Below are 57671 nucleotides of genomic sequence, written 5' to 3'. Positions count from 1 at the left end.
AACGTAGCTTTGACCGGACCGATATCGCCGACGCCGCGCAGAAATAAGGTGAAGGAGGCTACCGTGCCAATCAGGACAATAAAGGCAATCGCAAAGATTCCGGCCGTATCGAGGTTCATGGCAATCTGCCAGGGACGCAGGCAGATTGTCAGCACGATGCCGCCGATGAGCATACCCAGTGCATTGACGGGAAGAGTACCCCATTTACGGATTTGTTTGTGTGGCAGGACCGTGTACAGAATAGAGCCGATAGCGGCGCCGATGCCCCAGAAGAGTCCCTGAGGGGAGATGACCATAGTCTGTATCTGGCCACCTGTGGCAATGAGGAAAACTCCGGCTAATGCCAGAAAGATGGCGATCATCTGCCAGCGGTCGGGCCAGCGCCGGAACCGAATGGCGGCTATGCAGGACATGAGAGCTACATTCAGGGATTGCAGGACCGTGGCTGTCCCTGAATTGGCATATTGGATAGCCGATAAATACGTAAGCTGACAGGTGACCAGTCCCAGAACCGAAAAGGCTGCCAGTTGTGCCATATCGCGCCGGTTGTGCATGAGGGCTGTCAGAGTATGCCGTTGCAGGGAAATGACCAGAATCATGAGGACGATACCGGCACCGAGCATGCGGATATTTGTCAGGAGCAGGGCATCTATGGTATAGTGCATGAATAAATACTGGCCGCATGTGCCGGAGAGCCCCCAGCTGAGTGCGCCGATGGTGGCACAAACCATTCCTCGTTTTACATTTTCATCTGCCATACTATCGTCCCTTCTGTGTATTTTCTTCATTATAGAAAAAGTGAAAGGGATTGTAAAGGCATGGAACATCAGGGGACATCTTAATATATCAAAATAAAATAATAGTTTGTTCATTCAACAACGGCATGATACAATATATATAAAGGCATTATATACATATAATATGAAATATAAAAGATAATACGATAATGAGGAGGAGTTATTATGAGTTGGTCTATGCCAGTTTACACGGCACCGGATTTTACGAAAGAACCATTTGTGAGTGCTCCGGACGTTACGTTAGTACCGGCACCGACGGATGGAGGGGCACCGGATCACTATCATTCCATGTCGATTTTCCCGGAATATTTCAAAATACACGGTCAATGGCTTCTGGCTGAAGAAAGCCGGATGGATTGTGTCCCCGTATATGATGGCAGGAAAATCTGCATCGTAGAATTCCGCAACCTGAAAAAGGGGGACCTTGTCGTCGTAGGCCGCAAAGAACACGGGGAAGAAGGAATTTATGTACACGTTGATGGCTTCCTGACAGATGAAGATAAACATAAAGATACCTTTGTATTCCGCACAGGGCGTTCGAGGGAAACGTCGTACTCCAAAGATTATGACTCCATTTACGAACTCTTGCGGCATGAAAAAGACCATGGCAAAGTGGTCTGGATTCTGGGGCCGGCCTGCGCCTTTGATGCGGACTCACGAAAGGCGTTTTCGGACCTTGTGCGCAATGGCTATGTCAATGGCCTAATGGCAGGGAATGCGCTGGCTACCCATGATCTGGAAGCGGCATATCTCGGTACGGCACTGGGGCAGGACATTTATACACAAAAGCTGGCTCCGCTGGGACACTACAATCACCTTGATACAATCAATAAGGTACGCCAGTACGGGTCCATCCATTCGTTCATTGAAAAGGAAAAACTGGATACGGGTATCATTGCCGCCTGCGATCAGTGCCACATCCCATTCGTGCTGGCTGGTTCTATCCGTGATGACGGGCCTCTTCCGGAAGTCATCGGAGATGTCTATCAGGCACAGGATGCCATGCGGGCCATGATCAGTGATGCCACGACGATTATCTGCATGGCAACGATGCTCCATTCCATTGCCACAGGCAATATGTTTCCATCGTACCGTGTCGTGCATGGTGTCGTACGACCGACCTATTTTTATTGTGTCGATATCTCGGAATTTGCTGTCAATAAATTGCGCGACCGGGGCAGCCTGAGTGTCGATTCCATCGTGACCAATGTGCAGGATTTTATCGTCAATGTACGCAACAATCTCTGCCGCTGATAAGGAGACAGGCTGAACGCTATGAAAATCACTTTCTTTTTGCCATATATGGAAATGAAAGACGTCGTCTGCCGTACGTTTCTCGAACAGCAGCAACAGGGCGAAGACGAATGGCAGCTGGAGACGGTGCTTAAATTGGGGACACAGATACTGGGTGATGTAGCCGTCGGCGGCGATGTAGTCATTGCCCGCGGAGCCACGTACCGCAAACTGAAGCAACTGCTGCGGCATGTTCCTGTTACCGAGCTGAAGATCAGCGGATACGATATCATGCGGGCGGCACTGGCCTGCAAGAAAGAATCGGGTGAAGAACGCATCGGCTATATTGGAACGACGGAAATGATTTACGGCGCCCGGCATATTTCTGAATTGATACCGGTGCAGCTTGTGACTGCTGCGGCTTTTGAGGAAGATGGCATACGGGAACGCCTTCTGGAAATGAAAGAACAAGGGGTCAAAGCGGTTATCGGCGGCGTAACATCTACCATTATTGCCCGTAAACTGGGCTTTGCCGCCGTGCGCATCAGTTCCGGCAGGGAGGCGGTCTATCAGGCTCTGGTAGAAGCGAAACGGGCATATTACCTCTCACTTCAGGAACGGCGCCGGGCCGAACTGTTCCGCGCTATCCTGAACTATACCAGCGATGGTATCATAGCTGTGAATAAGAATGATGAGATATTGCTCATCAACAGGGAAGCCGCTAATATTACAGGTCTTTCCCCTCAAAGTACGGGTAAAAGGCTGGCTTCTCTTCTGCCCCGTATTCCCCTGCGCCAGGTGGTAGAAACAGCCCAGCCGGTGCTCAACCGCATTACCCGTCTCAATGACCAGGATGTCACGCTGACCTGTGTCCCTATGCAGTCGGGAGAACAGACGATTGGTGCCGTTGCGGCATTTCAGCCTGTCTTGAAGGTGCAGAATCTGGGCAATGAAATACGGCGTAAAAAGAATCAAAAAGGGCATATAGCCAAAGCGCACTTTGATGATATTCTGGGTGAGAGCCCGGCTCTTTTGGAAACGATTCATCTGGCTAAGCAATACAGCAAGGCTGATGCCAATGTGCTGATCAATGGCGAGACGGGTACCGGGAAAGAACTCTTCGCCCAGAGTATCCATAACGCCAGCAGCCGCAGCCGGGAACCGTTTGTCGCTGTAAACTGTGCCGTTCTTTCGGAAAATCTTCTGGAAAGTGAACTGTTCGGCTATGTAGAAGGCGCGTTTACGGATGCCCGGAAAGGCGGCAAGAGCGGTCTTTTTGAAGCGGCCCATCACGGAACGCTTTTTCTCGATGAAATCGCTGAAATTTCTCCACGTATGCAGGGCCTTCTTTTGCGTGTACTGCAGGAACATGAAATCATGCGTGTCGGGGATGACCGGATTATTCCTGTCGATGTCCGCGTCATTGCCGCGACAAACCGGAACCTGGCAGCGATGAGCCGGGAAGGGAAATTCAGGCTTGACCTGTATTACCGTCTCAATACGCTGCATCTGGTACTGCCACCGCTGCGGGACCGGGGACGGGATGTGCTGTTCCTGTTCCGCCGCTTCTTGTCGGGAATTTATAGCCGTGATGGTATTATCTGGAAAGGAATGACGAAGGCGGCAGAACAGTGTCTGCTGCAGCAGCATTGGGCTGGAAATATCCGTGAACTGTACAATGTGGCAGAACGCGTTGCCGTATTTACCGAAGGAGCTGAACTGCATGAAAATGATCTGCGTATTGCTCTGAGCGGAGGGGTCCAGACTGGAACAATCCAACAGGCCCCGCAAGAAGAACCACCAATGTCTGCAGAGCAGAAAACCGTGTCAGCACCGGCAGCCGGAGAGATGGATGAATATCAGCGTATCCGGCAAGTGCTGGAAGAAACCCATTATCATTATGGACATGCAGCGGCACAACTCGGTATCAGCCGTACGACGCTGTGGCGGAAAATGAAGCAGATGAAGTGACAGGATAGAATGATAACGTGTAGCTGTACATCGTCTGCCTATCTTTTTTTCCTTTCGTGTGATATACTAAAAAAGGAGATAGTCCGGTGGCTGCACATCGGCTCTCCTCTTAGATTATAGGAATTGAAGAAGGCCGTGTACCGCGAGGTATGCGGTTTTTTTCAGTTTATATTATTTGCGTACTGAAATAATCAGCACGATTAATGTAGCAAAAGCAATTATCAAAGATAACGCTTCATATACCCTCATGCTGATCACCTCACTTTCGTGAGGAAAAACCGAATACACCGGACTGTCTCGTATATCTAGTGTATCAGAAAAGAAAAAGAACTTCAATGTTTTAATATCAAGCAAAATAATTTTAAAAATAGACAATAAGCGTATTTTTTATAAAAAAGAAAGAGTAAGAGTAACTGCTATATAATTCAATAGTATAAGTTTCTTGAAAATTTTGAAAATACAGTATTGAAATACAATAAATAAAATGTTTCAATATGGAATATTTTGTTAAAAAATAGGGGCAGATACAATATTAATGAATGGATGAGATTATGTGAAAAAATGTGATGAGTTATAGTAATAGAATTTAAGCAATTGAAATCGCTATAGATAATGTATGAATTCGTGTTAATTTTACCATAACTATACTATATATAGATTGACTTCGAAAAAATAAATTAATTATTGATAACAATGAAAATATGGTATGAATATTTCATATATATGTTTGAGACGTCATCATAATTGCAACATGTTGCTGTTTTACAAAAACTCTTAGATATGCAGGAGGTATTATGTAATGTTGGAGGCAACGAAAATAAAATCAAGTGCAATAGAAAAAGTAAAAAAACCGACACATGTACGTTTTCTCGTTTTATTTGTTGTTTGTCTTATTTACTTGATTACATATTTAGATCGCGTTAATATTTCAATTGCAGCTCCTTTTATGATGGCTGAATTTGGATTAAGTAAAATGGAATGGGGACTAGTGCTTTCCGTTTTTTCGTGGACTTATGCCATGGCTCAAGTTCCAGTAGGTATGCTTTGCGATAAATATGGGGCCAGAAAAACACTTTCGATTATTGTTACTTGGTGGTCCGTTTTTACAGTAGCAACTTCATGGGCTTGGAATACAATCTCACTGGTAGTTGTCCGCTTGCTTTTTGGTTTAGGAGAAGGTGGCGCATTTCCTTCAGCAACTCGCGCTTTAGCACACTGGATTCCTGCAACTGAACGTGGCTTTGCGCAAGGCCTTACGCATGGCTTTTCACGATTTGGCGGAGCCGTTACTCCAATGATTGCTGCATTTATCATATCAATGTTGGGCTGGAGAGCTTGTTTTGAAATTTTCTCTGTTATTGGATTAATTTGGGCTGCTGTATGGTGGTTTTGGTTTCGTGATACGCCTAAGGAATATCAGAAAAAATGGGGACAAATCTCTAATTCAGAAATTAATTTAATCCGTGGAACTGATGCAGCGGTCGAACCTAAAGCAAAACCTAAATTGGCATTTAAACAACTGTTAAAAAGTAAAAATGCATGGTTCCTTTGCTTAAGTTATCCGACATATTGTTACACAGTATGGATTTTTATGACATGGTTGCCGAGTTATTTGGTAGAAGCTCGTGGATTTAATTTATTACAAATGGGGTTCTTTGCTAGTTTGCCTTTGCTTGCCGGGACTATTGGTGATACCTTGGGTGGATTAATTTCGGATAAAATTTGGAAAAAGACCGGAAATGGAAAGCTGGCGCGTCGGATTGTCCCGATGACAGGCATGCTGATTGCAGCGGCATTTATGATTCCAGGGGCATTGACTGAATCAGCATATATGGCGGTATTTTTTATGGCTTGTTCGCTTTTTGGGTTGGAAATGGCCGTTGGTGTCTATTGGGCAACTTGTTTAGATATTGGTAATGATTATGCTGGCACTATTTCTGGGTTTATGAATACCATAGGTAATATCGGTTCAGCACTTTCGCCGTTAGTATTTGGTGCGGTATTACAGATTACGGGATCGTGGATTTATCCATTTATTGTTGCTTCTTCAATTTTGGTAATTGGTGCAATGCTATGGCTTAAAGTTAATCCAGAAATGAAGATTGCAGATGAACTTCACTTACACTAATAGAAAACTGGGGGATTTATTATTATGAAACCAATTATAGGTATATTCTTAGGGGAAGCCGCCGGTGTGGGTCCGGAGCTGATTGCGAAACTGGTAGCAGAAAAAATGCCTGATACCTGCTGCCGTCCCGTGCTCATCGGTGATGCCCGTGTACTGCGCCGGGGAATGGAAATTTCTCACGTTGATTTTCCTTTCACCTGCGTGGATAGTGTAGATCAGATTGACTGGAATGGTCCTATTTCTATCATTGATTTGAAAAATCTGGATCCCGATACGGTTAAAATCGGCGAAGTGGATCCCAAGTCCGGCAAAGTAACCGGGGACACGCTCGTATATTCTATGGACCTTCTGAAGCAGCATCAGATTGATGGCTTCGTCTTCGGACCGCTCAATAAACAGGCTTTCAAACGGGGTGGGTATCATGTAGAAGATGAACATGAACTCTTTGCCCAGTGCCTCGATTGGATGGATAAACCCCGCGGTATCCTCAACGTTATGAATAAATTGTGGACATTCCGCGTTACGACGCACATCCCCTTCAAAGAAGTACCTAAATATATCACTAAAGAAAATGTCCTGAAAACGATTGATCTGACATACCAGACGATGAAACGGGCTGGATATGACAATCCCCGTATTGCACTGGCAGCTCTCAATCCGCATTGCGGAGAAGGTGGTCTGTGCGGGACCGAAGAAATCGATATTCTTCAGCCTGTCGTAGAAAGCCTGCAGGCCCAGGGCAAAGATATAGTCGGTCCTGTATCGGCAGATACTATTTTCATGCATGCTTTCCGTGGCGAATACGATGCCGTTGTGACGTTGTATCATGACCAGGGTCAGATTGCCACAAAACTTCTCGCCTTTGACGAAGGTGTTACCGTAGCTGGTGGCCTGCCTTACGCTATTACGACACCGGAACATGGTACGGCATTCGATATTGCAGGCAAGGGCATTGCAAAAACGAGTTCGTTTGCTCATGCAATCCGTTTGGCAGCCCAGATGTCCGGCTGGCGGGGAGAAGAAGCATAATCGTCTACTTTCTGGAAAAATAATATTGTAAACAGAAAAACAGTCTTACTGCATGTGCAGCAAGACTGTTTTTCTGTTTATGGCATATTGACACTATTTCCGGTTGACCTGACGAAATTTACCAGGGGAAATTCCTTTTTGTTTGCGGAACGTTTTGATGAAATAACTGAGGTTATTGAATCCGCAGGAATAGGCAATATCTGTAATGGATTTGTCTGTATAGGCCAGTTTCAGGCAGGCCTGGTCGATGCGGTACTGATTCAGATATTCAATCGGTGTATAGTGCGTCATTTTCTGGAAAAATTTACAGAAATAATTAGGTGACAATCCTGCAGCGCTGGAAAGTTCGGAAAGTGTCAGGGGTGTCGCGTATTTGTCGTCAATGAGCTGGAATGCCTTTTTTAATTTCTGCATCTGAAGATGACTCGTTTCTACCGGCTGCTTGGTCACAGGAGTATATTGTTTTTCCTGAATGATAAGCCCGAATACCGTATACAGCATGCCTGTAACAATCAGTTCATAACCGGGATTTTCCCGTTGCATTTCTTCAAAGAGGATACGGACAATAAGGGCCAGCTTTTTGTCATCCTGATTGAAGTGATTGCGGACGTTGAGCGTATGATTGAGCAGGTTATTGAGATCACTGGATTGATAGTTGGTCGAATGAAGCAGTTTGGGAGGTTCAAATACGAGACATTCATATGCTGTATCATCAGAATCGACGACACCTCCGTGGACGATGCCATCGCGGATAAAGACAATATCCCCCGGAACGAGATGCAGTGTCTCCTCATTGAGTGAAATCGTAAAACCGCCGCGGAGCATGCGGATGAGTTCATATTCCATGTGCCAGTGATAGGGCATGTTAAAACGGGGATGATATTTTTCGACATGGTAAAAACCGATGGGGAAATCGAAGCGGCCGCGCTTCATCATTTCATGATAACCTTCGTGTTCCAATAGACAGGGCGCCTCCTTTTTTTACGTAATATTGTGCAATTTATCGATAAAATTATTATATTTTACCATTGTTAACTGACAAAAATAAATAAAATAGCCGAAATATACATAAAATTATTATACTAATAGGTAGTATAACACAAGTAAAGGACTTTGCCCAATGCTATACTATGAACATGAACAAAAGGAATATTAAAAATCCGAATCATGCATGATAAGCAACGAAGTTAAGTGGTCAATGCCCTTACGGCATAATTAGAAAGGATGGTATTATATCATGGATTTACAGTTAAAAGGCAAAGTCGTATTGGTTTCTGGTGGTGGCGCTGGTATTGGCAGCGGTATCGTAGTGTCTCTCGTAAAAGAAGGCGCCGTTCCCATTATTCTGACCCGTTCGGATAAACCGGAATTCAAAAAAGAATTAGATGCTATGGGCGCCGATTATGAATTCCATCTCATCGACCTCAATAATACGGATCAGATTAAACCGATTGTTGATGACGTAGCGAAACGCCGCGGTGGTATTTATGGCGTCGTAAATAATGCCGGCTGCAACGATAACAAAGCAATCGAAGAAACGTCGTGGCAGGATTTTGAAAAGAGCCTCCATGGCAATCTGACCCATTATTATGAACTCGTCCGTGCCGCTCTTCCTTATCTGATTAAGAGCAAAGGCTCTGTCCTCAATATTACATCCAAGACGGCTCTTACGGGCCAGGGTAAAACGAGTGCCTATGCGGCAGCCAAAGGTGCTATCCTGGGCCTGACCCGTGAATGGGCTGCTGCGTTCCTCCAGTATGAAATCCGCGTCAATGCCATCGTAGTCAGCGAATGCTGGACGCCTCTGTATGCAAAATGGATCAAGACTTTTGATGATCCGGAAGCCCGTAAGAAAGTTATTACCGATAAAATCCCGTTCCAGCACCGCTTTACGACAATTGAAGAAATCGGAGACAATACGGTATTTCTCCTCTCGCCGGTATCGTCCCATACGACGGGCCAGTGGGTATTCGTCGATGGCGGCTATGTACATCTCGACCGTGCGTTAACCTAAAGGCAGGGAGGTAAGGACTTATGCCAAGTGCAAGCAATAAAAGCATAAAAATCGCGTTTATCCTGGTTACGACGCTATTTCTGCTCTGGGGTCTCAGTTATGGACTGATCGACGTCATGAACAAGAATTTCCAGAACCAGCTGGGAATTACAAAAGCTACTTCCGGCCTGCTGCAGGCAGCCTATTTCGGCGGGTATTTCGTTTTTGCTACACCGGCTTCTCTCGTAGCCCGTAAATATGGCTACAAAGGTGGTATCATGATGGGCCTGGCACTCTATGCTATCGGCGCCCTTATGATTGTCCCGGCCAGCAACGCCCACAGCTTCCAGATTTTCCTCGTAGCTTTCTTTATCATCGCCTGTGGTCTGGCCAGCCTGGAAACAAATGCCAACCCGTATATCACGAAGTTAGGCAGTGATAAGGACGCTGCGTTCCGGCTGAATGTCGCTCAGTGCGCCAACGGTATTGGCCAGTTCTTAGGGCCTATCATCGGGGGTATGCTTTTCCTGTCCATTGCCAGCGGCACAGATATTTCGCAGAACATGCACAACGTACAAATGGTTTATGTCGGTATTGCTGCTATTGTCGTTGTTATGCTGATTCTTTTCGTAGTCAACAAACTGCCTGAAGGGGCAGAAGTTTCCGGGGATGAAGATGCAGCCGAAGGGGATGGGTCGTACAGCCAGCTGTTCAGCTACAAACACTTCCGCCTCGGTGCTCTCGCCCAGTTCCTCTATATCGCAGCCCAGGTTGGTGCCGGTGCCTTCTTTATCAATTATAGTGTTGAACACTGGCAGGGACTTTCCGACAGCCGTGCCGCTTATTTCTTCAGCATCGCTCTCGTAGCGTTCCTGATTGGCCGTGTCGTTACGACGCCGCTCATGAAAAAGTTCAGTGCCGGTAAAATCCTCGGCGCGTATTCAGCTATCAACGTCGTCCTCGTCGTACTGCTGAACATCGTGTCCGGCAGCACAGCCGTATTCCTTCTCATTGCCGTATTCTTCTTCATGTCCATCAGTTTCCCAACCATCTTTGCCCTGAGCATTGTCAATCTGCCGCAGAACCTGGTCAAGACCGCATCCAGTATCATCATTATGAGTATCGTCGGCGGCGCTATCATGCCGTACTTCATGGGTCATGTCGCCGATATGGTCAATACAGCTGCCGGCTATCTGCTGCTCATCCCGTGCTTCCTCTATGTTGCCTGGTACGGCTTTAAAGGATGTCACGCTGATGACAGTGCAAAGAAAGCTATTCAGCAGTAAGGAGAACAATCATGTTAGATATTATTGACAGTCATTTCCATATCTGGAATCTCGACGTGCTCCGTCTTCCCTGGCTCAAGGATTGCCCGGCCATTGCTCACAGCTATGCCGTGTCAGACCTTCTGGCAGCCTACGGACGCCACGACGATGTCAACTTCCTCGGCGGCGTCTATATCGAAGTCGATTGTGATGACCGTTTTAAAGAAGATGAATACATCTATGGCCTTCATGAACCGAAGATGCTGGCCAAAGTCATGCGGGCTCCCCTTTCAGCACACATGCGCGTACCCCTCGGTATCGCTGGTGTCCGCGAACCGCTCCATGTACCCGGTTCGCCTAAGGGCCGCTGCCTGCAGAAAAGCTTTATCGAAGGATTGGAAGCATTGGCTGATGCAGGGCTTCTCTTTGAAAGCTGCAACCGTACGGAAGAACTGGATGATATGTATCAGGCAGCAAAAACGGTTCCGCAGGCAAAAATCGTCATCAACCACTGTGGGAATGCGACAGAAGTAACGCCGGCATATAAAGAAGTGATGACTAAGTTTGCCTCTCTTCCAAATGTGTACTGCAAGGTTTCGGGCTTTCCGACCCAGAATAAAAAGTTTGTGAAAGAACTCCTCGATTTCCTGAGCGGAACCTTTGCTCCGGACCGTCTCATTTACGCTTCCAATTTCCCTGTCGTATCGCTGTATTCCACCTTTGATGAACATCTCAATATCGTCCGTGACTATTTCCACGACGATCCTGATTTCTTTGCTAATACGACAAAAGCGTTATATCAGATTAAAGACTGATACGCCTATGCCTGTTAGATAGCCACTTCTCTGGGAAAAAGCACTGCTCCTGCCGGCAGTGCTTTTTTCCATATCATTTTTCCTGGTTTGGGTTTATAATAAAAAACACAGAGTATAGTTATACAGTAAGGAAGTGACATCATGAAAGAAATCAAAGAAAAAAAGAAGCCCATGCTGTTTTATTATATTGTAGCACTGGCGATTATTTTTATGTTCAACGCCGTTGCCAAACCGTATTATGATCAGCAGAGCGTCAAGAATGTCGATTATGGCACCTTTATGAACATGACCGATGATAAGTCGGTAGCAAGTGTGGAAATTGAAGAAAATCAGATTCTGTTCAAAGACAAAGACGGTAATCAGTACCGGACTGGTGTCGTCAATGATCCTCAGCTGACAGAACGCCTGCATAAAGCCGATGTTTCTTTCAATCAGGTCATCAAGGAAAAGGATTCGCCCTTTACGGACTTTCTCATTGCCTGGATCCTGCCTATCCTGATTTTCTTTGGCATCGGGTATTATTTCAATCGTAAACTGATGAGCCGGGGCGGTGGGAATTCGCTCATGTTTGGCTCGAAAAATCAGGTGAAAGTCTATGTTCCCTCTGCCAATGGCATTCATTTTTCCGATGTGGCCGGTGAAGATGAAGCCAAGGAAAATCTGTCTGAAATCGTAGATTTCCTTCATCATCCAGATAAATATGCCAAAGTAGGGGCCAAGATGCCAAAAGGGGTGCTCCTCGTGGGGCCTCCGGGCACAGGCAAGACGATGCTGGCCAAGGCTGTAGCCGGTGAAGCTGGTGTTCCCTTTTTCCCCATTGCCGGCTCGGAATTCGTAGAAATGTTCGTCGGCATGGGTGCTTCCAAGGTGCGTGACCTTTTCAATCAGGCCAAGCAGAAAGCACCGTGCATTATATTCATTGATGAAATAGATGCTATCGGCCAGAAGCGGACGGGCAGCGCCATGGGTAACAGTGAACGGGAACAGACACTGAATCAGCTCCTGACAGAAATGGACGGATTCGATGCCGATGACAGCGTCGTCATTCTGGCGGCGACCAACCGCCCGGAATCGCTGGATCCGGCACTGCTCCGGCCGGGCCGGTTTGACCGCCGCGTCCCTGTCGAATTACCGGATCTCCAGGGCCGCGAAGCCATCCTCAAGGCTCACGCACGTAAAGTCAGCCTGGATTCAGATGTCGATTTCCATACCATTGCCCGTATGGCTGCCGGTGCCTCCGGTGCAGAATTGGCCAATATCGTCAACGAAGCGGCTCTCCGGGCCGTGCGGGATCACAGGGATGCCGTCTGTCAGGCTGATCTGGAAGAAAGTATCGAAGTGGTCATCGCAGGCTATCAGAAGAAGAATGCTATTTTGTCGGACGAAGAAAAGCGGACCGTGGCCTATCATGAAATCGGACATGCCCTGGTAGCAGCCCTTCAGAGCCATTCGGCACCGGTACAGAAAATCACCATCATTCCCCGCACATCGGGAGCGCTGGGATATACCATGCAGGTAGATCAGCAGGATAAATATATTTTGTCCAAAGAAGAACTGGAAAATAAAATTGCTACCTTTACCGGTGGCCGTGCTGCAGAAGAAGTCGTATTCGGCCAGGTGACGACCGGTGCATCCAATGATATCGAACAGGCGACGAAACTGGCCCGGGCTATGATTACCCGGTATGGCATGAGTGATGAGTTCGATATGGTCGCCATGGAAACGGTGACGAATAAATATCTCGGCGGCGATACATCACTGGCCTGTGCACCGGAAACGCAGAAGTACATCGATGCCAAAGTCGTATCGCTCGTCAAGGAACAGCATAATAAAGCCAGAAAGATTCTTTCTGACAACCGGCCGCTTCTGGATGAGCTGGCAAAATTCCTGTATGAAAAAGAAACGATTACGGGAAAGGAATTTATGTCTATCCTGCGCAAGTATTACAAACAAGATGAAGTCAAAGACGCTCCGGAATTACCGGAAGACTAGACAAGGAAGGCGGAAACAGGATGAAGAGCAGCGAGCATGGCAGACGAAACGGAAACATATGGAAAAAAGCGGCTATCCTGATGGGACTGGCACTGTGTCTGGGAGCGGGAAGTGTACTGCCGGCACAGGCATACTTCAAGAGTCCCCTGGCTGCTGATCCCCATTACCGGCCTGTGAATTTCGGCATGGGGTATGAGGTCTATATTGATTTATCCCACCTGGAAACCATACCGGGTAAAGGAGGCGACTGGGTTTTTACGGTTCCTATGTTCAATTCCAAAGAAGATTCAGGACAGATTGAGGGAACCTATACCCTTACGTACAAGATAGACCGGAGCAAACAGGCCTGGGTCTATGATGAAGGCACTCATTCCTGGCAGGTCATTCCTATGAGTAAACGGATACAGCACAGCCAGATGGCCGATTATGTAGCCGTCAATCTCTGCTATAAAGCAAAAACCGGTAAATATCTCTACGATGCCGGCCAGTATGTACAGGCTATGGAACGGTATTATCACGGGCCCGATGTGATGCCTGCCGTGGGAGCTGGGAAGTGAGACGCCTCCGGATCTATGCCGGGATGCTGGCTCTGCTTCTCCTATGTCTGCTGCCAGGTATGGCTATGGCGGAAGAGGCGATGTCACCTCTTTCTATCGTAAAGGGACATCCTCTCCGGCCTGGCGATACGATAGGCATCGTTGCGCCTGCGACCCATAGTGAAGATATCGCACTGGCTCCCCATCTGGAAGCCCTCCATGCCATGGGATATAAGACCTGCCTGGCTCCGTCGGCCCTGCACCGGTATGGATATTTCGCCGGTACAGATTCTGAACGGGCCGATGATATCAATGCATGTTTCCGGGATAACCGCATCGATGCGATTCTCTGTCTCAATGGTGGATACGGCAGTGCCCGGATTCTGGACCGGCTTGATTATGCCATGATTGCGGCCCATCCCAAACTGCTCATCGGATTCAGCGATATTACGGCTCTTGAGGCGGCACTCTATGAAAAAAGCCATCTTGTGACCCTGAGCGGGTCACTGCTCATTACTATTCCGGGAAGCCCCTATTCTTCTCAGCAGTTCAGGCAGGCCGTGACGGCATCAGCGCCACTGGGAGCTGTGACGATGCCGGCAGGCAGGTCATTGCAGACGGTGCTTCCTGGTAAAGCCTCAGGCAGGCTGATCGGGGGAAATCTTTCTGTCATTGCCTCACTCGCCGGTACGCCGTATGAACTAAAAGGAAAGGGCTGTATCCTGGTCCTGGAAGACGTAGGAGAAGAATCATACCGCATCGACCGGATGATGAACCAGCTCTGGCAGAATGGACTGTTGCAGCAGGTAGAAGGAATCGTCTATGGCGATTTTACAGACTGTGGTCACGATCCCGGTGATTTTACGACCGATGAAGTGCTGACATATTATGCCAAAAAGGCAGGAAAGCCTGCTGTCCGGGGGCTGCCGTTCGGGCACGGAACGGATAAGGCCTGTCTTCCTATCGGAGCGTACAGTGAACTGGATGCCCGGCCGGATGGTACAGCGCAGTTTGCTATCAAAGAAGCACATACAATTCAAAAAGACGCATCGAAATGAAAAGATGCGTCTTTTTTATGCGCAGAGTCCTGTTATGGCAGAATCAGGGCTTTTTTTGTTGTCCTGTATTTGTTAAAATAATCTATTATAGTTGTATATGAAAGATATAGAAAGAGGTGCGCTATGGCACAGGAAGAACGGGTGCATATGGGACTGAGCGTAAAGGCCATGATTTTTCATGCCGGACGTCTTCTCGTACTGCAGAAAAATGATCCGGAAGGACTGCATCACTGGGAATTCCCCGGTGGAGGACTGAGACGGGATGAAGATTTTGCTATGGCCGTACACCGGGAAGTCATGGAAGAGACAGGGCTTTCCATTCAGATTCTGGCTACGGCAGGAACCTGGAGCTATCAGAAAAGAGACGGACAGTTTCTGAATGGTGTCATTTTTACAGCCGTAACGGATACAGAGGACGTACGTCTTTCTCATGAACACTGCGATTACCGCTGGGTGACGCCGGAAGAATTCCGTACTTGTGAACTCCACGGGTCGCTCCGGCGGTCGCTGGACCAGATGCAGGAGGCGGACTATGAACGGCAGGATTTCCTGCTTCAGCCATTTTTACGTCTTCATGGAGTGATTGGACATGAATAAAGACGCGCAGAAGAAAGCTCCTTTTGCCGATGCATTGGAAGAATACTGCCGGCAGCGGATGGTACCGTTTCATACGCCGGGGCATAAACTGGGAGCGGGAGCTCCCGTCAGGGAACAGATCCTTTTTGGAAAGGCGCTGCGGCAGGATCTGGGACTGATGTATGCCCTCGATGATTTATTTCAGCCGGAAGGACCGCTCCGTGAAGCTATGGAGCTGGCTGCTGATGCATATGGCGCCGGACGGACTTTCTTTTCCGTCAACGGTACGACCGCCTGTATTGAAGCGATGATCCTGGCGGTCTGCGGACCCGGCGATACGGTACTCATTCCCAGAGAAGCCCATCGCAGTGTCCTGAGCGGCCTGATTCTGAGCGGTGCTGTGCCGGCGTACATGGAAAGCCGCTATGCAGAGAGGGAAGAGGTATCTCTCGGACCAGATCCGGCCAGTCTGCAGGCGGCTATCGCTGCCCATAAAGACGCCAGAGCGGTACTCTTTACGTATCCGACCTATGACGGGCTGGCAGGACAGCTGACGGAGATGGTCCGGATTGCCCATCAGTATGGGTTGATTGTGCTGGTCGATGAGGCTCACGGAGCTCATCTGGCTTTTCATGAAGAACTGCCGCCTGATGCGCTGGCCTGCGGTGCCGATTGTGTGGCCCAGAGTACGCATAAGCTGACGGGCTCGCTGACACAGACATCCATGCTTCACTGCCGCCGGGGTTTTCCGTATACAGACAGGGTAGCAGCGGCTATGGCACTCGTTCAGTCTACGAGTCCCCATTACTGGTTTCTGGCTTCTCTGGATCTGGCCCGGCAGCAAATGGCGCTGGAAGGGCGGCAGCGGGAAACACAGGCCCTTTCTCTGGCCCGTCAGGCCCGGAAGCAGCTCAATGCCCTGCCCGGAATCAGCTGCTTTGGCAGGGAAATGATGCGCTATGAAGCCGTCGGGAATCTGGATGAAACAAAGCTGACTATCGATTTTTCCGGATTGGGACTTATGGGGCGGGAAGCAGAACGTCTGCTGCGGGATGCCCGCATAGAAGTAGAACTCACGGCAGGCCATCACGTACTGGCCCTGGTTACATTCGGTGACAGCGATAAAAGTATACAGGCTCTGCTCGATGGCTGCCGGAAGATTGCCGGCATGCATCAGGTAGTGGAGCGGAAAGACACGCCGGAACCCCCGCTGCCGCAGCCTCAGGTCGTCATGGCCCCGCGGGAAGCCTGGTATGCTGAAAAAGAAACGATATCCCGGTCTCTTTGTGCAGGCCGGATATGTGCCGAAACGATTACATTTTATCCACCGGGAATCCCCGTAGTGGCAGCAGGAGAAGTACTGACCGGGGATGTATTGGCATATATAGATCAGAAACTGGCTGCGGGATATGTGACCAATGGTGCAGCCGACAGTAGTCTGGATACGATACAGGTCGTACGGAAAGGATGACATCATGCAAGGCAAACTGATTATTATAGAAGGAGGAGATGGCAGTGGAAAAGCGACGCAGACGAAGCTGCTGCAGGAACATCTCCAAAAAGATGGAAAACCAGTACAGGCCGTAAGTTTTCCCAATTACGACAGCGATTCCAGCGCTCTCGTGCGCATGTATCTGCGGGGAGATTTCGGTACCGATGCCGATGCGGTCAATCCGTACGCTGCGTCGGCTTTTTATGCCGTAGACCGGTTTGCATCGTATCAGATGTACTGGAAATCCTTTTTGCAGAATGGCGGTGTAGTCCTGGCCGACCGGTATACGACGAGCAATATGCTTTATCAGATGATTAAATTTAACGATTCCGCAGAGCGCAGCGCTTATCTGGACTGGCTGGAAGATTTTGAATTTGGAAAAATGGGACTTCCCCGCCCGGATCTGGTCTGTCTCCTCGATGTGCCGCTCGATGTAACAGAACGGCTGATGGCGGGCAGGCAGGGAAAAACCGGAGGTGCGACCGGTGACATTCATGAAAAAAATGAGTCTTTTTTGCATAAATGCCACGATGCCTACGACGAACTGACAGACCGCTATGGCTGGAAGCGCATTGCCTGTACGGAAGATGGGCGGATGCGCAGCATAGAGGATATACATGCTGACCTGTACCGGGCAGTCACAGCAGTCCTGATACCGTGAGCAGTATCTTTTCTCATAAACGGCATGGTATAGACTTTATGCTTCATTTTCCTTATAATAGAAAGGATTAGTATAGAGTTTTTATCAGGAGGAACGCGGCATGAGTCAGGACTATTTTGATGCTGTTATCGGTCATGAGACAATCAAAGCCCGTCTGCGCCATCTGATTGCTGAAGAGCGGCTTCCCCATGCCATGATTTTTGCCGGGCCGGAGGGGCTTGGCAAGGCATTGATGGCACGGGCTGTCGCAGAAACGCTCAGCGGACGGCCGCTCCTCGCTGATTTCGCTCACCTGTCCTGTGATGCCGATACGCCGTTTATTGAAGATGGGGGAACTGTTTTTTATCTCGATGTCATCGGTACGATGCTCCGGGTAGATCAGTTCCGGCAGCTTCAGGGAAAGTTGATGCTGCGTGCTTCCGGGAGCCGGGTCTGCATTATTAATCATGTAGAAACGATGAATAAGGAATTTGCCAATCGCATGCTCAAAACACTGGAAGAGCCGCCGCAGGGAGTGCATTTCATTCTGGTGACCAGCCAGCCTGACCTGTTGCTGCCGACCATTGTGTCACGCTGTGCCATGATACCATTCGAACCCGTCGGGGATGAAGAGATGCTGCAAGGGCTGGTGCGGCTATACGGAGGAACGGCAGAATCATACCGTCAGGCTGTATTATGGGGCGGCGGCAATGTCGCCCGCGTACTTGCCCTGAAAGATGGAAACGGCCTTGAAGCGGTTCAGCAGGCATTGTCTTTCCTGCAGATCATGGCCCGTCATGCATGCCCTTACGCCAAGTGGCACAGTATCTCAGCGGGATGGACGGATCAGGAATCGCGGGACGTCTTCCGCTGGATCCAGATATTGCTCCGCGATATGGTAGTCATGCGTTCGGGAGTGCCGCAAGAACGGCTCCATCTGGGCCAGTACGCTCATGAAGTTTCAGAACTGCTGCCGGCCTGGCCGGATTCCTGCATTTTTTCACTCCAGCATGTTCTCGATGAGGCAGGAGAAGCGATTCTCCGCCATGTCAATGTGCGGCTGGTATGGGATGCCGTGTGTATCCGGTTTATCCGGGCAAAAGGAGGAATATAGTTGATAGTTGTTGGCATACGTTTTAAACCGGCCGGCAAGATATATTATTTTGACCCGACAGAAATCGTCCTCGCCGAAGGGGACGGGGTCATTGTCGAAACGGCCCGTGGCATGGAATACGGAACAGTTGTCATTGCCCCGCGCAGTGTCGCCGCATCGGAAGTAGTACAGCCACTGAAACCGATTATCCGCAAAGCAACGGCGAAAGATATGCGGCAGGTAGAACGCAATAAAGAAAGAGAAAAGAAGGCCTTTACGATCTGCCTGGAAAAAATCGCCAAACATAAACTTCCCATGAAGCTCATCGATGTAGATTACACCTTTGATATGGGGAAAATCATATTCTTTTTTACCGCCGATGGACGCATCGATTTCCGGGAACTGGTACGGGATCTGGCATCGGTATTCCGCACGCGTATCGAACTGCGGCAGATTGGTCTCCGAGATGAAGCCAAGATGATTGGCGGTATCGGATATTGCGGCCGGCCGTTATGCTGCGCTTCCTTCCTGGGTGATTTCAAGCCTGTATCCATCCGCATGGCAAAAGGTCAGGGCATGTCCCTCAATCCGACGAAGATATCCGGTATCTGCGGACGCCTCATGTGCTGCCTGCGATACGAAAATGACTTGTATACTTCGGGCGAGCTTAAGTGCCAGAACTGCCAGAAAAATTGTGAACAACAGAAGCCGCCACAGGTCGGACAGCGGGTCATCACCGATGAAGGCCTGGGTACGGTACTTCGCGTCCATATGAAAGACCACACGGTCAAGGTACAGCTCGAATCAGGACATAATGTCAATGTCCCCTGGTCGGACGTAGCCGAACCGGATCATGAAAGTTAATCTGGGACCTCACGAACGGCTCGACGACCTGGTACTGGACGGAATGAAAGTCATCCAGCGCGATGACCAGTTCTGTTTCTCTCTCGATACGGTGCTGTTGGCTCATTTCGGTGCCGTTCCCCGGGGGAAGGTCCTCGACCTGGGGACTGGGACGGCGGCCATTCCCCTGATTCTGAGTGCTCGTGGCGCTGTTTCCGTGACCGGTGCCGAGCTCAATCCGGTCATGGCGGATATTGCCCGGCGCAATGTGGCGCTCAATGGCCGTGGACCGGTCATTACGATTGTAGAAGAAGATTATCGTGCCATCCGCCACTGGTCGGAAAGCGGAGCGTTTGCCGTGGTATATGCCAACCCTCCGTACCGGGAAAAAAGCCGTGGTGCATACAGCGATGCCGAAGGAATCCGCCGGGCACGTCATGAAGAAACGGCAACGCTGGACGATGTGCTCGATGCCGCATCGTATGCGCTCAAATTCCACGGACGGTTCCGCATGGTACATATTACGGAACGACTGACAGATATCCTGACGGCGATGCGTGCACATGCCATTGAACCCAAAGTGGTGCAGATGGTCCATGGGAGAGCCGATAAGAAAGCCAAGCTGTTTCTCGTAGAAGGAATCCGGGGCGGCAGCAAGGGTGTAGAAGTCCTGCCGCCACTTATCGTGCACCATGCCGATGGGACTTATACGGAAGCTGTATTGAAATTATATGGAAAAGCGTAACAGGCGTTATTTTATTTGCCGTACCGGCAGGGCAGAAGGAGAGTATGATGGCTGAACAATTTCAAAAAGGTACACTGTATCTGTGTGCTACGCCCATAGGCAATATGGAAGATATCACCTACCGGGCAGTGCGGTGCCTGCGGGAAGCAGATCTGATCGCGGCAGAGGATACACGCCATACGAGACTGCTCCTTTCGGCCTATGGTATTGATACGCCGACGACGAGTTACCATGAACATAACAAGGCAGAAAAAGGGCCGCAGCTCATTGAAAAACTCAAAGAAGGCTGCATGCTGGCACTGGTAAGCGATGCCGGTATGCCGGCCATCTGCGATCCCGGCAGTGACCTCGTACAATTGGCTATTGCCGCGCATATCCCTGTCGTTCCTCTTCCCGGAGCCAATGCGGGCCTTACGGGACTTATTGCATCGGGCATGGACACGACGCGGTTTACCTTTATCGGATTTCTGCCCAAAACAAAAAAACACCGGCGTCCCGTACTGGAAAGTATCAAGGATTATACGGGCACGTTGATTTTTTATGAGGCGCCGCACCGCATCCTTGCTGTGCTGGCAGAAATAGAAGACGCGTTGGGCGACCGCAGGGCCGTGCTCTGCCGGGAGCTGACTAAACGCTATGAAGAATATCTGCGGGGACCGTTGTCCCAGCTCCGGTCGGATCTGGAACAGGAAGGGGTCCGCGGTGAATTTGTAATCCTCGTCGCCGGCGCCGTCCCGGAAGAAGACGGTCCTTCCGACGATGATTATGTATCCCTTGTCCGGGATCTGATGGATAAGGGAACAGATAAAAAGCAGGCTATCCGGACCGTAGCCCAGCGCTGTGGCGTCAGCCGCCGTGTGGTATATCAGGCGGTGCTTGCTTCTGAGGGCGATTCAGCCCTTTAAGGAGCGGTGATTCATCATCATCGTTTCACGTACACAAGGCCGGCTCATTTGCCGGCAGAGGAGGAATTTCCATGACAGAAAAGAAGAAGTATTTTATTACCACCCCGATTTATTATCCGAGTGCCAAACTGCATATCGGCCACACGTACTGCACGACTATTGCCGACACCCTGGCCCGGTTCCATCGTCTCCGCGGCGATGACGTCTTTTTTACCACCGGATCTGATGAACATGGCCAGAAAATCCAGCGTGTCGCTGAAAGCAAAGGGATGCAGCCGAAAGAATATGTTGACGGTATCGTTTCCCTTTTCAAAGAACTCTGGAAAGAACTGAATATTTCCCATGACCGGTTTATCCGTACGACTGATGCCGACCATGTCAAGGTAACACAGGCTCTGATGCAGAAATCCTATGACAAAGGGGATATCTATAAAGGTGAATACAAAGGCTGGTACTGCACTCCCTGCGAATCGTTCTGGCCGGAAAACAAACTGCCTGAAGGCAAACACATCTGCCCGGATTGCGGCCGCCCGCTGGAACTCGTTTCGGAAGAAGCCTATTTCCTCAAGATGAGCAATTATACGGACCGTTGGCTGAAATTTATTGATGAAAATCCTGACTTCATCCAGCCGGAAGCACGCCGCAATGAAATGATTGCCTTCGTCAAAAGCGGTCTGGAAGATTTGTGCGTATCCCGTACGTCCTTTAACTGGGGTATTCCTGTGCCCTGGGATCCGAAACACGTCGTATACGTCTGGTATGATGCCCTAGCTAACTACCTGACTTCAGCCGGTTATGTATTTGATGAAGAACGCTTTAAAAAATGGTGGCCGGCTGATCTTCATCTGGTCGGCAAGGAAATCGTACGGTTCCATTCGATTATATGGCCTATCATGCTGATGAGTGCAGGACTTCCTCTGCCTAAAAAAGTATTTGGTCACGGCTGGCTGATTGTCGATGGGACGAAGATGAGTAAATCTCTGGGCAATGTCGTCGATCCGATTCCTCTGATCAAACGCTATGGCGCCGATTCTCTCCGGTATTATCTGATGCGCGAAATCCGCCTTGGCCAGGACGGCAACTTCTCTCTGCCGACGTTCATTGACCGGATCAATGCCGATCTCGCTAATGACCTGGGCAATCTCCTCCATCGTACACTTTCCATGGTCGAACAGTACGAAAATGGAGTGGCAGCCGGCCCCTCTGTCACGGAACCGGTAGACAGTGAATTATCCCAGATGGCTGTTGAAACGGCTAAGAAATATGAACAGCAGATGGACGACATGAAAATTAATGATGCTCTCAACGATACATGGGCGCTGATCCATCGCAGCAATAAATATATTGATGAAACGACACCGTGGATCCTTGCCAAAGATCCGGCTAAAAAAGAACGTCTCCAGACCGTTCTGTACAATCTCCTGGAAGTACAGCGCATCATTGCCATGCTGGTAAGCCCGGTCATCCCGTCAGCTGCTGCTGAAATATGGAAACAGCTGGGACTGGGTGATTTCTCTCAGGCAATTCTGTCTGATGGACAGACATGGGGGCTGTATCCGGCCGGTACGAAAGTCTGCAAGGGAGCGCCTTTGTTCCCACGGTACGATCCCAAAGAAGAAATCGCTGAAGCGGCAGAAGAAAAGAAAGCAGCCACTGCCTGCCCTGCAGCAAAAGAACCGTTCAAAGATGAAATCAATATTGATGATTTCGGCAAAAATGATCTCCGCGTCGGCAAAATTGTAGCCTGTGAAAAAGTACCGAAGGCTAAAAAACTTCTTAAAATCCAAGTGGATCTGGGTACAGAAACCCGTCAGATTGTCAGTGGTATTTCCCTGTATTATAAGCCGGAAGACCTGATTGGCCATAACGTCATCGTCGTGACGAATCTGAAACCGGTTAAGTTGTGTGGTGTAGAATCGAAAGGGATGCTGCTGGCAGCATCGGATGGTAACGACCATCTGCAGGTTGTCTTTGTTGATGGCATGGCACCGGGAAGCCGCGTCCGCTGATGTTGTTTGACACACACTGTCATCTGTATGATGCGGCGTATGATGCGGACCGGTCTGCCGTGCTGGAACGTGCCCGTGCTGCCGGTGTCGGAAGGATGCTCTGCCCGGCGACGGACCGGCAGACTTCTGAAGCCTGCGTCGAACTGGCACGGCATTATGACGGGATATATGCCGCTGTAGGAATCCATCCCCAGGAAGCGAACCGTGTGCAGCCTGGCGATATAGAGGCAATCCGCCGTCTGGCGGAGCAGGAGCCGTCTGTCGTGGCAATCGGCGAAGTAGGTCTTGATTACCACTATGACACACCGGCCCGGGACGTACAGAAAGACGTATTCGTCAAAATGATACAACTGGCCCTTTCTCTGGACCTTCCCATCGATATTCATGACCGGGAGGCCCATGGTGATACGATGGAAATTCTCCGTCAGTATGGAAAAGGCCTGCGCGGCGTTTTCCACTGTTATTCCGGGAGCCTGGAAATGACGACGGAACTGATCCGTATGGGATTTTATTTTGGATTTACCGGCACAGTCGTATTTCCTAATTCTAAACGGGCAAAACAGGTGGCGTCCCGGATTCCGATGGACCGCATTCTCATTGAAACGGATAGTCCCTATCTGACACCGCCGCCATACCGGGGCAGCCGCAATGAGCCGGCTTATGTGCGCTACGTGGCAGAAGAAATAGCCAGACTGCGTGGCCTCGATGCAGACTGCGTCATCAGAAAAACGGCGGCGAACGGTCTTAGAATATTTGGCATAGCGGAGACGGTCTGAATATCATCTGACGGTATTTGGCCGTTTTGAAAAGGAGAGTATCATGGCACGAGGAAAACGGCCGGATATACGGCTGACGATTACGGGAAAGCTGGGAAAAATGGGCTGCCATCGCGGTCATCATATTGGCGAAGTATTTGACTATGATACCGAACGGGGCAAAATCTGTCCCATGGCACTTCACTGTGCATTCCCCTATATTGATATCCTGCGCTATGGAGGCACCCTGCCGGGACAACCGGAAGGAACGGCGGAATTTTGTTGTTCCGATGCAGATGTAGCCATGGTGTTTAAAGCAGAAGTCATCAAAGAAGAAAAATAAGTCCGGATGGCGGGCACACGAAGCAATCCTGTTTCGTGTGCCCGCTTTTTTAGTACAGAACAGGATTTGCTTGTCATGAATCGCCGATACCCGCCAGGAGGGACGCTTTCAGGCCCACTGGCCATTTGTATATTGCGGATGGATAAAGCAATTGGTATAATTGCGATATATAAGATAATTTTATGAGTCATCGGCAATACGTGTGAGGAGGCATGAAAATGAAAATCCAGTCGATAGAATTATTTAAGGTACCGCCACGCTGGCTGTTTCTAAAAATTACGACCGATACAGGTCTTTCAGGCTGGGGCGAACCGGTCATTGAAGGACGGGCCGATACGGTAGCCGCTGCCGTCACGGAATTGGAAGACTATCTCATCGGCAAGGATGCCGGCCGGATTGAAGATTTGTGGAATGTATTGTACCGTGCCGGTTTTTATCGTGGCGGCCCCGTCCTGATGAGCGCTATTTCTGGTATCGAACAAGCGCTGTGGGATATAAAAGGCAAGGCACTGGGCGTACCTGTATACGAGCTTCTGGGCGGCGTATGCCACGATAAAATGAAAGTATACTGCTGGATTGGCGGTGACCAGCCTGACGAAGTGCTGCAGGCTGCAAAAGAAAAATATGAACAGGGATACCGGGCTGTCAAAATGAACGGTGTACCCAAGGTAGGCTGGATCCAGAACAACCGCCAGATCGATGAAGCCGTGGCACGGGTAGCATCTATCCGGGAAGCGTTCGGGTACGATATGGATATTGCTGTCGATTTCCATGGCCGTGTCCATAAACCGCTGGCCTTTACGCTCATGAAAGAACTGGAACCGTACCGCCTTCTGTTCGTAGAAGAACCAGTACTTTGTGAAAATGAAGAAATCTTTCCTATGCTGAGACAGCAGTTCTCTACGCCCATTGCCACAGGAGAACGGAACTATACCCGCTGGGGCTTCAAGCAGATGCTGGCCCGGGGCGGAGTCGATTATATCCAGCCCGACCCCTGCCATTGCGGAGGTATTCTGGAAACGAAGAAGATTGCGGCTATGGCAGAAGCCTACGATGTGGCACTGGCTCCTCACTGCCCGCTGGGGCCGATTGCACTTGCAGTGGCGCTGCAGATCGATTTCTGCACCTATAATGCCGTTATTCAGGAACAAAGTCTGGGTATCCATTATAATCAGGGATCGGACCTGCTCGATTATCTGAAAGACCCGTCTGTATTCCTCTATCATCAGGGCTATGTCAATCTCCTGACAAAACCAGGTCTGGGAATCGAAATCGATGAAGAAAAGGTACGGGCTGCTGCCGCCGTGGGACATCACTGGAAAAACCCCGTATGGCGTGATGAAACCGGTACGGTATTGGAATGGTAGTATACGCAAAATGAGAATGGGCGTACCTTGTACCGGAAGTAGAATGATATATATTGTTAACAAGTAAAAAAATAGTATAAATCTGCATAGCACAGCTGTTTTCCCTTGTACTAAAACTTGATTAAATTCCAGAAATACCGTAGAATGTTCATGAGGATTACGCTTACATTGGTATACGTATTATATTCTAATTGAGAGAGGAGCAGCCTCATGCTAGATTTTCGTATTCATACGTTTTTGTGTGTCTGCCGCCATATGAATTACACCAAGGCTGCAGCAGAACTGCATATTACCCAGCCGGCTGTTTCACAACACATCCGCTACCTGGAAAATGAGTACCATGCCAAATTGTTTGATTATACAGGCAAGCATCTCATTCTGACACAGGCCGGCCATATCCTTCTGGATGCAGCGGCCACAATCCGGCATGACGATCTCATCCTGAAAGAAAAACTGCAGGAACTCAGACGTAGTACGAAAATTGTTTCTTTTGGGGCGACTCACACGATTGGCGAATTTATGATCGTAGATAAACTGGCAGAATACCTGAGGGAAAATCAGGAAGTTCTTCTGCGGCTGGAAATTGCGGATACAGAGCAGCTGCTGCAAGAAATCGATGAGGGCAAGATTGATTTTGCCATCGTAGAAGGATTTTTCGAGCAGAAACAATATGAAACCATGCTGTTTTCCAAGGAACCGCTCATCGCTGTATGCGGGCCGGAATTTGATGTTCCCGATGAAGTGGATCTTACGGATCTCTTGTTGAAACGACTCTGCGTCCGTGAACACGGATCCGGATCACGGGACCTTTTGGAACGGACTCTGGCCGAATACAGCCTGTCTCTGGAAGACTTTCCATACCGTGCGGAAATTGGCAGTCCTCAGACTATCAAGGCATTGGTACACCGCAATGCGGGATTCTCGTTTTCCTATGAAAAATCAGTGCGCGATGAATTAGCCGCCGGTACGTTGCGTAAGATTCACGTCCGCAATTTTACAGCCGAACATTCCTTTACGTTTTTATGGCGTAAAGGGAGCATGTATGGCGATACCTTCCGCGGCATGTTTGAAGCACTGAAAGATTAGAAAGGATGAATAACATGATATATTCAACAGAAGTCAAGAATATGTGCCCCGTTGCCAAAGGCGCATATCATGGACCGGCTCCGATTCCTGAGGAAGGCGAATGGGTGCAGGTCAAAGAAATTAAAGATATCAGTGGTCTTACTCATGGTGTTGGCTGGTGTGCGCCCCAGCAGGGAGCCTGCAAGCTGACGCTTAATGTCAAAGATGGAATCATTGAAGAAGCTCTTGTAGAAACCATTGGCTGTTCCGGCATGACCCACTCTGCTGCCATGGCATCGGAAATACTGCCGGGCAAGACTCTGCTGGAAGCGCTGAATACGGATCTGGTCTGCGATGCCATCAACGTCGCCATGCGCCAGCTGTTCCTCCAAATCGTGTATGGCCGCAGCCAGACTGCCTTTTCTGAAGGCGGACTGCCAATCGGTGCCAGCCTGGATGACCTGGGCAAAGGTATGCGCAGTCAGACCGGGACTATGTTTGGCACAAAGGCCAAAGGGGCGCGCTATCTGGAAATGACCGAAGGCTATGTTACCCGTATGGCGCTGGATGAAGAAAATCAGGTTATCGGATACGAATTTATCCACCTCGGCAAAATGATGGACGCCATAAAGAAAGGCGTGGAACCGGCTAAAGCGATGGAAGATGCCAAAGGCCATTATGGCCGTTTTGAAGAAGCCGCTTCGTATATTGATCCGAGACAGCAATAGGAGGAACCTACAGATGGAATTATTCGAAAGTTATGACAGAAGAATAGATAAAATCCTCGTTGTGTTGAAAGAATACGGCATTGAAAGCGTGGAAGAATGCCGGGACATCTGCCAGAATGCCGGCATTGATCCGTATCAGACCGTCAAGGAAATCCAGCCCATCGCTTTTGAAAATGCCGGCTGGGCGTATACCGTAGGTGCAGCGATTGCCATCAAAACGAATTGCCGCACCGCAGTGGATGCGGCTAAAGCTATTGGTATCGGCCTGCAGGCTTTCTGCATTCCCGGCTCCGTTGCTGACGACCGCAAAGTAGGCCGGGGCCATGGTAATCTGGCTTCCATGCTGCTTCAGGACAGCACACAGTGCTTCTGTTTCCTGGCCGGTCACGAATCTTTTGCTGCTGCCGAAGGGGCTATTGGCATTGTCCGGAACGCCAATAAGGCACGTAAGGTTCCCCTCCGCGTTATTCTGAACGGCCTGGGTAAAGATGCTGCTCAGATTATTTCCCGCATCAATGGCTTTACTTACGTACAGACCCAGTTTGATTATAAGACCGGGGAATTGCATATCGTCCGAGAAATTCCCTATTCCAAGGGAGAACGCTCAGCTGTCCGCTGCTTCGGCGCCGATGACGTGCGTGAAGGTGTGGCTATCATGCACCATGAAGGCGTCGATGTCTCCATTACGGGAAATTCGACCAATCCGACCCGCTTCCAGCACCCTGTAGCTGGCACATACAAAAAAGAATGCGTAGAAATGGGTAAAAAATATTTCTCCGTTGCATCGGGCGGTGGCACAGGACGTACGCTTCATCCAGATAACATGGCAGCCGGCCCGGCATCCTACGGCATGACGGATACGATGGGCCGCATGCACAGCGATGCCCAGTTTGCCGGATCTTCTTCCGTACCGGCCCACGTAGAAATGATGGGCTTCCTGGGAATGGGCAATAACCCCATGGTCGGTGCTTCTGTAGCCGTAGCCGTAGCTGTAGAAGAAGCGGCAAAAGCAGGAAAATTCTGATTGCCCGATTAAGTAGATTAACCTGTAATACAAATAGCAGGACTGTCACATGCGTTACAAAGATACGTCATGGGCAGTCCTGTTTTTGACGCATAGCACCATATTATGGTATAATATATAGCGGATTTATACTCAATGCACAAATTCAAGCTATCCAACGAGCAGGCCTTGGCGGATAGCTTGTTTCATACGCCATAAAGATTAGTAGTACGTCTTAAGAGCAGAAAATACGAGCTGCAGACGATTGGCAGGATTACCAGAAAGGGGATACAATGACAGATATAAAAAAAATTGCAGGCCTTGCCTGCTGCATGGTTTTCGTTTCTACATCGTTTGCCGGAGCCACATTTCATCCTGGCGACAGGGGAAGTCAGGTCCTGGCTGTACAGCAGCAGCTGGCTGCCGATGGGTACTCGCTGACGGTTGATGGCGACTATGGGACCGGTACGACGGAAGCTATCCGTGCCTTTCAGCAGGACCATGGCCTGACGGCTGACGGAATCCTCGGCGCGGCTACCTATGAAGCCCTGATGGGCGTTTCTATGCCAGATAATACGAGCAGCCGGTTTGTGCAGAAAGATGCAGCAGCACCGGAAACGGCGTCGGTACAGCCTTCGCAGCTGCAGGACATCCAGCAGGCACTGGCTGACCGGGGATACAGTGTTGACGTAGATGGCGTATTCGGCAAAGGAACCGATGCGGCGGTCCGTTCGTTTCAAAACAGCAACGGATTGACCGCTGATGGTGTCATTGGACCGGCTACGTATGAGGCACTGATGGGACGGCCTATGCCAGCCGGACAGACTGTATTTTCTATAGCCGACCGGTTCCGTACCGATGCAGCTCCGGCAGCACCGGAGGATAAGGGAACTCCGGCTGTATCTTCAGAACCGGCTACGGCGTCTAATGCCATCATTCTGCTGCAGCAGGCTCTGGTCAATAATGGGTATAGTGTCGATGTAGACGGCGTATTTGGTGTCGGAACAGAAAATGCCGTCCGCAATTTCCAGGCCAGCCATGGACTGGAAGTCGATGGTGTAGCCGGACAGGCCACCTTCTATGAACTGACCGGGAAGTTCCTTCCTTCGGGCCCGCTGCGCCGTTTTGGCAATGGCGGCTATGGCGGAGCTACCATGGTGGCAGACAGAGCCCAGCGCCTTATGGGGATTGCCAATCAGTATATCGGCGTACCTTATGTATTTGGCGGCAATGATCCGTCTGGATTTGATTGCTCCGGGTTTACCCGGTATGTCTATTCCGCCGTCGGCATTGATCTTCCCCGCATGGCTGATGAACAATACAATGTAGGGTACGATGTATCCCGTTCGTATTTACAGCCGGGAGATCTCGTCTTCTTTACGACCTATCTGCCGGGTGTGTCCCATGTGGGGATATACATTGGGGATAACCAGTTTATCAATGCCTCCAATTCCGGAGTCAGCATCGACAGCCTGGACAGCCGGTACTGGTCCAGCCGCTATATAGGGGCGAAACGGGTCATGTAAAATTTGACGTTTCCGGAAAACATTATTTATGCGGCAAAGTACAAGTTAAAAAAAGGTTGCACCAAAGTGGCTTCAAAAGCTCATTTTTGGTACAACCTTTTTTTGTTGTGAGAATATAGCTTATTTAGTGAAGATGTATCCCGTTTCCGCTCTCATTATATGCCGCGATAGGTCTGCTCCAGTTCACGCACCATAGTGTCCGTTATTTCAGGGGCTTCGCCCGTATCATAAGCCTTTTCTATGGCGGTTTCATCGACAATCCAGTGATTCCGGCGCAGATCCTGATGGTGTTCGTACAGCCATTTGGCGCAGCAACGGGCGATGCGGCTTTCGGTCAGACTGCGCTTCAGGTAGCGGAAACGCGCGGGGGGGATGGCCTGATGAGGTTCTTTCATGATGTCTTCGATTTCCAGTGTGAAGTCACATTCATGGTACCCGTTGGACACGGCTTCGCGGCCGACGAAACGGGTGTTTTCCAGACTCATGTCATACAGCAGATATTGATGGAATAACTGCTTTTCCAGTTCATCGGCCAGGATATCTCTTACAGGAAGGCACTGGCAGATGTCATTATGACACAGATGGAGGAGTTCCATCAGCATGGCATGACGATGGCGCATAAACGTGCAGTCTGCAGCATCAAGCCAGATGGTACGGAGACGGATATAGTCTTTTATTTCCTCTTGATACCCGGCGTCGTAGATACTCAGGGGCGTATTTTTACGGGTATAGCGGTACAGCCGGGGTTCGAGGGTAAGCCAGTCATGAGCTGCCTTACGGCGATGCTGTAAATCCAGCTGGCTGTCGGCGAAGACCCGTTTCAAATCCTGCAGGTAGTTAAGGCCGGCGCAGGAAACGGCCAGAACATGGAATGTCCCGGAAGCAGGCTGCTTTGAAAAAATCTGTGTTATATCATGTTCTGTTATGTCGGATGTGTCCATTTCTATCGGTCCTTTGTGATACTGCACTTGTCTCAGAATTTAATGGGCAGGTGCATTTTTTTCTGCTGCCGCAGGGGAATCACTATAAAAATCTTTAAAGGATTGTACCCATGTACGGGCCGGGTGCGGCAGAAATCCTTTGCTCTTCCAGACCATGGCCAGTGTCCAGGGAATCTGTGGCTCTACGAGAGGGATGTGAACGAGTTTTTCGTCATCCAGCCGCTGGCAGATGGTATGTGGCAGAAGGGCAATGCCCAACTGGGTACGTACGATTTCAGCCTGGAAATCCCAGTTGCTGCTCTGGCAGACGATTCTGGGATGAGCCATGATTTTCTGATAAAATGTCTTGATGAACGGATTGAGGGAGAAAGATTTGGGATAATAGACCAGTGGCTCGTCCTTTATCTCTTCCAGTGTAATGACTTTCTTTTTGGCAAGGGGATGCTCCGGCCAGAGGACGACTTCCAGATGTTCTTCATTGAAAATGAAGAAATCATAAGGCATTTCCGTGGCAACAGGAAGTGCGACAAAACCGACCTGGATAAGGCCCTCGTCAATCGATGAAATAATATCGTTGGAGCCGACTTCTAAAAGTTCCAGTTCAATCTGGGGATAGTCGGAAATAAAATGGCGGATGAATGAAGTAATGAAAGAAGACCCGATCATCGGTGGGATTCCAACGGTCAGCTGACCGGAATTGAGGAGCTGGGGTGATTCCATCTGCTCATTCAGCTGGGAAAAATCTTTGATGAGCGACTCGATACGCGGCAGCAGCCAGGCGCCCGTTTCCGTCAGTTCGACGCGCTTGCCGTTCCGGTTAAACAACTTGACATTCCAATGGTCTTCCAGTGCCTTGATGCCTTTACTGATGGAAGGCTGGCTGATATGCAGTGATTTTGAAGCTTTGGTAAAACTTTTTTTCTGGGCTACTTCGACAAAGTAGGTTAGTTGAAATAAATCCATAGCTTGATGTCACCTCTCTTATGGTAATATCTTACCATATTTTTTATCATATTAGAACCATGCACAAATGGAATATTACGGATATATCCAGATTAGTTACTTTTCATTATGGGAATAAATCGTTTTATATTTTTATCCATAAGCAAAAATTTTAATGATATTTTAATCTATAAGACATGTAATCTGTGTATTGTCATATGTACTTCAACGGGATATAATAAAAGACAAATGTATATTGTGAATATACATTCACCTATTTTTAAGGAGATGTTACATATGTCAAAAAATGCAAACGCAAATGCCCTGATCATTGGCTTTGCCATGTTTGCCGTATTCTTCGGTGCAGGCAATCTGGTATTTCCACCTCTTATCGGGCTCATGTCAGGAAGTTCCTGGGAAATCGCTATTATCGGCCTTGCTATTTCTGCTATTTTATTTCCTATTGCTACGATTATTGCTGTCGATAATATGGGCGGTACGGTCCAGGCTATTTGTGCACCTGTAGCTAAATGGTTTACCAAAGGCTATATGGTCATGTGGATTATCTTCATCCTGACCTGCGGTGTGCCCCGGCAGGCAGGCGTTGGCATTGAAAGCGGACTGCTCAGTGTATTGCCGGGATTGCAGGGAAATGATGTCGTCCGCATTGCGCTTCTGGCAGGGTACTTCGTCGTTGTCCTGGCGCTTACGTTCCGGCCGTCTAAAATCGTCGATATTGTCGGCAAATATCTGACACCGTTCCTGCTCATCTGCCTGGTCGTCATGATTGCCCTGGCTGTATTCGAACCGCTGGGCACGCCTATGGCGCCACAGGTAGACAATGTATTCTCCTATTCCTTCCTGCAGGGATATCAGACTGGTGACGTCGCTGTCGGTATTGCCATTGCCGGCATGTTTGTCGCTTCTATCAAAGCGAAAGGATACACCGATACATCAGCGCGGCATAAAATGACACTGAAAGCTGCTGTTGTTGCATTCTTGGGACTTCTCATCGTCTACGGTGGCCTGTTGTATCTCGGTGCTACCGGGTCCAGCATGTTTGATGGCAAAATGGATCAGACCGCTTTGCTCAACGGCCTCGTCCATGCACTGACCGGTTCTACAGGCAATGTTATTCTTGGTATTGGCATTTTCCTGGCCTGCCTGACGACGACCATCGGCGTCGGTTCGACCATTGCCAATCTGACTGTCGATTTATCAGACGGCAAAATCCCTTTCAAGTACATGATGGTGTTTGTGTGCCTCTTTGGTCTTGCTGAAGCCTGCATTGGCGTACAGGGAATCATCCGGTATACATTCTGGATTTTCATTGCTATTTATCCTGTTTCCATTGCTCTTATGCTCCTGGGCGTCTTCTGCAAATATGTTCCCAATCATGGCGCCTGGAAAGGGACTATCGCTATGGCAACCATTATCGGTTTGTTTGAAGGCCTGATGCAGCTCAATAAGAGCGGTATTACCAATCTTCCTCTCGACTCGCTCATCCAGCTGTACAATCATATTCCCTTTGCGGCAGACGGCTTTGCCTGGGTCCTGCCGTCTGTCATTGGCTTCATTGTTGGCACCGTCATTGTAAAGTCCAAAGGCGGCGATCCCTATCCTATGATCTCGAAAGAACAGTAAACCTGATGAAGGAGCGATTGATATGGCATTACAGATTGAAAATATAGAAAAAGACCCTCTTTGTTGTCCTCAGGAACGGCCGTCGTCACTGGAATCACTGATTTTTTCCAGTCATGGCTGCCAGGTATATGGTACGGCCCTGATTCCTGGCGGAGCTAAGGACCAGACCTATCCCTGTGTCATTATCTGCCATGGTTTTCCGGGTTTTGCTTCAACTTTTGATATCGCCCAGAATCTGCGCCGCACCGGTCTGGTAGTCATCAGTTTTTCCTACCGTGGCAGCTGGGGCAGTCAGGGGAATTATACCTTTTCCGGTGCTATTGATGATGCGGTCTGTGTTGCCGAATGGGCTCATAACGAAAAAAATGCAGCTCAGTATCACATCGACAGAAACAACATCTTTTTCATAGGCCATAGTATGGGGGGCTTTGTCTCTATCAATGTTACGCGGCGTATTCCCTGGCTGAAGGGAACGGCCGTCATGTCCCCGTATGACCTGCCGTACTGGCCAGCCCATGGTCTGGATGCAGCTATGCATGAACTCATCGACTCCAGTCTTTACGTCCTCCATGTCGAATCACCGGAAGCCATTTACCGGGACGTCGAATATTGCTGCCAGCAGGGATATGGCATTTTCCAGGCTTTTGAGGACATTAAGGATCGTAACCTCTACTTTATCGGAGCCAGTCAGGATGATGTGGCACCGGCGAAAACCATGATTGAACCCCTCTGGAACCAGCTCAGCCGGCATCAGACAACTGCTGTCCAGGATTATGATACACTGCCGACGGAACACGCCTATAACGACGTACGCCTCACCGTGAGCCGCATGTTTGCCCAGTGGATTGACAAAGTTTTGCAGACAGAAAAGTAAACAATACATGGCATAGTAATTGACATAGACCTCCTGACACGGATAAAAACCTGCCAGGAGGTCTGTTTTTATAAATCACGGATGGTAATTTATAAAAACGATAGTATATTTTATAAAAATGAGTGAAATATTAATTGAAAATTCATTAAAATCAGCAAATAAATGAAATCAAATAAAAACTAAGTGAAATTTATCGGGAGTTTTATAAAATATTTGATAAAACTCTCGCTGATTTATCAAATGATTTGAAAAACGGATGAAATTTGATAGTATTTTATATAAAGAGGTGAGGCAGTATGGTACCGGAAAACTTAGTTGAATTAGTCCGTACTATTAGAATGCAACAGGCAGAAATGCAGAACATAGAAGTAAAGGCGGCACATAAAGGATGTCCGACAAAATTATATGATACTTTGTCCAGTTTTTCTAATCAGGATAATGGCGGAATTATAGTATTTGGACTTGATGAAACGCAAAAGTTCAGTATTACCGGCGTATATGATTTACAGGATTTGCAGAAGAAGGTAAAGGATCAATGCCTGCAAATGGTACCTCCTGTACTTGCTGTATTCACTATTGCAGAAATGGATGGGAAATATGTTTGTTCTGCAGAAATTCCCGGATTGGATATTTCTAATCGTCCCTGTTATTACAAAGGGGCAGGACGATTAAAAGGATCTTTTGTACGGGTTGGTGATGCGGATCTTCACATGACGGATTATGAACTGTACAGTCTGGAGGCTTTCCGGAAACATCTTCATGATGATGAACGTCCCGTTGAACGGGCAGGTATGAATGCGTTGGATATGGAAGCTGTTCAGCAGTATGTGAACGAAAAAAAAGAAGGACATCCTAAATTTGCACAACTAGAAAAGGATGTCATTTACGATATGTTGAATATTTCAAGACAAGGGATGCCAACTTTAGCGGCATTGATGAATTTTGGTATATATCCGCAGGGATATTTTCCGCAGCTGGGAATTACGGCTGTTGTCGTCCCTGGACTAGAGATTGGAGATACAAACCGTCAGGATATCCGGTTCATCGATAATAAAAGGATAGAAGGTACACTGGCTGGTATGGTACGGGAGGCGTTGGCTTTTTGCCGTCGGAATATGAAGACGCGGACCGTTATTGATAAGAAAACAGGGGAACGACATGATTGGACAGAATACCCTGTGGCAGCAATACGGGAAGCTATATTGAATGCAGTTATTCATAGAGATTATAGCTTTTATACGGAAAGTATCCCTATACAACTCGATATGTTTGCCGACCGGTTGGAAATACATAGTCCGGGGAGTTTATACGGCAGAATGACAGTGGAACAATTGGGTGTGGCCAGAACCGATATACGAAATCCGGCACTGGCTGTCATGGCCGAATCTCTTACAGAAGCGGAAAATCGTTATTCCGGGATTCCGACAATGCGGCGGGAAATGAAGGCACAAGGTCTTCCAGAACCGGTGTTTGAAAATAGAAGAAATGAATTTGTCGTTATTTTTTATAATGAACCGGTATCTTCTATGTCTTCTGATGACGAAATGCACAGAGATGAAGATAGTATTTTAATGTTTTGCAAGATTCCTCGCAGCCGTCAGGAAATCACAGAATTTCTGGGATTGAAAACAAGTGGATATGTGGTTAAACGCTATATAACACCCCTGATTCAGGCGGGAAAATTGCAGATGACCGTTCCGGACCAGCCCCGCAGCCGGTATCAGAAATATATTTATGTAAAATGAATCCGGATACGTATATGCAAAAAGACAGTGAAATGAGAGGTATGCTCTCTGTTCACTGTCTTTTTGTTTGGACGATGTATGTTTAATCCACTTTATTGAAAGTAAAACAATTTAAGGGATTGATCATCTATCAGTGGTAGAAGTATTAGTGTTTGCAGGAGCAAATGTTTCAGCTACGTCATCATGAAATCCCTCTTTGTCCGTAAACATCCGGTATATAATGCCGATGAGCAGTAAGACACCGGCAATGCCGACGACGGGATAGATGGCGTTGACCAGCTGACCAAGCGGAATATAGGATGCGATGGTAACGCCGATAATGGCAACGACGATGACGATAATGCGTTGTTTCTTTGTCTTGTCTTCGGCAAAGCGCCGGCCAAAAGCCCACAGGTATCCTGTGATTGTCGTAAATACGCCAATCAGGATGATAATAGAAAACGGCAGGGCCAGGGCAGGAAGGGAATTTTCAATAGCTGCCAGCATGGGGACCTGGGCTTTGATTGATGCGATGTAATCCAGATTGAGCAGCATCGTGGCCAGAACAAGGATGACCCCTAGTGTAAAAAATGCCGCGGAAAGGAATGCGCTTCCCACTATTTCTTTCTGGCTGTGACAGCGGCTGCCCAGGGCAACGTTGAATACAACGCCAAGAGTGATATATGCGCCAACCAGAAATAACTGTGCAATAAAGGGTTCGTGTATCCCCATGAAAGCGCCCTGCATAATCCGTCCTTCCTGGACATACTGAAGGACATGTTCTTGTCCCTGTATAATAGTGACAGGGGACGTCGTTACATTATAGATGCCTACTACGAACATGATGGCGATGATAATGACGCCTGCACAGCCCAGAACATCGGTTACTTTTTCAAGTCCCAGACAGACGATGATAACAGAAATAACTCCCATGAAAATCGTGCCAGCATATACGGGGAGGCCCAGATATTGGTTTACCGTGGCACCGCTGCCTGCAAACATAATCAATGTGCACAGTGCGATTGACAGGGTACAGAACCAATCGACGGCTTTTCCCAGATAGGGACCGCAGTAATAGGTATAGGCCATGCTGGGATCGGAAAAATGTTTAGCAGCTCCGGCACGATATGTTCCGTAACAAAATAAAAACATAAGGATAAAACACGTGACGGGAAGAATAAAAGGATACATGCCTCCAAAGGCGCCAAAAAACTGTAACGTTTCCTGACCGGAGGCAAAACCGGCTCCGATGCAATAGGCTGTAAATGCGCCACCCACCGTTAATATCGTTATATTGCTGTTTTTCATTTGCAGCACCTCCTTTTAATGCCTTTACTTGTTATAATAATCACAAAGATATTCCACAACTTCCGGCGTACGGATCTGATATTGGGAATGGGCCGGGATTTCAAATATATCAGGTGCTTTTACCGTATGCCATTGGTTTTCTCCCGGCAGTATAATCTCTGCTTCCCCGGTAATGAGCGTGACGACTTCTTTATCGCCGACATCAAACGTATAGGTGCCAGCCGTAATAATGCCCAGTGTGAATTTACTGCCGTCCTTGCGGTATCCGGTCCGGCTGGTCACTTTTCCATCCCAGTAGATATTGGCCTTGGTCATCATCGTTACGTTATCCATTTTACTTTCAATCATATAAAGCCCTCCTTAAAACAATCAGAAGAATGGAAATGTGATAGGGGTATGGGAAAGTCTGAACATAAAGAAAAATGAATACATTGATAAAGTGGTCATTTCATGTTACGATGTTCACAAAGATAGATTGTGTCCTGCTATAGAGGCAGGCATTAGGCAGTGTATTTGCGGAGGCAGAGTTATGGATATAAAAAAGTATGAAGTATTGCTAGCCGTCGTAGATAAAGGAAGTTTCATTAAGGCGGCTTCCGAACTGGGGTATACGCAGTCCGGTATTACGTATATGATGAACAGCCTGGAGAAAGAATGTGGTTTTCCGCTTCTGCAACGCAGTAATAAAGGGGTTATCCTGACGCTGGAAGGGGAACGGCTGCTTCCGGAAATCCGGCAGCTCGTGCAGCTAAATAAACGTCTGGAACAAGATTTTTCGGAAGTAAAAGGTCAGATAGCCGGTAAAGTGCGTATCGGTTGTTTCCCTACGATTGTCTGTGCGGTCATGCCCCGGATTATGCGCATCTTCCGGGATAAATATCCACAGATACAGTTGGACCTGGTAGAGGAAAATAGTGTAGGTGTTCTGGAAGAATGGCTGGAATCAGGGTTTATTGATGTCGCATTTTTCAGTCGTCAGCCCCGTTATGAATATGACTGGTTTCCTGTAAAGGAAGACCGCTACGTCGTCGTCATGTCGAAAGAGTCGCCGCTTACGGCATATGACGTGATAAAACCGAATCAGTTGGAAGGGCAGCCTTTCTTTATGTACCGGGGATCAGACGGGATTGATGCGGATGTAGCCAGTTACTTTAAAAAGAATAAGGCTGATTTGATGCCGACGTTTACGTCCAGCTCGGATTATGCTGTGCTATATATGATTGAAGAAAACCTGGGTATTGGCATGATACCGGAACTTCTGACCCTGTATTCGGAAGAGAAATTCCCGACGATTACAACCCGACCGCTCGATCCGCCAGCGCAGAGAGAAATAGGACTGGCTGTGAACCATTATGATACGGCTGTACCGGCCGTACAGCGGTTCGTTCAGACCGTACAAAAAAGCGTTTCCAATGGCACGCTGATAATTTGATGATATATACTAAAAAAATCTTCTGTATTCCTGTGCAGAAGATTTTTTTATGAGTAAATCAAATAGTCACCATTTTAATAGCTCGTTTTACTTATGTTAAGTCTTTCCGTAAAATATAAGCAGGGTAAGAAACGATAGAGAGAAAAAGTTAAATTATTAAATTATGGGAGGATGTATTCATGAGTGAACAATTTTATCAGATGACAGAACGGGTACAACATTTAAAAAAGATGCTGAATGATGAGATTCCAGCTGTAAGTGCGGAACGAGCAAAGTTGGCTACGGAAGCTATTCGTAAATATGCCTTTGAACCTCCGGTTCTGCAAAAGGCATATATGCTGGACTATATTTTACGTCACAAAAAAATATTCATCCTCGATGGGGAGTTGATTGTGGGGAACCAGGCAGATAAACCTCGTAGTGCTCCTGTTTTTCCTGAGTATACGTCAGAATGGATTCTTGATGAAATTGATGATTTCAGTACCCGGCCTAGTGACCCTATGATTGTCACGGATGAAGACCGGGCGATTCTGGAAGAATACCTGCCGTATTGGAAAAATATCAGTTTTGATAAGGTCGTAGAACGGGAATTGCCAGAAGATGTCAAACATGCCGAGGAAAGTGGAGTGGTAACTGTTGGAAACCGTGATTGTGGCACGGGACATATTTTGCCGGATTATTTTAATCTGTTGAAACGGGGACTGACATATTATAAAAAACAATGCCAAAAAAAGATTGCTGAAACGGTCATTGACTGCCAGGAAAAACAGAATCAGGTAGATTTCTGGAATGCTGTTATCATCGACATCGATGCAGCCGGTGCCTATGCCGCTCGTTTTAGTGAACTGGCATCCCAAATGGCTGTTACCGAAGCAGAACCCCGGCGTAAAGCTGAACTTCTTGATATCGCAGCGGCCTGTGCACAGGTACCACTTAAGCCAGCCCGGACATTTCAGGAAGCCGTTCAGTTTGTCTGGTTTATGCATGTCATTATGAATATTGAAAATAATGGTCATGGAGAATCGTTCCACCGGTTTGATCAGTATACCAACGAGTTTTATGAAGCGGATCTGGCCGCCGGGCGGATTACCGAAGACAAAGCTATAGAAATCATTGAATGTTTCTTTATCAAAGTTACGAGTATTATGAAACTGCGGGATAAGTTTTATAGCCAGTCTTTTGCAGGATATCCGCTCTGGCAGAATATCATTATTGGCGGGCAGAAGCCAGAGGATGGCAGCGATGCGACGAATCCTGTTTCTATGTTGTGCCTGAAGGCAAACCAGGCCGTGCAGATGTCTATGCCGACTATGTCTATCCAGTGGCATGATCATCTGGACCAGAACCTGATGAATGAAGGCCTGCGCATGATTCAGGCAGGCATGGCGACGCCAGCCTTTTTCAATAATAATCTGGTCATTCCCATGCTCATGGAAAAATCAGGATGTACCCTGGAAGAAGCGCGGAACTGGGGCATCCATGGCTGTGTACAGCCCGGTGTAGCCGGTAAGTCGGATGGGCGGCCTACTGTAGGATATGTGAATCAGCTTAAATGCGTAGAATTGGTCCTTCATAACGGCATCAATCCCGTTACGGGAGAACAACTGGGACCACAGACTGGAGACATTGAAACGCTAGATAGTCTTGAAAAATTGCAGAAAGCACTCTACACACAAAATGATTATTTTGTAGATATGATGATTAAAGGGTTTAATGTTGTTGGTGCCCTTCATGCATCGCGGATGCCTGTTGCTTTTACCTCGATGCTTGTTGATGGATGCATTGATAAGGGAAAATCGCTACAGGAAGGCGGTTCCAAATATTTTGAATCAGGTGCTTTTTGTGTCAGCGTTGCCAATGCTGCAGACGCTCTTGCTGCTATTGATACACTGGTCCATAAAGAAAACGTTCTTGATATAGACACGATTATGGATGCCGTGCATTGTAATTTTGAAGGAAAAGAACCGGTGCGCCAGATGCTTTTGAAAAAGGCCCCCAAATATGGCAATGATGACGCCTATGTGGATGCTATAGCGGCTGATATTATCCGTCATTATGGCAAGAATCTGGAAAAATATCGTGATTCCCGTGGCGGACATTACGTTGAAGTCGTCGAATCCCAGTCGATGAACGTTTCTCAGGGGAAATGTATTCTTGCGACTCCCGATGGCCGGTTTGCCCATGAAGCGGTAGCCGATAATTGTTCGCCTGCTATGGGGCGCGATGTAAGCGGGCCTACGGCCTGTGTCAAGTCTGTAGCACATCTGGATCAGAAAAATGCGAAGGATGGGTGCCTTTTCAATCTGCGGTTTGACCCGCGCAGCATCCAGGGGAAAAAGGGCATTATGGTTCTCGACGCAGTAGTCAAAACGTTCTTTAAAAACATGGGTGAACATATTCAGATTAACGTAATAGATGATAAGACATTACGTGACGCCCAGATACATCCTGAAAACTATCGTAATCTGCTGGTCCGTGTTGCCGGATATCTGGCATATTTTGTGGAACTGGACAGCGAAGTACAGGAGGCTCTGATCCGGCGCACAGCACATACTCCTGATTATTGAAGCAGAAACTATATATTTCAGATTTGAAAGATACCGCAACGAAACGGGCCGATTTCTCGTTTTGTTGCGGTATTCTTTATATTAAAGTTTCTTATACTGACTATGTAGATTGTCCGTTTTACTAGTTGACTGGCTATGGATACAATATAGTTAAAGAAATGAGACATTTCAACTACAAAATGAAATATTATATAGGAGGAGAAAGAGATGAGTGAAAAATTTTATCAAATGACACCGCGCATTGCCCGGTTGAAACAGATGCTGAATGATGAAGTCCCCGCTCTTTCGGCAGAACGGGCCAAATTGGCGACAGAAGCCATCGAACTCTATGCAGCGGAACCACCGGTCCTGCAAAAGGCGCATATGCTCGATTATATCCTGCGCAGGATGACGATTTTCATTCAGGACGGGGAACTCATCGTTGGAAATCAGGGAGAAACACCACGATGCGCCCCGCTTTTCCCGGAATACACATCGGAATGGATTCTTCGGGAAATTGATGATTTCGAAACCCGTCCCAGTGACCCCATGCGGGTATCGGCAAAGGACCGGAAACTGGTGGAAGAATATCTGCCCAAATGGAAAAATAAGAGTTTCGACCATTTTACCGAACAGGAACTGCCTTATGATATTAAACATGCTGAAGAATGCGGGATTCTCACCGTCGGTGGACGGGACTGCAATACGGGCCATATCCTGCCGGACTATTTTAATATCCTGAAACGTGGGTTTACATACTACCGGAAAGAATGCGAAGACCGGATTACCAGCACCCTCATAGATTGCAAAGAAAAGCAGGAACAGGTGGATTTCTGGAATGCCTGCATCATCAGTATAGATGCGGCCGTTGCTTTTGCTCAGCGTTACAGTGAACTGGCTAAAGATATGGCAGCTAAAGAAACGGACCCGGCACGGAAGGAAGAACTGATGACTATCGCTGATATTTGTCATCACATCCCTCTGAATCCGGCCAGAACATTCCAGGAAGCTGTACAGTTCACCTGGTTCATTCACCTTATCATCAATATTGAAAGCAATGGGCACGGTCATTCGTTACATCGTTTTGACCAGTATACAAATGATTTCTATGAATCTGATCTCAAGGCAGGCCGCGTAACGGAAGAACGGGCTGTTGAAATCATTGAATGTTTCTTCATTAAACTGACCAGTGTCATGAAACTGCGCGATAAGTTCTATAGTCAGTCTTTTGCCGGATATCCGCTCTGGCAGAACATGCTTATTGGCGGTCAGAAACCGGAAGACGGGAGCGATGCGACAAATCCTGTTTCTATGCTCTGTCTAAAAGCTAATCAGGCTGTCCAGACGTCGCAGCCCTCTATGTCCATTCAATGGCATGATACGCTCAGTCCGGAATTGATGCGCGAAGGAATCCGCATGATCCAGGCTGGCATGGCGACGCCGGCATTTTTCAACAATAATCTCGTCGTGCCGATGCTGCAGAAGAAAAGCGGCTGTACCATTGAGGAAGCACGGAATTGGGGTATCCATGGCTGTGTACAGCCGGGTGTTGCCGGGAAAAATGATGGACGTCCGACCTCCGGGTACCTGAACATGCTGAAGATATTTGAACTGGTCATGCATAATGGTGTCAATCCTATAAATGGTGAACAAATGGGGCCGAAGACAGGCGAATTGGAAGAACTGGATACATTGGAAAAACTGCAGCAGGCCATGTATACCCAGATTGACTATTTTACCGAAATGGTAGTCAAAGGCTTCAATATTGTCTGCTCCCTTCAGTCTACCCGGATGCCGACGGCCTTTTCTTCGCTCGTCGTCGATAACTGCATTGAAAAAGGCAAGCCCTTGCAGGACGGCGGTTCCAAATACTTTGAAGTTTCTGCTTTCACCGTAGCTATTGGCAATACGGCAGACTGCATTGCTGCTGTCGATACGCTGGTCAACAAAGAACATCTCATCGACATTACGACATTGCGGAAAGCACTGGATGCCAACTTTGAAGGATATGAAGATATCCGCCAGATGTGTCTGAAAAAGGCTCCCAAATACGGCAATGATGATGCCTATGTCGATGCCATCGCTGCCGGAATCGTCCGTCATTACGGGCAGGAGCTGGCCAGGTATAAAGACAGCCGTGGCGGTTTTTATGGGGAAGAAGTAGAATCCCAGTCTATGAATGTGTCCCAGGGCAAATGCGTACTGGCTACTCCCGATGGCCGGTTTGCTTATGAAGCCGTCAACGATAACTGTTCGCCCGTTATGGGGCGTGATGTCCATGGTCCGACATCGTGCATCATGTCTGTTGCACATCTGGATCAGAAAAACGCTGTCGATGGCTGCCTGTACAATCTGCGCTTTGATCCGCGCAGTATCCAGGGCGAAAAAGGGATTGCTGTCGTTTCCTCTATTATCAAGACATTCTTCAAAAATATGGGCGAACATATCCAGATTAACGTCGTCGATGATAAAACATTGCGGGATGCACAGAAACATCCGGAAAACTATCGCAATCTCCTCGTGCGTGTAGCCGGATACCTGGCATACTTCGTAGAACTCGACAGTGAAGTACAGGAGGCCGTCATTGAACGGACGACGCATACACCGGATTGCTGAGAAAGAGAGGTGTATTTCCCTTGCAAACGAGCTATATAGGTGGTATCCAGAAGTTTTCGACAGAAGATGGACCAGGTATCCGCACGACGATTTTTATCAAAGGCTGTCCATTGCGCTGCCAGTGGTGCCATAATCCGGAATTGCTCGATGGTTCCTATACGGTCAATTACCGGGAAAAACAGTGCATTCATTGTGGCCGCTGTATCAAAGCCTGTCCGGCCGGAGCTATTACAATCGGAGAAGGCAGGCTGAAACGCCATGATGACCGCTGTATCCGCTGTGGTGCCTGTGTCAAAGCCTGTGTCAGTGGGGCTATGTTTACGAAATCCAGAGAGTACACGTTAGATCAACTGATGACGGAAATCGGCAAGGACCGGGATTTTTATGAAACATCCGGTGGCGGTGTGACCCTCAGCGGTGGTGAAGTGCTGGCTCATGCCGGGTATGTCTGCCGGCTGGCTAAGTCTATTAAAGAGCAGGGGTATACGCTGGCTATCGAGACAAGCGGCTTTGGAAAATGGGAAGATTTGCAGGCATTGGCTGCCTATTGTGATTACATCCTTTTTGATTTGAAGGTTATGGATGTAGAAAAACACAAGACCTATGTGGGCATTTATCCAGCCGTAATCTGGAGCAACCTGGAACGGCTTTGCCGGGTAGATGGAATGAAAGAAAAAATCATCATCCGTCTGCCAACGATACACGATATCAATGACGATGCGGAAAATGCCCGGGCCGTCATTGACTTTATCAAACCGTTAGGTCTGCGCCGGGTAGACATACTGCCTTACCATAATATGGGAATCAGCAAGGCCAGAGAAGCCGGTATCAGCCAGAAAGAATTCGAAACGCCGTCTGATGATATTCTGGAACGGAACCGGAAAATCTATGAGGATGCCGGTTTTACAGTGACTGTCATGGGACATGAAGAGTAATGACAATTACATAAAAGATAGTAAAAGCATGTGCTGTTTATATAATGGCACATGTTTTTTATTATAAAGAACTGACGGTGAAGTATGAAAAAAAACATTTTTACAAGTATATTGGGATTTTTGTATAATATATAATAATATATTTGCCTTGTGCCATTAGAGAAGGTGAATTGCATGGATATCAAAAAATATGAAGTATTATTGGCCGTTGTAGATAAGGGAAGTTTTATTAAAGCGGCAGCAGATCTGGGATATACGCAGTCGGGCATTACGTATATGATGAACAGCCTGGAAAAAGAATGCGGATTTCCTCTCCTGCAGCGCAGTAATAAAGGAGTCATGCTGACACTGGAAGGAGAACGGCTGATTCCGGCTATCCGCCGGCTGGTCAATATCAATCTGGAACTGGAAGAAGAATTTGATGCTGTAAAAGGGTTGGCGACGGGAAAGGTGCGGATTGGCTGTTATCCGACTCTGGCCTGTGCCGTTATGCCACAAATCATGAAATTATTCCGGGAAAAATATCCCCAGATACGGCTGGACCTGGTAGAAGAGAACAGTGTCCGTGTGCTCGAAGACTGTCTTGCGTCAGGAGTCATCGACGTTGCTTTTATGAGCCGGCAGCCGGAACAGACATATGATTGGTTTCCCCTGAAAAAAGATCCCTATCTGGCTGTATTTCCACAGGACCATCCTCTGGCAGCCTATGACATCATCCCGGCAGAAAAAATGATGAGTGAATCTTTTTTTATGTACCGCTCTATGGATGGCATTGATCCCGATGTGTACCGCTATTTTAAGCAGTGTAAGACCCCGATTACGTCTACGTGTACGTCTAATTCTGATTTTGCAGTCCTGTTCATGATCGAACAGGGACTCGGCATCGGGATGGTACCAGAGATTTTTTGGAATCTCTGCTGCCATAAATTTTCCACATTGACGACGCGCCGGCTGCAGCCAGATGCATTCCGGGAAGTCGGACTGGCCGTAAAATCCTATGACAATAGTACACTGGCGACGATGCGCTTTGTCCGGGAAATACAGAAAAATATAAAGAATAATAATATAGTCTTGTAAATCTTGATAAATAGAGCAGGTAAATTGTGCTATTGCGGAATTTACCTGCTCTATTTATTAAGGAAACAAATATGAAATATACTGACATGACTATAGAAAATTTTCAATATAAGGAATTCTTGATACTGAGTATGAACGTTTACAATTTTACAACTATGTAATAACCGTGTAACATTATAGTCAGGAAATGGAATCGATAACAGAAAGAAAATACCAAAGAAATATGACCTGATTAAAGAGATTTAATTTAATTACCTAGTAAAATAGTATGAATTTATCGTATATTGGGTTTACCATAAATACCGTTTGACTCAGCTTTTATACACATTAGTTCGTGTCGGCAGACTCGTGTGTAAAAATATAAAGAAAGGAGAGTTATTATGGATGGAGCGACTTGGTTTATGTTAGGGTTTTATATCGTTGGAATTGGTGGTATTGCTATTTGGACTTTAATTCATAGTTTGCATGACAAAAATGGGTGGAGTTAAAGTGTAGGAGGTATAGGTATAATGAGTGAACAAAATATGCAGAATGGACAAGAACGGGAAGTTTGGGGTTCCCGCCTTGGCTTCATTTTGTCAACGATTGGTATGGCTTTTGGTCTGGGAGCTATTTGGAGGTTTCCTTACGTAACAGCTGAAAGTGGAGGCGGTGCTTTTGTTTTAGCTTTCACGATTTTGACAATTGTCATTGCATTGCCGGCAGGGTGGGCAGAAATTGCATTTGCCCGTAAAATGCGTAATGGGCCTATTGTGGCCTTTCAAAAGGTTCTGGGGAAAAAAGGTCGTATTGGATGGATATTTCCCTTTGTTCCACTAGGTTTGAATATGTATTACCTGGTTGTTGTATCCTGGACATTGGCTTATACGTGTTTTAGTCTGTATTCAGGTGATGCATTCATGGCAAACCCGGTTGGCTTTTTTGAAGGGTTTACGAATAACCGTTGGGCTATATTTGGGTGGACTATACTTACATTAATCATTGTTGCAATTGTCTGTCTGAAAGGGATACAGAAAGGTGTTGAAAAATTTTGCAAGTTCTGCATCCCTCTGCACTATATCATCCTTTTTGCTCTTCTAATCCGGGTTATGACGTTGCCGGGGATTGAAGAAGGCCTGATGATGTTTGCAAAGCCGGATATGGGTATGCTTTTAGATCCATCCTTATGGGCCAGGGCTGCCGGAATGGCTCTTTTTGCCGTAGGATTGGGGCCTGCTGCACTTATGGCTTATGGTAGTTATCTGCCGGAAAAATCAGATATCCCGATGGATTTTCTGACAGTTGCCTGGTGGAATCTCTTCGGATGTATTATTTCCGGGCTTGTCGTAGTACCTGCCGTCGTTGCATTTGGTCTGGATTTGCAGTCCGGCCCGAGCCTGACGTATGTAACGTTGCCGTTTATTTTTGATCAGATGCCCCTTTCCGGTCTGATTGCGTTTTTATTTTTCTTTGCCATGCTTCTTGGCGGATTATCCGCGGCTATCGGCATTTTGGAAAATACAGTGACCACCTTTAGCGGAGGCCTTGGCTAGAGCCGCAAGAAAACATTAGCTGTTGTCTTTGTCGTTACTGTATTAGGTAGTATCCCATGTATATGGAGTGAAGCGTTCCTTGCTAAGTTTGATTTTATTATTGGGGATTTAGGATATACTCTTACTGCAAGTATTATGGCTATTACCCTGGCATGGATCGTAGGTGCCAAGAAAGTACGCGAAGAATGGCTGACTCCGGGCAGCAGTATTCATCTGGGACAATGGTTCGATGTTATTTATAAGTATATTGTTGTACCGCTGCTGTTGTTCCTGTTTGTTCAGTCGCTGCTCAATATTCCCAAAATTTTCTTTTAATATGGCAGATAGGTGGAAAACCAGATTCCATTTATCATAGAGTTACACATCCTCTTTTGTGCACTGTGTTACCATTTTGTATCATCCGGTTCCGGCTTCTCCTGTCCCGGGCCGGATGATATGCTTTTCCTAAAGATTCATGTCTGTATGGTGATACTCCGTTCGTTGCTATGAGAATTGCTGGGAGAAGTATGAAATTTTTCGTTTTTACAATTTTTACAAAAACATGTACGATATATACATAAACAAAACGGAATTTCTCAACGGCGAGAGTACATAAAAAATGGAATGGAGAAACATATAAAACAGGTTCATACAGATATTTTTTCATCTGTGTAAACATAGAACGATATCAGCTGATAACAAGAAGAAAAATGGAATTGCAATGATGCGCAACATTGCAGAAGCAGTTGTAGAATTCCTTTATAAGGAGAGGTAAAAATGGATGGTGCAACTTGGTTCATGTTAGGTTTTTATGTTATCGGAATTGGTGGCGTTGCAATCTGGACACTTGTGCATAGCCTCAATGACAAAGATAGCTGGAATAAGTAAGACAGGAGGATGTGTGAATTATGAGTGAACAGACACAAGCCGCAAATGGCCAGGAACGCGAAGTCTGGGGTTCGCGGATTGGTTTTATTTTATCGACTATCGGTATGGCATTTGGCCTGGGAGCTATATGGCGATTCCCTTACGTTGCAGCAGAAAGCGGCGGCGGGGCCTTCGTACTCGCTTTTACAATTGTTACTATTGTCATTGCACTGCCGGCCGGCTGGGCTGAAATTGCCTTTGCCCGCAAAATGCGCAGTGGCCCTATCACGGCTTTTCAGAAAATACTCGGCAAGAAAGGTAAAATTGCCTGGATTTTCCCGTTCATTCCGTTGGGACTCAACATGTATTATCTCGTCGTCGTATCGTGGACACTGGCCTATACCATTTTCAGTCTGTATTGCGGACAGGATTTCATGGCCGATTCCGTCGGTTTCTTCCAGTCCTTTACGGGAAACAGACTGGCTATCTTTGGCTGGACCGTGGTTACGTTGCTGATTATTTCTTTTGTCTGTATGAAGGGCATTCAAAAAGGCGTTGAAAAATTCTGCAAATTCTGTATTCCCCTTCATTATGTCATCCTTTTTGCACTGGTTATCCGGGTTCTGACCCTGCCAGGCATTGAAGACGGCCTGACCATGTTTGCAAAACCGGATATGTCCATGCTGCTGGATCCGTCCTTGTGGGCACGGGCAACCGGTATGGCACTCTTTGCAGTAGGTCTTGGGCCGGCATACCTTATGGCTTATGGCAGTTACCTGCCAGAAAAGTCCGATATCCCCATGGATTTTCTGACGGTCGCATGGTGGAATCTGTTTGGCTGCATCGCTTCCGGTCTTGTCGTTATTCCTGCCGTTGTTGCTTTCGGCCTGAATCTGCAGTCTGGCCCGAGCCTTACATATGTAACTCTGCCTTATGTATTTGCTCAGATGCCGTTTTCCGGCCTGATTGCTTTTCTGTTCTTTTTTGCCATGCTCCTTGGCGGCCTTTCTGCTGCGATTGGCATCATGGAAAACTCGGTAACGACGTTTAGTGATGGCCTTGGCTGGAGCCGCAAAAAGACATTGTACACGATTATCGTCGTGACCATTATCGGAAGTATCCCCTGTATCTGGAGTGATTCCTTCCTGGCTAAATTCGATTATATTATCGGCGATTTGGGATATACGCTGACCGCTGCCATTATGGCTATTGTCCTCGCATGGTGTGTCGGTGCTAAAAAAATCCGCACGGAATGGCTTACAGGAAGCAGCCTTCCTCTGGGCCGGTGGTTTGATGTCATCTATAAATACGCCGTCGTACCGATTTTGTTGTTCCTGTTATTCCAGTCGTTGTTGAACATTCCGAAAATTTTCTTTTAACTTCTGATTCACCTGGGAAGGCGGAATGATATATGAGTTATTCAATATTGATTGATTTTGGCAGTACGTTTACCAAAGCTGTGGTTGTGGACCGGAGTGAACGAACGGTAAGACAGACATTTCGTACGCCATCTACAGTGGGCACGGATGCATCGATAGGGCTTCGCAAATGCCTTGATGCCATTCGCGACTGTATAGGTCCGTCGGCTCTGGCGGAAGCAGATACAACTGCTTCCAGCAGTGCTGCCGGGGGACTGCGGATGGTCGTTGTCGGACTGACTCCGTCTCTGAGTCTCATGGCCGGTAAAAATGCAGCGTATGGGGCCGGTGCCAAAGTCATCCGGGCTTTTTCCGGCCGGTTGTCCGACGAAGATCTAATTGCCATTAGTAAAATACGGCCGGAAATCATTCTGCTATGTGGTGGGTATGAAGGTGGAAATAGCAGCTGGGTACTGGAAAATGCAGAGAAGCTGGCTTCCTGTGTGACTATCCAGTCCCCGGTTGTCTATGCCGGAAACAGTCGTGTAGCCGGCGAAATACGATTGCTTTTTACAAATCATGATCAGCTCTGCATTCTGGCAGATAATATTATTCCCGCCATCAATGAACTGGATATTGCCTCCTCCGTGGCGGCAGTACGTGATATTTTTATGAAGCGCATTACCCATATGAAGGGGTTCGATACAGTCCGGAAGTACGTAGGCGATATTGTCATGCCGACTCCCGCAGCGGTTCTGGAAGGAGTACGACTTCTGGCTGAGGGAACAGAACAGCAGAAGGGCTGGGATGAAGTCATGCTTGTCGATATGGGTGGTGCTACGACCGATGTCCATACGTATGCCGTTCAGGACTCTCTCGAAGGTGTGCGTATCGTAGGTGCTCCGGAACCTAAAGCAAAACGAACCGTAGAAGGTGATATCGGGGCCAGAGAATCAGTCAATTCGTTGATTGAAGCAGCTGATATGAGACGGCTTCAGAGTATATCCGGTCTTTCGGAGGACGAGATTGCAGCCTGCCGGGATAAACGTCTGGCTCATCATGATTTTGTTCCTGATACAGAAAAGGAAAAACGGTTTGAACAGGCCATTGCCATGGAAGCTGTACGGGTTTCGGTACGGCGTCATGCCGGACGCATATACGATGGATATGCCGAAGGTGTACTGCGTATCCAGAAAGGGAAAGACCTGCTTCACATCAAGGCCGTGATTGGTACAGGCGGACCGATTATTGATAGTGAAAATCCACGCCGGATTTTGGAACAGGCGCTGAGAAGACCAGAAGAAAAAGATATCCTGCTTCCTGATTCAGCGGCGTTTTATCTGGATACATCGTATATATTCTATGCAGCCGGCCTTCTGGCTCAGAAAGATCCCGGGACGGCACTGCATATATTGAAACAAAACTTGGTTCCCTTAGTCTGATATGAGGTGGTAATGAAGATGAGTAGTACGGTATTGCTGAAAAAAGATCTGGTTCCTAATGAGGTTCCCGATTTGGAAGAAATTCTTTCTCAATCACGTAAGGAAGCACAGGGACTGTCTGTAGGAACGACTTTGTTCATGAAAGAATATGGCGTTCGCTCTGAAGCCGAATACAAAATGAAAATGGCTAAAAAAGGCAAAGTCATGCACCATGCACACATCGGCTGGAACTCCTGGGAAGAAACCGCCAAAGGGTTCCGATATATCTATGAAGAACTCAAAAAGCGTGATGTCGTTCTGGATAGATTCGGCGTAGCGCTGGACTGGGTCATGGGCGTGCCGGAACAATACCGCGACAAAGTCATGAAAGGTGGCAGCCTGATTTTTGAAACGCCGGAAGAATGGGCCGCTGTTGGTCAGGTAGTACCTATCCAGCCTCATTTTGGGGATCATATGATAGGTTCCCTGAACTCTACAGAAAATGTCAAACTGGCACTCAATGCCGGTGTTACATGTATGGGTAATATTGCCCAATATTATACCTATGAATATCCGGGAGTTCCTATTTCCAAAGAAGACCGGGTCATCAATATGTGCACAGCCATCGGTATTATGGGCCTCTTCCGGGACCAGGGAGCCGTTATCCATTCTAATCTGGATGATGGTTTTGGCGCCATGTTCCATGATCTGGCTAATATGACCGGCTGGGCGATGATGGAACGGTATCTGGTAGAAGAACTCTTAGGCGGGCGTCTTTCCCACTGTTTTGGCAATTTGTTCAGTGATCCGATTTTGCGTATTATTTTCCTCATGGTCAATAATGCTATCAATAAATACCAAACACCGGGTTCCATGATGTATGGCAATACCATTGATTTTTCCAGCGATTATGACCGCAACTACGGTGCGCTTTGTTCCTTTGTCCTGGCTGATTCCTGTGCAGAACTGCTTTTCCCGTCGGGACATGCCGTGACGCCGATTCCTATTACAGAAGCTATCCGGATTCCGTCGGCAGATGAAATCATCCAGGTCCATGTTACAGCAAATATGCTGGAACATAAGGCTCATTATTATAAGGCATTCCTCGATGTAGAAAAATTAAAGGCCCAGCGGGATATTCTGCTGCAGGGCGGCAAGGTGTTCTTTGAACGGCTCATGAACGGTCTTGATGATATCGGCGTTGATACAAAGAATCCCTGTGAAATGTTCCTTGCGCTCAAGGCGATGGGTCCGGCACGGATGGAAGAACTCTACGGGGCTGGCAAAGAAGATCCCCGGGCAATGCGGGGGCACATTCCCATTAAACCGACGGATATCGTTGCTAATATTGGTAAACGGCGGGATGAAATCTGCGACAGCATTGATAATTTGGCAAATTCTCTTACCGGTGTCAACGCCGTGGTCGGCGCAACGGATGTTCACGAATTTGGCAAAGAAATCGTCAAAGCGGTACTGCAGGAAGCCGGAGCTACCGTATTCGATCTGGGGGCAAACGTTACTCCCGATGAAGTCGTTGATACGGTTGTTGAAACGGGCAGTCATTTCATTCTCATGTCTACATTCAACGGTATTGCCCTGACATATGGCAAGACACTGCTGAAGGACCTGAAGGAAAAAGGGCTGGGTGATACGACCATCATCATGGGAGGTCTCCTCAATGAAAATATGAAGGGTGAGTCTCTGCCCGTCAATGTAGACAAAGAATTGACGGAACTTGGGATTATTTGTTCCGCAAGTGCCGATGAATTAGTAGATATCATCAAAGACCATATGTAAATATATATCATGCATAAAAAGGAGAGAAAATTATGAGTACAGTATCTATTATCAAAACACAGGGTCATGACGAAACGGCCGTACTGGCAGCTGTCCGCAAAGCGCTGGATGCCATCGGAGGCATCAGCGATATTATCAAACCGGGATACAAAGTCCTTATTAACCCGAACCTCGTAGCACCGGGCTCCGACCGTTTTTCCGGTGCTGTGACACGCTATGAAGTCTGCAAAGCTATTTATGATATCTGTAAGGAAGCAGGTGCAGAGCCGTTCATTGCTGAATCTTCTGCTGCCGGTGTTGATACGGAAAAGGTCATTGAATTCGCAGAATACACAAAACTCCGCGAACAGGGATACACCGTACTGGACTTGAAAAAAGAAAAGAAAGCGGTCATTCCCTTCCCGCAGGGTGAAATCGTACAGGAACTCGATACATGGCAGCCTGTTGTCGATGCCGATGCCATCATCAGTGTCCCGGTCATGAAAACTCATGATCAGACAGAAGTCACACTGGGAATCAAAAATCTCAAGGGCCTGATCCAGGATACGGAAAAGAAAGAATTCCATAAGAAAGGCGTTTTCGGTGGTGTCGTCGATATCAACCAGTGCATTCCCCGCGTTCTCACCGTCGTCGATGGGATTGTAGGGCAGCAGGGGCTGGGACCCATCTTCGGGGAACCCGTACCGATGGACCTGATTATTGCTTCTAAAGACTGCATAGCCTGTGATGCCGTAACTGGTGCTGTCATGGGGTACGAACCGGAAGAAGTCAAAGTTACGAAGATGGCCTATGAACGGGGCCTCGGGGAAATGCATCTCGATAAGATTGACATTGTCGGGGAAAAACTGGCCGATGTACGCAAACGCTTCAAACGGGCCAGCGAAGTTGAAATTGAAGGAGTCCCGCCCTTTACGAAAATAGAAGATGCCAAAGCCTGCACTGGCTGCAAGACGACGATGATTAGCGCTATCATGGATATGAAAGCCCAGCACATCGAACATCTTCTCGAAGGCAAGACCATCGTCCTCGGACCGGTTCCCAAGGAACAGATTCCGGCTGGCATCAAAAAAGAAGACCTTATCCTCATGGGCGTCTGCACCCGCCATCTCTGGGATATGGGCACACCGTGCAAAGGATGTCCTCCTAACAATGCATGGTTTGTACAGGCCGTAGCCGGTGACCGTGCCCAGGTACAACGCCGTTATGCAACAGATGATAAAGCAGAAAATCCCGATGCATAAGCAGCGGATTTGACAAGTCCATATGGGAACGGCAGGTTCCATCAGATGAAAAGGGACCTGCTGCTGCCCATGACGAATATATTATTTCATAATGATATTATTAATAACTATTTGGAGGTTGATCAGTCATGATTGAAGTACGTTGGCACGGCCGTGGCGGCCAGGGCGCTTTTACAGCAGCCCGTCTCCTGGGTCAGGCTGTTGCGATTCATGAACACAAATACGTGCAGGCTTTCCCATCATTTGGGCCGGAACGCCGGGGAGCCCCTGTTCTGGCGTTCACGCGTATCGATGACAAGAAAATCACAGACCGCAGTGAAGTCGAAAACTGTGATTATGTCGTCGTCCTCGATGATACGCTGTATGGTGACAATGTGACCAAAGGCCTCAAAGACGGAGGAATCCTCGTTATCAATACGACAAAAGATGCATCGGCATTTCCGAAAGTTGGCAACTACCAGCTCGTTACTATTGATGCGACGGCGCTGGCACTGGATATCCTGGGCCGGCCTATCACCAACGTTCCCATGCTGGCTGCACTGGCTGCTGCATCGGGCAATGTCAGCGTTGACTCGGTCCTTGCTGCTATCGATGATCAGCTGGCACCGCGGATCCGTGAAAAGAATAAGAAATTGTTCGTTGCAGCTTATAACGCTGTAAAGGGGGATAAATAACATGAATAAACCGTTGCCTGTAGAATTTGTACCACCTAAGAAACTGGCTGATTATCCTCTCGGTCCGTGCTGTCCGTCAGCACATATTGTCGGTATCAATGCCGGTATGCGTACATTCCGCCCAGTTATCGACCATGACAAATGCGTTCATTGCCTTCGCTGCTTCCTCGTATGTCCGGAAGGTACGATTGATAAATCGGAAGATCAGCTGCAGATTGATCTCAATTACTGCAAAGGCTGTGGTGTTTGCGCACATGAATGCAAAGTCGGCGCCATTACTTTAGTAAAGGAGACAGAAGCATGAGTGAAAAAATGTTTATCTGCGGCGATGAAGCGGTCGCTCTCGGCGCAAAACTGGCCAGACCACAGGTTATTGCAGCGTATCCGATTACGCCGCAGACTATTGTTGTTGAACGTCTTTCCGATTATGTAGAAGATGGCAGCCTCGATGCCCAGTACCTCCATGTCGAATCGGAACACAGTGCGATTACGGCTTCTATCGGCGCGGCATCTGTCGGAGCACGGACCTTTACGGCAACTTCTTCCCAGGGCCTCCTGTATATGGCAGAAGGACTCTATTATGCCAGCGGCGGCCGCCTGCCTATCGTCATGATGGACGCCAACCGGTCTCTGGCCCTTCCCTGGAATATTTATGGTGACCAGCGCGATTCCCTGTCCCAGCTTGAAGCCGGATGGATCCAGCTTTATGCCGAAGATGCCCAGGAAGCACTGGATCTGACGATTCAGGCCTATAAGATTGCCGAAGATCCGGAAGTTATGCTGCCTGTCATGGTCTGCCTCGATGGATTTGTCCTGACACATACCTATGAAGTCGTTGAAATCCCGGAACAGGATAAGGTAGATGCCTTCATCCCGTATCAGAAGTATGCGAACAGAATGGATCTGGAACATCCCATGAGTAATTGTGTCACAGCCGGTCCGGATTATAATATGGAACTCCATTATCAGCAGCACCTGGCTACGATCAAAGCTGGTGAAAAGCTGGAAGCAGCCGATAAAGAATACGGAAAACTCTTTGGCCGCACCTACGGTGGTATGATTGAAACGTATCGGACCGAAGATGCTGATGCTGTGATTGTTACCCTGGGCAGTGTTGCCGGGACTACCCGTTGTGTCGTCGATAAAATGCGCGATGAAGGAAAGAAAGTCGGCCTGCTCCGTATCCGCTGCATGCGTCCGTTCCCTGTTCAGGAAATCGTCGATGCACTCAAAGGTGTCAAAGCTGTCGGTGTACTGGAAAAAGATGTGGACCATGGTTTTGAAGGCGTTGTATATACGAATGTCAACTCTGCACTCATGCGGGCTGCAGATAAACCGGCAACCTTCAGTTTCATTGCCGGACTGGGTGGCCGTTCTATCTTAAAGAGCGACATCGAAAACTGCTTTGCTAAGTTATTGCGTCAGGCTGCTGGAACGCCGCAGTCTCCGACCGTTGAATTTGTGAAATTGGGGTGTGAATAAGATGGGCTTGAATGCACAGAATATAACAAATGAAGAATTATTCTACGGGCATAAGGCCTGTGGCGGCTGCGGTGCAGCATTATCTATCCGGCTGGTCATGAAAGTACTCGGAAAACGTACCTTTGCTATTGTTCCGCCAAACTGCATGTCTACGGTTGCTTTCATTTATCCCAGCATGACCTTTGGATGCAGTGGCGCTATTACGACTTTTGCCGGGACAGCTGCTTTTGAATCGGGTGTTGAAGCCGGTGCCAAAGCCCTTGGTCTTACGGATTATACCGTTGTCGGTTTTGCTGGTGACGGCGGTACTGCTGATATCGGTCTTCAGTCCCTTTCCGGGGCCATCGACCGGGGCGACCGCATTATGTACATCTGCTATGATAACGAAGCCTATATGAACACGGGTGTCCAGACATCGGGCCTTACGCCGTATGGTGCCAAGACGACGACTTCTCCGGCTGGTGATCGTCTGCCGGGCAATACGAAACCGAAGAAGAACGTCTTTGAAATCGTTGCGGCTCACGATATTCCCTATGCGGCTACGGCAAGTCTGGGTTACCCTGAAGACCTGCTCAATAAAGTCGCCAAAGCCAAAGCGACCGATGGTCCGTCTTATATTCATATTTTCGCTCCCTGTCCGACTGGCTGGGGCTGTGCTTCCGAACTGACTGTGGATATTGCGAAAAAAGCGGTAGACAGCGGCCTCTGGTATCTGGCAGAATATGAAAACCATGAATATACACTGAACCGTAATCCGAAACAGTTCAGTGATGTCAGAGACTATCTGAAAAAACAGGGGCGGTTTGCCCATCTGAAAGATAAGGATATTGAAGAAATCTGCAGTATCCGTGATGCCATATGGGCACAGATGCGTAAACACTGGAACTGCAAATAATTCTGAACATCCGACTGCACTATATAGATATAGACCTTACAAGCCCTGTCCAACAGCCACCGGGACAGGGCGCAGGGGGGTCAGTGATTACAAAAATGAGGTACATTCATTATGATGACAGGTAAGGAATATAAAGAAAGCTTGCGGAAACGCAATATCGTCGTATATCTTCAGGGCAAACAGATTCCGGCCAAAGAATTGCCGGACCATCCCTTTATCCGTGGCCATGTCAATTCCGCTTCCGTAACGTATGACCTGGCCTTTGACCCGGCATATGAAAACCTGATGACGGCTACGTCCCATTTGACAGGCAAAAAAATCAACCGGTTCACCCACATCCATCAGAGCGTGGAAGATCTGGTCAAAAAAGTTAAGATGCTGCGCATGCTGTCCCTTAAAACTGGTACGTGCTATCAGCGATGCGTCGGCTTCGATGCCATGAACGCCACCTATGGCACGACCTATGAAATGGACCAGAA

At 47.9% G+C, this 57671-nt stretch carries 51 protein-coding genes (1 of these 51 running past the window's edge); 44 read left to right on the top strand and 7 right to left on the bottom strand.

Annotated features, from left to right (window positions below):
• Window positions 1-758 carry the 5' portion of a DMT family transporter gene (locus DW949_RS00255; protein ID WP_158570609.1) on the bottom strand. It extends 139 nt beyond the left edge of the window, so the window shows 758 of its 897 coding nt (coding positions 1-758); the start codon lies at window positions 756-758; its stop codon lies off the left edge, out of view.
• Window positions 759-962: 204 nt separating this feature from the next.
• Here DW949_RS00255 and DW949_RS00250 point away from each other — a divergent pair, with 204 nt between their 5' ends.
• On the top strand, window positions 963-2051 hold the full coding sequence (locus DW949_RS00250; protein ID WP_118021286.1) for a hypothetical protein: 1089 nt from the start codon (window positions 963-965) through the stop codon (window positions 2049-2051).
• A gap of 21 nt (window positions 2052-2072) precedes the next feature.
• Window positions 2073-4001 (top strand): sigma 54-interacting transcriptional regulator, encoded by a 1929-nt coding sequence (locus tag DW949_RS00245; protein ID WP_118021285.1) that lies wholly within the window; start codon window positions 2073-2075, stop codon window positions 3999-4001.
• A gap of 171 nt (window positions 4002-4172) precedes the next feature.
• Here DW949_RS00245 and DW949_RS13900 read toward each other — a convergent pair whose 3' ends face one another.
• A complete protein-coding gene (locus DW949_RS13900; protein WP_370448702.1) occupies window positions 4173-4250 on the bottom strand; it encodes a putative holin-like toxin in 78 nt (25 codons plus the stop codon).
• A gap of 550 nt (window positions 4251-4800) precedes the next feature.
• Between DW949_RS13900 and DW949_RS00235 the strand changes: the two genes are divergently transcribed.
• Window positions 4801-6129 (top strand): MFS transporter, encoded by a 1329-nt coding sequence (locus DW949_RS00235; RefSeq protein ID WP_118021284.1) that lies wholly within the window; start codon window positions 4801-4803, stop codon window positions 6127-6129.
• Between the two features lie 24 nt (window positions 6130-6153).
• Window positions 6154-7158, top strand: a complete 1005-nt coding sequence (locus DW949_RS00230; RefSeq protein ID WP_118021283.1) for a PdxA family protein — start codon at window positions 6154-6156, stop codon at window positions 7156-7158.
• A gap of 93 nt (window positions 7159-7251) precedes the next feature.
• Here DW949_RS00230 and DW949_RS00225 read toward each other — a convergent pair whose 3' ends face one another.
• Window positions 7252-8118 (bottom strand): AraC family transcriptional regulator, encoded by an 867-nt coding sequence (locus tag DW949_RS00225; protein ID WP_118021282.1) that lies wholly within the window; start codon window positions 8116-8118, stop codon window positions 7252-7254.
• Between the two features lie 277 nt (window positions 8119-8395).
• Between DW949_RS00225 and DW949_RS00220 the strand changes: the two genes are divergently transcribed.
• From DW949_RS00220 to DW949_RS00120, 21 genes are all read left to right on the top strand, one after another.
• Window positions 8396-9172: an SDR family oxidoreductase gene (locus DW949_RS00220; RefSeq protein ID WP_059077119.1), complete on the top strand. Its 777-nt coding sequence runs from the start codon at window positions 8396-8398 to the stop codon at window positions 9170-9172.
• A 20-nt stretch (window positions 9173-9192) separates the two neighbouring features.
• Window positions 9193-10437, top strand: a complete 1245-nt coding sequence (fucP, locus tag DW949_RS00215; RefSeq protein ID WP_118021281.1) for an L-fucose:H+ symporter permease — start codon at window positions 9193-9195, stop codon at window positions 10435-10437.
• Window positions 10438-10448: 11 nt separating this feature from the next.
• A complete protein-coding gene (locus tag DW949_RS00210; RefSeq protein WP_118021280.1) occupies window positions 10449-11231 on the top strand; it encodes an amidohydrolase in 783 nt (260 codons plus the stop codon).
• 141 nt (window positions 11232-11372) lie between these two features.
• Window positions 11373-13223, top strand: a complete 1851-nt coding sequence (ftsH, locus tag DW949_RS00205) for an ATP-dependent zinc metalloprotease FtsH (protein ID WP_118021279.1) — start codon at window positions 11373-11375, stop codon at window positions 13221-13223.
• Between the two features lie 20 nt (window positions 13224-13243).
• On the top strand, window positions 13244-13780 hold the full coding sequence (locus tag DW949_RS00200; protein WP_233539439.1) for a hypothetical protein: 537 nt from the start codon (window positions 13244-13246) through the stop codon (window positions 13778-13780).
• On the top strand, window positions 13777-14817 hold the full coding sequence (locus DW949_RS00195) for an LD-carboxypeptidase (RefSeq protein WP_233539438.1): 1041 nt from the start codon (window positions 13777-13779) through the stop codon (window positions 14815-14817). The genes DW949_RS00200 and DW949_RS00195 overlap by 4 nt, the downstream gene beginning before the upstream one ends.
• Window positions 14818-14940: 123 nt before the next feature.
• Window positions 14941-15414, top strand: a complete 474-nt coding sequence (locus DW949_RS00190) for an NUDIX domain-containing protein (protein WP_118021278.1) — start codon at window positions 14941-14943, stop codon at window positions 15412-15414.
• Window positions 15407-16864, top strand: a complete 1458-nt coding sequence (locus DW949_RS00185; RefSeq protein WP_118021277.1) for an aminotransferase class I/II-fold pyridoxal phosphate-dependent enzyme — start codon at window positions 15407-15409, stop codon at window positions 16862-16864. Before DW949_RS00190 ends, DW949_RS00185 begins: the two co-directional genes overlap by 8 nt.
• A 4-nt stretch (window positions 16865-16868) precedes the next feature.
• The gene (locus tag DW949_RS00180) at window positions 16869-17546 is read left to right on the top strand and encodes a thymidylate kinase (protein WP_118021276.1); all 678 of its coding nucleotides are present in this window, start codon (window positions 16869-16871) and stop codon (window positions 17544-17546) included.
• Window positions 17547-17646: 100 nt separating this feature from the next.
• Window positions 17647-18639: an AAA family ATPase gene (locus DW949_RS00175; RefSeq protein WP_118021275.1), complete on the top strand. Its 993-nt coding sequence runs from the start codon at window positions 17647-17649 to the stop codon at window positions 18637-18639.
• Window positions 18640-19482: a stage 0 sporulation family protein gene (locus DW949_RS00170; RefSeq protein ID WP_059077111.1), complete on the top strand. Its 843-nt coding sequence runs from the start codon at window positions 18640-18642 to the stop codon at window positions 19480-19482.
• Window positions 19472-20206, top strand: coding sequence for a tRNA1(Val) (adenine(37)-N6)-methyltransferase (locus tag DW949_RS00165; RefSeq protein ID WP_118021274.1), 735 nt, complete (start codon window positions 19472-19474; stop codon window positions 20204-20206). Before DW949_RS00170 ends, DW949_RS00165 begins: the two co-directional genes overlap by 11 nt.
• Before the next feature lie 47 nt (window positions 20207-20253).
• Window positions 20254-21111: a 16S rRNA (cytidine(1402)-2'-O)-methyltransferase gene (gene rsmI, locus DW949_RS00160; RefSeq protein WP_118021273.1), complete on the top strand. Its 858-nt coding sequence runs from the start codon at window positions 20254-20256 to the stop codon at window positions 21109-21111.
• A 71-nt stretch (window positions 21112-21182) separates the two neighbouring features.
• Window positions 21183-23120: a methionine--tRNA ligase gene (gene metG, locus DW949_RS00155; protein WP_118021272.1), complete on the top strand. Its 1938-nt coding sequence runs from the start codon at window positions 21183-21185 to the stop codon at window positions 23118-23120.
• The gene (locus DW949_RS00150) at window positions 23120-23896 is read left to right on the top strand and encodes a TatD family hydrolase (RefSeq protein ID WP_118021271.1); all 777 of its coding nucleotides are present in this window, start codon (window positions 23120-23122) and stop codon (window positions 23894-23896) included. Before metG ends, DW949_RS00150 begins: the two co-directional genes overlap by 1 nt.
• Before the next feature lie 43 nt (window positions 23897-23939).
• Window positions 23940-24218 carry a TIGR04076 family protein gene (locus DW949_RS00145; protein ID WP_118021270.1) on the top strand — a complete coding sequence of 93 codons (279 nt, stop codon included), beginning with the start codon at window positions 23940-23942 and terminating at the stop codon, window positions 24216-24218.
• Between the two features lie 218 nt (window positions 24219-24436).
• Window positions 24437-25585, top strand: a complete 1149-nt coding sequence (gene dgoD / locus DW949_RS00140) for a galactonate dehydratase (RefSeq protein WP_118021269.1) — start codon at window positions 24437-24439, stop codon at window positions 25583-25585.
• 210 nt (window positions 25586-25795) lie between these two features.
• Complete coding sequence (locus tag DW949_RS00135; RefSeq protein WP_118021268.1) at window positions 25796-26671, top strand: LysR family transcriptional regulator; 876 nt, start codon at window positions 25796-25798, stop codon at window positions 26669-26671.
• A gap of 14 nt (window positions 26672-26685) precedes the next feature.
• Window positions 26686-27378, top strand: a complete 693-nt coding sequence (locus tag DW949_RS00130; protein WP_118021267.1) for an iron-sulfur cluster assembly scaffold protein — start codon at window positions 26686-26688, stop codon at window positions 27376-27378.
• Window positions 27379-27391: 13 nt separating this feature from the next.
• Complete coding sequence (locus tag DW949_RS00125) at window positions 27392-28402, top strand: GGGtGRT protein (protein ID WP_118021266.1); 1011 nt, start codon at window positions 27392-27394, stop codon at window positions 28400-28402.
• A gap of 272 nt (window positions 28403-28674) precedes the next feature.
• A complete protein-coding gene (locus DW949_RS00120) occupies window positions 28675-29907 on the top strand; it encodes a peptidoglycan-binding protein (RefSeq protein WP_233539437.1) in 1233 nt (410 codons plus the stop codon).
• 155 nt (window positions 29908-30062) lie between these two features.
• Here DW949_RS00120 and DW949_RS00115 read toward each other — a convergent pair whose 3' ends face one another.
• Window positions 30063-30848, bottom strand: coding sequence for a hypothetical protein (locus tag DW949_RS00115; protein WP_118021265.1), 786 nt, complete (start codon window positions 30846-30848; stop codon window positions 30063-30065).
• Between the two features lie 39 nt (window positions 30849-30887).
• Window positions 30888-31811: a LysR family transcriptional regulator gene (locus DW949_RS00110; RefSeq protein ID WP_118021264.1), complete on the bottom strand. Its 924-nt coding sequence runs from the start codon at window positions 31809-31811 to the stop codon at window positions 30888-30890.
• Window positions 31812-32087: 276 nt separating this feature from the next.
• On the opposite strand from DW949_RS00110, the gene DW949_RS00105 reads away from it, so the two are divergent.
• The 3 genes from DW949_RS00105 (at window position 32088) to DW949_RS00095 (ending at window position 36053) form a co-directional block, all read left to right on the top strand.
• The gene (locus DW949_RS00105) at window positions 32088-33434 is read left to right on the top strand and encodes a branched-chain amino acid transport system II carrier protein (protein WP_158570606.1); all 1347 of its coding nucleotides are present in this window, start codon (window positions 32088-32090) and stop codon (window positions 33432-33434) included.
• Between the two features lie 22 nt (window positions 33435-33456).
• Window positions 33457-34308: a S9 family peptidase gene (locus tag DW949_RS00100; RefSeq protein ID WP_118021262.1), complete on the top strand. Its 852-nt coding sequence runs from the start codon at window positions 33457-33459 to the stop codon at window positions 34306-34308.
• A gap of 296 nt (window positions 34309-34604) precedes the next feature.
• Entirely contained in the window at window positions 34605-36053 is a 1449-nt protein-coding gene (locus tag DW949_RS00095) for an ATP-binding protein (protein ID WP_118021261.1), read from the top strand.
• Window positions 36054-36176: 123 nt separating this feature from the next.
• Here the strand turns inward: DW949_RS00095 and DW949_RS00090 are convergent, their stop codons facing one another.
• Window positions 36177-37340, bottom strand: coding sequence for a hypothetical protein (locus DW949_RS00090; RefSeq protein ID WP_118021260.1), 1164 nt, complete (start codon window positions 37338-37340; stop codon window positions 36177-36179).
• A gap of 24 nt (window positions 37341-37364) precedes the next feature.
• Window positions 37365-37688, bottom strand: a complete 324-nt coding sequence (locus tag DW949_RS00085; RefSeq protein ID WP_118021259.1) for a pyrimidine/purine nucleoside phosphorylase — start codon at window positions 37686-37688, stop codon at window positions 37365-37367.
• A gap of 181 nt (window positions 37689-37869) precedes the next feature.
• Here DW949_RS00085 and DW949_RS00080 point away from each other — a divergent pair, with 181 nt between their 5' ends.
• The 16 genes from DW949_RS00080 to DW949_RS00005 all read left to right on the top strand — a co-directional run.
• Window positions 37870-38772, top strand: coding sequence for a LysR family transcriptional regulator (locus DW949_RS00080; RefSeq protein ID WP_118021258.1), 903 nt, complete (start codon window positions 37870-37872; stop codon window positions 38770-38772).
• A gap of 179 nt (window positions 38773-38951) precedes the next feature.
• Window positions 38952-41339, top strand: a complete 2388-nt coding sequence (locus DW949_RS00075; RefSeq protein WP_118021257.1) for a formate C-acetyltransferase/glycerol dehydratase family glycyl radical enzyme — start codon at window positions 38952-38954, stop codon at window positions 41337-41339.
• Window positions 41340-41546: 207 nt separating this feature from the next.
• Window positions 41547-43934 carry a formate C-acetyltransferase/glycerol dehydratase family glycyl radical enzyme gene (locus DW949_RS00070; RefSeq protein WP_118021256.1) on the top strand — a complete coding sequence of 796 codons (2388 nt, stop codon included), beginning with the start codon at window positions 41547-41549 and terminating at the stop codon, window positions 43932-43934.
• Between the two features lie 20 nt (window positions 43935-43954).
• Complete coding sequence (locus DW949_RS00065) at window positions 43955-44869, top strand: glycyl-radical enzyme activating protein (protein WP_158570605.1); 915 nt, start codon at window positions 43955-43957, stop codon at window positions 44867-44869.
• A gap of 174 nt (window positions 44870-45043) precedes the next feature.
• Window positions 45044-45946 carry a LysR family transcriptional regulator gene (locus DW949_RS00060; RefSeq protein WP_118021254.1) on the top strand — a complete coding sequence of 301 codons (903 nt, stop codon included), beginning with the start codon at window positions 45044-45046 and terminating at the stop codon, window positions 45944-45946.
• A 509-nt stretch (window positions 45947-46455) separates the two neighbouring features.
• On the top strand, window positions 46456-47478 hold the full coding sequence (locus DW949_RS00055; protein ID WP_118021253.1) for a sodium-dependent transporter: 1023 nt from the start codon (window positions 46456-46458) through the stop codon (window positions 47476-47478).
• A 135-nt stretch (window positions 47479-47613) separates the two neighbouring features.
• Window positions 47614-47793, top strand: a complete 180-nt coding sequence (locus DW949_RS00050) for a hypothetical protein (RefSeq protein WP_118021252.1) — start codon at window positions 47614-47616, stop codon at window positions 47791-47793.
• A gap of 572 nt (window positions 47794-48365) precedes the next feature.
• The gene (locus DW949_RS00045) at window positions 48366-49703 is read left to right on the top strand and encodes a sodium-dependent transporter (protein WP_118021251.1); all 1338 of its coding nucleotides are present in this window, start codon (window positions 48366-48368) and stop codon (window positions 49701-49703) included.
• Window positions 49704-49735: 32 nt separating this feature from the next.
• Window positions 49736-51124, top strand: a complete 1389-nt coding sequence (gene glmL / locus DW949_RS00040) for a methylaspartate mutase accessory protein GlmL (RefSeq protein WP_118021250.1) — start codon at window positions 49736-49738, stop codon at window positions 51122-51124.
• An 18-nt stretch (window positions 51125-51142) separates the two neighbouring features.
• Window positions 51143-52900: a cobalamin-dependent protein gene (locus DW949_RS00035; RefSeq protein WP_118021249.1), complete on the top strand. Its 1758-nt coding sequence runs from the start codon at window positions 51143-51145 to the stop codon at window positions 52898-52900.
• A 32-nt stretch (window positions 52901-52932) separates the two neighbouring features.
• Window positions 52933-54141 (top strand): DUF362 domain-containing protein, encoded by a 1209-nt coding sequence (locus DW949_RS00030; RefSeq protein WP_118021248.1) that lies wholly within the window; start codon window positions 52933-52935, stop codon window positions 54139-54141.
• Between the two features lie 128 nt (window positions 54142-54269).
• Entirely contained in the window at window positions 54270-54815 is a 546-nt protein-coding gene (locus DW949_RS00025) for a 2-oxoacid:acceptor oxidoreductase family protein (protein ID WP_118021247.1), read from the top strand.
• Between the two features lies 1 nt (window position 54816).
• Window positions 54817-55119, top strand: coding sequence for a 4Fe-4S binding protein (locus DW949_RS00020; RefSeq protein WP_113855306.1), 303 nt, complete (start codon window positions 54817-54819; stop codon window positions 55117-55119).
• Window positions 55116-56297 carry a pyruvate ferredoxin oxidoreductase gene (gene porA / locus DW949_RS00015; protein ID WP_118021246.1) on the top strand — a complete coding sequence of 394 codons (1182 nt, stop codon included), beginning with the start codon at window positions 55116-55118 and terminating at the stop codon, window positions 56295-56297. Before DW949_RS00020 ends, porA begins: the two co-directional genes overlap by 4 nt.
• 1 nt (window position 56298) lies before the next feature.
• A complete protein-coding gene (locus DW949_RS00010; protein ID WP_118021245.1) occupies window positions 56299-57192 on the top strand; it encodes a thiamine pyrophosphate-dependent enzyme in 894 nt (297 codons plus the stop codon).
• A gap of 111 nt (window positions 57193-57303) precedes the next feature.
• Window positions 57304-57671, top strand: a 368-nt coding sequence (locus DW949_RS00005; RefSeq protein ID WP_304466103.1) for a 4-hydroxyphenylacetate 3-hydroxylase N-terminal domain-containing protein, incomplete at its 3' end; no start/stop codon positions are given.

Source organism: Megasphaera sp. AM44-1BH, assembly GCF_003467125.1.
GTDB lineage: Bacteria > Bacillota > Negativicutes > Veillonellales > Megasphaeraceae > Megasphaera.
Note: the sequence above shows the minus strand (reverse complement) of the source record. Positions and strands in the feature narration are given on the sequence as shown.

Coding starts and splice junctions, on each gene's coding strand:
- DW949_RS00250 (WP_118021286.1), top strand. CDS start 963: ATGAGTTGGTCTATGCCAGTTTACACGGCACCGGATTTTACGAAAGAA.
- DW949_RS00245 (WP_118021285.1), top strand. CDS start 2,073: ATGAAAATCACTTTCTTTTTGCCATATATGGAAATGAAAGACGTCGTC.
- DW949_RS13900 (WP_370448702.1), bottom strand. CDS start 4,250: ATGAGGGTATATGAAGCGTTATCTTTGATAATTGCTTTTGCTACATTA.
- DW949_RS00235 (WP_118021284.1), top strand. CDS start 4,801: ATGTTGGAGGCAACGAAAATAAAATCAAGTGCAATAGAAAAAGTAAAA.
- DW949_RS00230 (WP_118021283.1), top strand. CDS start 6,154: ATGAAACCAATTATAGGTATATTCTTAGGGGAAGCCGCCGGTGTGGGT.
- DW949_RS00220 (WP_059077119.1), top strand. CDS start 8,396: ATGGATTTACAGTTAAAAGGCAAAGTCGTATTGGTTTCTGGTGGTGGC.
- fucP (WP_118021281.1), top strand. CDS start 9,193: ATGCCAAGTGCAAGCAATAAAAGCATAAAAATCGCGTTTATCCTGGTT.
- DW949_RS00210 (WP_118021280.1), top strand. CDS start 10,449: ATGTTAGATATTATTGACAGTCATTTCCATATCTGGAATCTCGACGTG.
- ftsH (WP_118021279.1), top strand. CDS start 11,373: ATGAAAGAAATCAAAGAAAAAAAGAAGCCCATGCTGTTTTATTATATT.
- DW949_RS00200 (WP_233539439.1), top strand. CDS start 13,244: ATGAAGAGCAGCGAGCATGGCAGACGAAACGGAAACATATGGAAAAAA.
- DW949_RS00190 (WP_118021278.1), top strand. CDS start 14,941: ATGGCACAGGAAGAACGGGTGCATATGGGACTGAGCGTAAAGGCCATG.
- DW949_RS00185 (WP_118021277.1), top strand. CDS start 15,407: ATGAATAAAGACGCGCAGAAGAAAGCTCCTTTTGCCGATGCATTGGAA.
- DW949_RS00180 (WP_118021276.1), top strand. CDS start 16,869: ATGCAAGGCAAACTGATTATTATAGAAGGAGGAGATGGCAGTGGAAAA.
- DW949_RS00175 (WP_118021275.1), top strand. CDS start 17,647: ATGAGTCAGGACTATTTTGATGCTGTTATCGGTCATGAGACAATCAAA.
- DW949_RS00165 (WP_118021274.1), top strand. CDS start 19,472: ATGAAAGTTAATCTGGGACCTCACGAACGGCTCGACGACCTGGTACTG.
- rsmI (WP_118021273.1), top strand. CDS start 20,254: ATGGCTGAACAATTTCAAAAAGGTACACTGTATCTGTGTGCTACGCCC.
- metG (WP_118021272.1), top strand. CDS start 21,183: ATGACAGAAAAGAAGAAGTATTTTATTACCACCCCGATTTATTATCCG.
- DW949_RS00150 (WP_118021271.1), top strand. CDS start 23,120: ATGTTGTTTGACACACACTGTCATCTGTATGATGCGGCGTATGATGCG.
- DW949_RS00145 (WP_118021270.1), top strand. CDS start 23,940: ATGGCACGAGGAAAACGGCCGGATATACGGCTGACGATTACGGGAAAG.
- dgoD (WP_118021269.1), top strand. CDS start 24,437: ATGAAAATCCAGTCGATAGAATTATTTAAGGTACCGCCACGCTGGCTG.
- DW949_RS00135 (WP_118021268.1), top strand. CDS start 25,796: ATGCTAGATTTTCGTATTCATACGTTTTTGTGTGTCTGCCGCCATATG.
- DW949_RS00130 (WP_118021267.1), top strand. CDS start 26,686: ATGATATATTCAACAGAAGTCAAGAATATGTGCCCCGTTGCCAAAGGC.
- DW949_RS00125 (WP_118021266.1), top strand. CDS start 27,392: ATGGAATTATTCGAAAGTTATGACAGAAGAATAGATAAAATCCTCGTT.
- DW949_RS00120 (WP_233539437.1), top strand. CDS start 28,675: ATGACAGATATAAAAAAAATTGCAGGCCTTGCCTGCTGCATGGTTTTC.
- DW949_RS00115 (WP_118021265.1), bottom strand. CDS start 30,848: ATGGACACATCCGACATAACAGAACATGATATAACACAGATTTTTTCA.
- DW949_RS00110 (WP_118021264.1), bottom strand. CDS start 31,811: ATGGATTTATTTCAACTAACCTACTTTGTCGAAGTAGCCCAGAAAAAA.
- DW949_RS00105 (WP_158570606.1), top strand. CDS start 32,088: ATGTCAAAAAATGCAAACGCAAATGCCCTGATCATTGGCTTTGCCATG.
- DW949_RS00100 (WP_118021262.1), top strand. CDS start 33,457: ATGGCATTACAGATTGAAAATATAGAAAAAGACCCTCTTTGTTGTCCT.
- DW949_RS00095 (WP_118021261.1), top strand. CDS start 34,605: ATGGTACCGGAAAACTTAGTTGAATTAGTCCGTACTATTAGAATGCAA.
- DW949_RS00090 (WP_118021260.1), bottom strand. CDS start 37,340: ATGAAAAACAGCAATATAACGATATTAACGGTGGGTGGCGCATTTACA.
- DW949_RS00085 (WP_118021259.1), bottom strand. CDS start 37,688: ATGATTGAAAGTAAAATGGATAACGTAACGATGATGACCAAGGCCAAT.
- DW949_RS00080 (WP_118021258.1), top strand. CDS start 37,870: ATGGATATAAAAAAGTATGAAGTATTGCTAGCCGTCGTAGATAAAGGA.
- DW949_RS00075 (WP_118021257.1), top strand. CDS start 38,952: ATGAGTGAACAATTTTATCAGATGACAGAACGGGTACAACATTTAAAA.
- DW949_RS00070 (WP_118021256.1), top strand. CDS start 41,547: ATGAGTGAAAAATTTTATCAAATGACACCGCGCATTGCCCGGTTGAAA.
- DW949_RS00060 (WP_118021254.1), top strand. CDS start 45,044: ATGGATATCAAAAAATATGAAGTATTATTGGCCGTTGTAGATAAGGGA.
- DW949_RS00055 (WP_118021253.1), top strand. CDS start 46,456: ATGAGTGAACAAAATATGCAGAATGGACAAGAACGGGAAGTTTGGGGT.
- DW949_RS00050 (WP_118021252.1), top strand. CDS start 47,614: ATGGCTATTACCCTGGCATGGATCGTAGGTGCCAAGAAAGTACGCGAA.
- DW949_RS00045 (WP_118021251.1), top strand. CDS start 48,366: ATGAGTGAACAGACACAAGCCGCAAATGGCCAGGAACGCGAAGTCTGG.
- glmL (WP_118021250.1), top strand. CDS start 49,736: ATGAGTTATTCAATATTGATTGATTTTGGCAGTACGTTTACCAAAGCT.
- DW949_RS00035 (WP_118021249.1), top strand. CDS start 51,143: ATGAGTAGTACGGTATTGCTGAAAAAAGATCTGGTTCCTAATGAGGTT.
- DW949_RS00030 (WP_118021248.1), top strand. CDS start 52,933: ATGAGTACAGTATCTATTATCAAAACACAGGGTCATGACGAAACGGCC.
- DW949_RS00025 (WP_118021247.1), top strand. CDS start 54,270: ATGATTGAAGTACGTTGGCACGGCCGTGGCGGCCAGGGCGCTTTTACA.
- DW949_RS00020 (WP_113855306.1), top strand. CDS start 54,817: ATGAATAAACCGTTGCCTGTAGAATTTGTACCACCTAAGAAACTGGCT.
- porA (WP_118021246.1), top strand. CDS start 55,116: ATGAGTGAAAAAATGTTTATCTGCGGCGATGAAGCGGTCGCTCTCGGC.
- DW949_RS00010 (WP_118021245.1), top strand. CDS start 56,299: ATGGGCTTGAATGCACAGAATATAACAAATGAAGAATTATTCTACGGG.